This window comes from Acinetobacter modestus (assembly GCF_014636095.1).
GTDB classification, from domain to species: domain Bacteria; phylum Pseudomonadota; class Gammaproteobacteria; order Pseudomonadales; family Moraxellaceae; genus Acinetobacter; species Acinetobacter modestus.
Genome location: NZ_BMDV01000002.1, coordinates 230,687 through 287,914, shown reverse-complemented (window position 1 = coordinate 287,914; position 57,228 = coordinate 230,687). Strand labels below are relative to the sequence as shown.

The window sequence follows — 57,228 nt, the reverse complement described above, 5'->3', positions numbered from 1 at the left end:
TGTAAATAAATGCACAATATGGCTTTTTTCACGATATTTACGATGATGAATCAAATAACCATGTAGGACTTCATTGCGCATCATAGTACGAGACTAGTCCTTCTTTTTCTCATCCTTTTCTTCATCATCGCCATCGGGAATCACTGCGCCAACAACCGCAGCAGTTCCTTTAACAACACCTTTGGTGGTCTTATAAGCAACTTTAACAGGTACAGTCACAAGCTTGTGAATACAGCCTTGCAACATGAATACACATGTCACGATCGCGAGTATACGAATTGTTGCTTTCATACCTGTTTCCACTATCTTAAATGCGATTAAATATCGCTATAACCCAAGCTTTTTAGTGCACGCTCATCATCAGACCAACCACCTTTGACTTTCACCCAAAGCGTTAGCATAATTTTTTGCTCAAACATTTTTTCCATGTCTGTACGTGCATCCATGCCGATGCTTTTTAGCTTCGCACCTTTATCGCCAATCACAATGGCTTTTTGACCTTGGCGTTCTACAAAAATGGTCGCATCAATATACGTACATGGCGGCTTTAAACGACCTGTTTTTTCATTTACGGTTGCTTCTTCGGTTTTAAATGATTCAATTTGAACCGTTAAATCATATGGAAGCTCTTCACCCAACTGACGCATAATTTTCTCACGAATGATTTCACTCGCAAGGAAACGCTCAGAACGATCGGTAATCTGATCCAATGAATACAAAGGTGGCTGATATGGCAAATATTTTTCAATCGTGTCACGCAAATGATCTAGATTTGCACCACGCAATGCCGAAACTGGAACAATTTCAGCAAAATTCATCAGCTTCGCACGCTCTCGAATCAGCGGTAAAGCTTCATTTTTATTTTCAAATGTATCTAGCTTATTGATCACGAGGATCACAGGCATCTCTGCATTTTTAAGCTTTTCCAAAACCAATTCATCGTTTTGAGTCCACTTTTGTGCATCAACCACAAATAAAACCAAGTTCACATCACGCAATGCCGAATGTGCAGCGCGGTTCATCATCTTATTGATGGCACGCACTTCTTTCTTATGCATCCCAGGCGTATCTACGAATACAGCCTGTGATTTCTCACGTGAATCAATCCCCACGATCTTATGGCGTGTGGTTTGCGGCTTACGTGAGGTAATCGATAGTTTTTGACCCAAGATATGATTCATCAAAGTTGACTTGCCCACGTTTGGGCGACCAACGATGGCAACAAAACCGCTTTTAAAATCTGAAGGAATGGTCGCTCCTTGAGAACTAAAAAATTGATCAACTAGATTATTGCTATCTTGCTGTTCAGTTGCTTCCGGCTTATTTTCTTCTGAATGAGACATCAGGTTATTGCTCCAATAATTTTAAAATCTCTGCCGCTGCCGTTTGTTCGGCAAAACGACGACTTGAGCCCTCGCCTATAATTTTTGGCAATCCCGCTACATCACATTCCACTTTGAAATGTTGATTCGGGGCATCACCCTGAATATCTACAACCTCGTAAACTGGGAGAGGTTTTTTACGTGCTTGTAAATACTCTTGCAAACGTGATTTAGGGTCTTTGAGTTGATCTGTCGGTTCGATATGATCAAGATATGGTTCATACCATTTTAGCACAATGCGTTCTAGCAAGTTGAGATCATTACTGTCTAAATAAATAGCACCAATGATTGCTTCAACGGTATCCGCCAGAATTGACTCTCTGTGGTGTCCACCTGATTTTAACTCGCCTGTGCTTAAAATTAATGACCGACTGAGTTGCAAATCATTTGCGATTTTTCCTAATGCTTCCTGTCGAACTAAAGTCGCACGCATTCGCGTTAAACGACCTTCATTTTCCAACGGATAGGTATTGTACAAATAATTTGCAACGATCATTCCTAATAATGCATCGCCTAGAAATTCTAGGCGTTCATAATTATGTTTATGGCTGACCGAACGATGGGTCAAAGCCAGTTTTAACAATTCAAACTGTTTAAACTGGTGACCTATTCGGCCTTGTAGCCGTGTATCATTGAGCTTGTTTTGCAGATTTTTGGTCAAAAGTCTTCTCAAAATTCATAACTAAACTAATATTCAATACAAAGGGTTTACGCACTTCATACTTTTTCTTTACAACTAAATCGTCCTTATAAGTCACTTGAGCAATATTTGGAAAACGTAAGTCTCTCACATTGTTCATTTCCATTCTTTGCTCCATTTGAGCGGTAAATTTTGCTGGAGTCACATTATCAGGGCTCTCTTTTAATAATTCCTGAATCTGCGTATCAATAATTTTATCATCCCAATAAGCTGGCCAAATTGCGACTGCTGCTTTCACAGCCATCGCAAATAAAATCACTCCAAACAATATTGCGATATAAGATGCCCCTTGTTGAGATTTACGCATCTGCATACTTCCTATGTATTTTTATTAGTTAATCTTACCATTGCGATTGAAACTTGGCAGGTTAAAACCAGGTTCTTTATGCATCCAAACATAAAAAGCGCGACCTGTTAAATTCGCTTCAGGGACAAATCCCCAAAAACGACTGTCTGCACTTTGATCTCGATTATCACCCATTGCAAAATACTGTCCTTTTGGCACAGTTACTTCCCAATCCTGTCCATTACTTTGAATAAAAACATTATTCTCTTTGGCAACAAATGGAACTAGAGCATCAGCTCCACGTAACTTTGCAAATTGAAATTGTTCTGCTAAAGGATTACGACCATCTAAATAACGAATTAAATGCTGGTGTTCACCTAATGTTTCTTTAAAGTAATAAACTGTGGGAGTTTCTAATTGATCTTTATCACGTTTAAATTCAGTTGCGACTTTAGCAATTTGCTTTCCGTTAATAATTAATTGTCCAGCTTTAAACTGAATATGGTCGCCTGGCAAACCCACCACACGCTTAATATAGCTAATGGTTGGTTGTGGTGGATAACGAAATACGATGACTTCACCACGTTTTGGCTCACCTACATCAATTACTTTTGCATTTACAATCGGTAAGCGCACACCATAATCAAATTTATTTACTAAAATAAAATCACCTGTTTCTAAGGTAGGCACCATAGAATCAGATGGAATATTAAATGGTTCATATAAGAAAGAACGAAGGATTAAGACTACTGCTAACACGGGCCAAAAATCATATGCCCACGTTATAACAAAATTTTCCTGATCACGCCCTTTATTTGCACGTTGTTTTAGTACAAATTTATCGAGTAGCCACACCAGAAAAAAAATCAGTGTAACTGGTACCAGAATCAAATTAAAATCAAAATCCACACGCCCTCTCCCGCAGTCTAGCTGCTCGTTTTGCAGCTAGGTAAATTTATTTACCTAGCCTCTCTCTTTTTATCTATCCACTTTCAATACAGCTAAGAACGCTTCTTGAGGAATTTCAACACTTCCTACTTGCTTCATACGTTTCTTACCTTCTTTTTGTTTCGCAAGAAGTTTCTTCTTACGTGAAACGTCACCACCATAACATTTTGCCAATACATTCTTACGCATGGCTTTTACGGTAGAGCGTGCAATGATTTGTGCACCAATTGCAGCTTGAATTGCAACATCATACATTTGGCGTGGAATCAAATCTTTCATCTTCTCAACCAACGCAATACCACGATGACGCGCATCTTGACGGTGACAAATCATAGCTAAGGCATCGACCTTTTCACTATTAATTAACACGTCAACCTTAACTAAAGATGAACTCTCAAAACGCACGAAATTGTAATCTAAAGATGCAAAACCACGTGAACAAGATTTCAACTTATCAAAGAAATCCATCACTACTTCTGCCATAGGAATTTCAAAAGTGATTGAAACTTGATTACCCAAGAATTTCATATCTTTTTGAACGCCACGACGTTCGATACACAAAGTCATGACATTACCTAAATATTCTTGTGGCACAAGAATATGACATTCTGCAATCGGCTCACGCAAATCTTCAACTGTTGAACCATCAGGCATTTTTGATGGGCTGTCGATATAAATAATATCGCCTTTTTTAGTCAATGCTTCATAAATTACTGTCGGCGCAGAACTGATCAGATCAAGATCGTATTCACGCTCTAAACGCTCTTGTACAATTTCCATATGAAGCATGCCTAGGAAGCCACAACGGAAACCAAAGCCTAAAGCATCTGAACTTTCTGGTTCAAAGAACAGCGCTGAGTCATTAATTTGTAATTTTTGTAGCGCTTCACGGAATGGTTCAAAGTCACTGGCGTCGATTGGGAAAAGGCCTGCATACACCTGCGGTTTAACCTTCTTAAAACCTGGTAAAATAGCGACATCTGGTGTGTTAGACAAAGTAATTGTATCGCCCACAGGCGCACCAAAAATATCTTTAATACCAGCGATCACGAAGCCAACTTCGCCCGCTTCGAGAATATCTGTTTCAGTGTGTTTAGGATTGAATACGCCAACAGATGTAACTGGATGAGTTTGCCCCGTTGATTTCACCAACATTTTGTCGCCCTTGCGAACACGACCTTGTTTGATTCGAACGAGAGAAACAACTCCTAAATAGTTATCGAACCATGAGTCGATAATTAATGCTTGTAAAGGTGCATCGCGATCACCTTCTGGCGCTGGAATCACATCAACTAGGCGCTCTAAAACACCTTCAACCCCCAAACCCGTTTTTGCTGAACAGGTTGGCGCATCTGTCGCTTCAATTCCGATAATTTCTTCAATTTCGTGGATCACACGCTCAGGTTCTGCTTGTGGCAAATCAATCTTATTCAAGATTGGTAGAACTTCTAGCCCCTGCTCGATCGCCGTATAACAGTTTGCTACAGATTGTGCTTCAACACCTTGCGCAGCATCGACGACTAAAAGGGCACCTTCACATGCGGCCAAAGAACGTGATACTTCATAAGAAAAGTCGACGTGCCCTGGCGTATCAATAAAGTTCAATTGATACTCTTGACCATTTGGATGCGTGTAATACAACGTTACCGATGCAGCTTTAATGGTAATCCCACGCTCACGTTCAAGCTCCATAGAGTCTAATACTTGAGCTTGCATCTCGCGATCTTGTAAACCACCACACATTTGAATGAATCGATCCGCCAAGGTTGATTTACCATGGTCAATGTGAGCAATAATCGAGAAATTACGTATATTTTTGATATCTACGGATTTTTTAGCTTGCGCCATGGGTTACCTTAACAAAATAGAATGCTCTAAACTTATAACAAGTCATGAGCCAAAGCGGTTTAACAAAATTGTTGGGGATTATAGCAGAACAGCATTTCAAAGTATTCAAAATAATTACCCCATCAAAGCCTCTAGATGGCGATTTCAGTCCTTCGATTTACTCATATAAAGTTGAAAAATCCATCGGATTTAAACCTGATCCAATCGGTTGGTAGGCATGAGTAAAACTCGGTGACATACGCTTTGGACGGCCTGTTGTAATTTCAATACACGCCCATTTGGTATTCCCTACGAATAAAATACTTTGATCCTTTGGACGGTAAAATGCGTACTGACGAAAGGAATAGAGCGCATTAATATCATCTAACCATGTCCGCAAGATGACTTCTTCACCTTGAAGTGTTGCTTTCCGATACTGAACATGATGCTCTACCGCCACCATTGCATGTTTGAGTTCTAAATATTGAGCTAGACCTAAACCTAATCTTTCAATATGCGCTGCTGCGACATCTTGCATCCATTGAATATACATGACGTTATTGACATGACCTAAAACATCAATATGTTCAGGTTGTACAGTTATTCTCAAATCAAAAATAGTACTCATAAACCTACTTATTTCGTCAATCCAAGCTCAGTCGCATACACTAATCTAAACACTTATACATTACAAAATAAAAACCACCCTATTTTCAGGGTGGTTTTAAAAAACTAACAATAGCTTAAGGTAAACGTAAACCTAAAATTGCACGCTGGCCTTGGCGAATAATAGCTACTCGAGCAACACTATTTTTTGGTAGAGCCGCCATTGTTTTTACAAACATTTGACTATTTAAAATAGGTGTACCATTCACTTGAAGGATAACATCACCTGCAACAATGTTTGATAATGATGCCAAGCTACCGCGTTTAACATCCTGCACCAATATTCCACCGCGAACATCCAATTTTGCTTGCTCTTCAGGCGTCAAATTACGGATGCTCATTCCTAGACCACTGGTTGGATTGTTTTTATCCTCAGCGGCTGGCGTATCGTCTGGTGCAGTACCTAAAGTTGCTGAAATAGTACGGACTTTATCGTCACGTAGTATTTCTAATTGAACAGTCTGATTAGGCGCTACGCGATTTAATACATTTAACAAATCGCTAGTGCGGGAAATAGAAGAACCATTAATTTTTAAAATTACATCCCCAGACTTTAAACCTGCTTTTTCAGCTGGTGACTTCGGTGTAACCTGATTAATCAATGAACCTTCTGGTTTTGGTAATTTGTATGCTTCTGCAAGGTTACGATCAATATCTTGCAACATCACGCCAAGGTATGAACGAGTCACTTTACCATTGGTTTTAAGCTGTTGGACTACATCCATCGCGACATCAATAGGAATAGAGAATGACAAGCCCATATAACCGCCAGTACCACTAAAGATACGCGAGTTAACACCAACTACCTCTCCACGTTGGTTAAATAACGGACCACCAGAGTTACCAGGGTTTAATGCAGCATCTGTTTGAATGAATGGAACTGACGTTTCACCACTCATATTTCGAGATTTAGCACTCACAATCCCTGCTGAAGCAGAATAGTCAAAGCCAAAAGGTGAACCAATTGCTAAAACAGGCTCACCAACTTTTAACTGGTTTACATTACCAATTTTTAATTCTGGGAAATTTGCACCATTTACTTTAAGCACAGCAACATCAGTGCGCTCATCACTACCAACCAAAGTTGCATCAAGTTCACGTCGATCGTTTAAAGTAATACTGATACGAGACGCATTTTCAATCACATGGTGGTTTGTAACGAGATAACCATCTTTACTAATAAAAAACGCACTACCGTATGCAGTTTTTTCTTGTGGCCCTTGTTGCTGAGGGATAATGACTTGATTACCAAAAAAACGTCTTAAAATTTCAGGCACTTGCTGCTGTAACAACTCTTCCTGAGTCATTTTTTTTACAACATTGACACTGACAACTGCAGGACTCACCTGCTCAACGAGGTTTGAAAAATCTACTGGTGAAGCAGCATTAACCTGTACTGCAGCAACCGTAAATACCGCAGCATACATTCCTTGTTGTAAATAGCGACTTTTCATGAAGTGAGAACCTACGTACTAATGATCTATAGAATATTAAGATTATGTTTGTATCATAACCCAACTGTAATTTTCGTAAAAATATGTTGATATTTTCAATGCATACAACAATATAGCATGTTGAAATGTGAATAAATTATGGAGAAAGTATCCATGATTTATAAGCTTATTAACTTTTTATCGTGGGCAGCTTAATATTAGATTAAAATGATGTATTAAATACTTATCATTGTTAGACTTTAAGGTGATTGACAATTCATATCAGTAAAAATTGTTTACATTCGCTAAAAAATCGTTCAATTCTAGGCAGATTGGCACTTGCCTTTTTTGTTAAAAAGCGTTGTCATTAGCGAACGTTTAAAACTGAAGCAGATCGACATGCCTGATTTAAAAACAATTCACCATTTTGACGTGATAATTGTGGGCAGTGGCGGTGCAGGTTTAAGTCTTGCACTCTCTTTACCGAGTCATTACAACATTGCCATTTTAGCAAAAGCAGAGCTCACAGAAGCAAGTACTTTTTATGCTCAAGGTGGTGTTGCTGCGGTCTTAGACGAGACTGATTCAATTCAACAACATATTAATGACACTATGATTGCAGGCGGACATCTTTGTGAATTAGATGCCGTTAAACATACAGTCGAAGGCGGCAAGCCTTCTGTTGATTTCTTATTAAAGCAAGGTGTTCAATTCACTTTAGATGATGATGAGCAATTACACCTCACCCGTGAAGGTGGTCATTCACAACGCCGTATCATTCATTCTGCTGATGCAACAGGTAAGGCAATTTCAACTACTCTCGTTGAACGTGCTAAAGAACGAAAAAATATTACAATTTTTGAAAATTATATTGCGATTGACCTCATCACATTACATAAGCTTGGTCATCAAGACAAAAATAATCGTGCAATTGGTTTATATGCATTAAATGAAAAAACAGAACAAGTTCATACATTCTTAGCCCCTTTCACAGCTTTGGCCTGTGGTGGTGCAATGAAAGCTTATCTCTATACTTCTAACCCTGACATTGCAACCGGTGATGGTATCGCGATGGCTTATCGAGCTGGTTGTCGTGTTGCCAATATGGAATTCAACCAATTCCATCCAACGTGTTTGTATCACCCGAAAGCGCGTTCTTTTCTCATTACCGAAGCCATGCGTGGTGAGGGTGCGTATCTACGTTTGCCCGATGGTGAACGTTTTATGTTACGTCTTGACGAACGTGCTGAACTTGCGCCACGTGATATTGTTGCGCGTGCAATCGACTATGAAATCAAACGTCTAGGTATTCGTCATGTTTGGTTAGACATTACGCATAAATCTCCTGAATTTATCACTGAGCACTTCCCTACGCTTTACGCACGCTTACTCGAACTTGGGATTGATATCACTAAAGATATGATTCCTGTTGTTCCAGCAGCGCACTATACCTGTGGTGGCGTGGTTGTAGATGAACATAGCCAAACTGACTTAGATGGTTTATATGCAATTGGCGAAACTTCATATACTGGCTTACATGGTGCTAACCGTATGGCAAGTAACTCACTGCTTGAATGTTTCGTTTATGGCATGAGTGCAGCGGAAGATATTCAAAGCAAACATAATGTTAGTTTTGAATTTCCAGATGTACCTTCTTGGGATGAATCTCAAGTGACTGATGCAGATGAAGATGTTGTCATCTTACAAAACTGGGATGAATTACGTTCAACCATGTGGAACTATGTGGGTATTGTTCGCACCACTAAACGTTTGCAACGTGCTTTACATCGTATTGAAATGTTAAAACGTGAAATCAACGAATATTATCAAGGCTACCGTGTCAGTAAAAACTTGATTGAATTACGTAACCTAGTTCTGGTTTCGGAAATGATTGTACGTTGTGCAATGGAGCGTAAGGAATCACGTGGTTTACATTACACGCTGGATTATCCAGAGCTCTCGAATGAGATTCGTAAGACGGTTTTAACACCACCAAATTTTAAAGTGGAACAGCCGTTGGTGAATGAACCATAATTGTTCATATAGTCTGAATTAATGATAGATTCAGACTATTTTTCCTTTTAAATAAAAGATGATCGCAATATAGATCACTGTAATAATAGGAATTACAACATATAACTTCATCCAGATAAAACCACCTAATGGTAAAAGTAATATAAAAAATAATTCCCTAACTTCAAAAAAATATGGGTATTCATTTATTCTTAACACCCAAACGCTTAAAGCGGCAATAGAAAAAGCAAACATCATAATAAATATTATTTTGACTGGAATAAAAAGTTTATACGTTGAAGTTTTAAATGCTAAATAAATAGAGATAGAATTTAATATGATAAAAAAGGTATTTGGTGCTGTATGGACAATATGCCTTGTAAAATATGGATAACAAATATACAGGATCAGTATATTTGTTATTACAGCAATAAATAAATTAAGACCCTGATTCAAATCTTGTTGTAGATATCGCTTCATTTTTTATCAATTCAAGAATGCCTATGTTAAAGATAGCGCAAAGCCTCTTCAAACACCAAATCCGCATTCTGAGTCGCATCCAAACGCTTCATCCGTTCAGGCTCTGCTTGCCACAAGGTCTCATAACCCGCACGCACTTTAGTAAAGAAACTCAACTTCTCTTGCTCAAAACGATCCAATGCCCCACGCTCTCTCGCACGCGTCATGCCCAACTCAATCGGCGCATCCAACCAAAAGGTAATATTCGGCATTTTCGCCACAAAAGTTTGATTTAATAATTGCAACTTTTCCTGACTTAAACCACGTCCAGAACATTGATATGCAAAACTTGCATCAGTAAAACGATCACTTAAAACGATCTTACCTGCATTTAAAGCTGGGATAATGACTTGTTGTAAATGTTGCGCACGTGCTGCATAAATCAGTAACAACTCAGTATCATGACTCATTTGCTCTTCATGATTCACCGCCAATAATAAAGAGCGAATCTGTTCAGCTAACGGTGTTCCACCCGGTTCACGCGTCAAAACGACTTCTTTACCTTGCTGTTCAAAGTACTGATGAATTTTACGGATGAGTGTCGTCTTACCTACACCTTCCGTACCTTCAAAACTAATAAACATCATTCATCCTACTTTTGCTTTGCACGTAATGCAGTTAAATATTCTTGAACTGCACGATTATGATCTTCTAAAGAAGCTGTAAATTTATGCCCACCATTACCTGTAGCAACAAAGTAAATATTTTTAGCCTCATCTGGATGCATTGCTGCTTCAATCGCTTTTTTACTTGGCAATGCAATCGGAGTTGGCGGCAAACCATTGATCGTGTATGTATTATAAGGCGTTGCTGTCCGTAAATCATTACGAGTGATATTCCCCTTATAATTATCCCCCATACCATAAATTACAGTTGGATCAGTTTGTAAGCGCATACCGATTTTTAAACGACGTACAAACACACCTGAAACTTGTTCTAGTTCACTATCTAAACTGGTTTCTTTTTCAATAATCGAAGCCATGATTAAAGCTTGATATTTATCGTTATAGGGTAAGTTCGGTACTTTTTTTGCCCAAGCTTCATCTAATGATTTCATTTGGCGACGATATAAATCCGTTAAGATTTTTTTATCTGTTTCACCCTTGGCAAAGAAATAAGTATCTGGTGCAAATAAACCCTCAGGGTGTGAATAAGGAATATCTAAAGCTTTTAATAATTGGTCTTGTGGTAGATCTAAAATAGTCTTGCTAACATTCGGATCTTTCTTTAAATTCTGTAGCAATTGTTTAAAGGTTGTCCCTTCAATCACCAAAATGCGATTCATCTGTGCATTTTCAGCATCAGACAACATATCAAGCACTTGACGAACACTCATGCCTTTATTAACTTCATACACGCCAGCTTTCAAGCTATCATGAATCATAAACTTTTGATAAAGCTTTAAGATAATAGGAAAATTAATCTTATTTTCTTTAGACAAATGATCAATAAATTTTGAATAAGTATCCCCCGAAGAGATGACCAAAACCTGCTTTTTCCCTTCAACTGGATAATTCTTAAATAAACTTGCCCATAAAATACTGAGGATCAGCAATACAAAAACGCTCATCACAATCAATAAGGCTTTCACAGAAAATCTAGACCTTGGTTTAGCTGTTGGCTTTTTCTTACTTTTCGTTGAGGTTGGCTGCTTCGGCATATTAATCAATCTGGCTAAGTTTCAATGTTTCAAATAAATCAAGGTAGGGTTGCTGCTCAAAAGCCCGACCATTAAATCGAATAACCGCTTTCATCGGATGTAAAGCGTTGCAGAAAAATAGACTCTGAATACGCCCAATATCAATAATTTCTACACAGCCTTGTTCACATTCAACATTATATTGCTGCATTCGAGCCAAAATTTTGGCACGCATGACGCCGTGGACACCATTATAACGAAGTTCGGGCGTAATCCATCGGTCATTTATACGAATAAAACAATTACTGCTCACCCCTTCAACAATATAACCCTGTACATCACTCACCAATGCTTCAAGCCAACCTTGCTGATCGGCTTCCTGCTTCAATACAACTTGTTCTAGGCGATTCAATGTTTTCAAACCGACTAAATGTGGCATGTTTAAACCTAAAGCATGGTTTAACATCCCACTTTCAATCCATTCAGGTTGAAAACCGTGTATCGATCTCGGGTAATACCAGACATAAATATCGGCAGCATGTAAAGGTAGACTATATCCCCGATCCCCTTCGCCTCGACTGATCACAATTTTTAACGTGCCGTTTAGAGTAAAGTGCTGTTGTTGTAGCTGAGCCAGTGCAGTGTCGATCAAAGATAAATCAGCATCAAGGCTTAAACGTTGGCAGGCTAATGTTAGACGTGCAAAGTGAAGTTGTTTGAGTTCAAAACGATCTTGAAAAATTCGTGCAGTGGTAAAGCAACCATCTCCATAGTGAAAAGCCCGATCTAACAATGGGATCGAATCAATCAATTGTCCATTTTTATAACATTGCATGATCGAAAGTTCAGTCTAAAGTCCACCTTCATGATACCCCGAAACTCAAGTTTCAGAAAAGCCAGATCACAGAGGTTCAACGAGATTCATCATCATTTCAATGGATTTAACTAGAAAGCACTCTTTTCAAGTAGATGAAAATTAGTCGAATAGTATTATTAAAATAAACATTCAAAACAAAATGCTTTTAACACGATGATTTTATAACGATAAGCCAATCTATTATCAAAAAATCAGCATAACTTATCTCTTTTTTATATTTCTTTTTTACTCATATCAAATTCGATTTTAATTATTTTTTTTGCAAAAAAACTGACGTTATGCTGCATCCATATTCCAAACAATGATTGACGGTTTGTTGATACAGACCACTTTAAGGGGTTTTTCATGCGTTTATCTCAAGTTAAAGTCGGTGTTATTGCCGCATTACTCTCAGTGTCTTCATTTGCAGCACAAGAATTTTTAAATGTGTCTTATGATCCAACTCGCGAGCTGTATACAGATTTCAATAAACAGTTCGGTGCTTTCTGGAAACAACGTACAGGTCAGGAGATTGAGTTTAAACAATCTCATGGTGGTTCAGGTAAACAAGCACGTGCTGTGATTGATGGCTTAAATGCCGATGTCGTAACACTGGCACTTGCTGCGGACATTGATGAAATTGCAGAAAATGCAAAATTACTTCCAGCAGATTGGCAGAAGAAACTTCCACAAAATGCAACTCCATATACTTCAACCATTGTTTTCCTTGTGCGTAAAGGCAACCCAAAACAAATCAAAGACTGGGGTGATTTAGTTAAACCAGGTGTAGAAATTATTACGCCAAACCCGAAAACATCAGGTGGCGCACGTTGGAACTATTTAGGTGCTTGGGCGTGGGCAAAACACCAAAAAGGTGGTAACGATGCCAAAGCGCAAGAATTTGTTCGTCAAATTTATAAACAAACCAAAGTACTTGATTCAGGTGCGCGTGGCGCAACCACAACCTTTGCTGAACGTGGTATCGGTGATGTGTTACTAGCTTGGGAAAATGAAGCCTTTTTAGCCGTACGTGAACAACCGGGTAAATTTGAGATCGTTACACCTTCACTTTCAATTCTGGCTGAACCTCCAGTTGCAGTTGTAGAAAAGAATGCGGAGAAAAAAGGTAATTTACAAATCGCTCGCGGTTATTTGAACTATCTATATTCTCCTGCTGGTCAAGAAATTGCAGCACGTAATTTCTACCGTCCTCGTAACGCAGCCGTTTTAAAGAAATACAGCACGACATTTAAACCACTCAAACTTGTCACGATTGATAAGGAATTTGGTGGTTGGACTAAAGTACAAAAAACTCACTTTGACAATGGCGGCATCTTTGACCAAATCGTCAAGATCAATAGCACAGGTAAATAATCTCCCCTAAATCCCCCTTTTTCTAAGGGGGACTTCCTCCCTTTCGTAAAGGGAGATTTGGAGGGATTCTAAGGAGAATAGACATGATTCATACCGTAATTGTTCCTGGTGTTGGTGGTAGCGAAACACAACATTGGCAGTCTTGGTTACAACAACAACTCGTGTCTAGCTCTCGCGTTCAACAAAAACATTGGGATCGACCAGTATTAAGTGAATGGGTTGATCAATTTGTCAAAACTGTTACAGCAGTTAAAGCACCAATACAAATTGTTGCCCATAGCTTTGGCTGTTTAACCAGTGTTGCTGCACTTGCAGAACATCCAGAACTCAGAGCAAAGGTGAAACAGTTAATTTTAGTTGCACCTGCAAACCCTGCACGTTTTGGTGAAGCTGGCTTTGCTCGTCACAGCTTGACTGACTATAAACAATATTTCCATCAGCTTAATATTGATGTGCCAACCACCTTGTTGATTAGTGAAAATGATCCTTGGCTAGGTTATGTCGATGCGCTACAGCTCGCACAAGCGTGGAAACTCACACCTATTAATTTAGGGCAAGTAGGTCATATCAATGTGGCATCTGGGTTTGGCCCTTTTCCTGACATCCTCAATTACATGTTGCCTGAAAAAAAACTGCAACCTGTGACTCGAATGAGTCAGGCAAATTTTAATTTGAAATTTGCCTAGATTCCGCTCTCAGTATTTTTTGGTTTTAGCATTATTTATTTGCTTGCTTTAGCAAACATTTCTCTTTGAGGAAATATCATGTCGCAGCGTTCCCGAGTGCTGCCTGGGTTTGGTCTCTCTTTAGGCTTTACCCTCGCTTATGTATCTTTTATTGTGCTTATTCCGTTATCTGCTGTATTTATCAAATCGTTAGGGATTGGATGGGACGGCTTATGGGAAATTTTAACTTCAGAACGAATTTTAAAGTCACTACAACTGAGCTTTAGTGCTGCATTAATTGCCGCTTTAGTTAATGTAATTTTTGGCATACTGCTGGCTTGGTGCTTGGTTCGTTATAATTTTCCAGGGAAAAGAATTGTCGATGCTTTAGTCGACCTCCCTTTTGCATTACCCACCGCCGTTGCAGGTATTGCACTGACCTCTTTATATGCACCTACAGGTTGGATTGGACAATATCTTGAACCATTAGGAATTCAAGTTGCCTATACACCAATTGGGATTACCCTTGCCTTAATCTTTATTGGTTTACCATTCGTGGTTCGTACCGTACAACCTGTTTTGAGCGATATTGAAACTGAACTAGAAGAAGCTGCTTCTGCGCTCGGTGCAAATCGTTGGCAAACCATTACTAAAATCATTTTACCCATCCTATTTCCTGCACTATTAACAGGCTTTGCTTTGGCATTTGCTCGTGGTGTCGGTGAATATGGTTCAGTTATTTTTATTGCAGGGAACCAACCCTATAAGACTGAAATCGCCCCCCTCATGATCATCTCTCGTTTAGAAGAATATGATTATGCAGGTGCAACCACCATTGCTGTTGTGATGCTTGTTCTCTCATTTGCCATCTTATTTTTAATTAATTTAGTACAAGCATGGGCAAGCCGCCGTACAGGGAGAACTGCACAATGAGTTTAAATACCAATAGCAATGCTTTAGCTGTCAAGTTGCAGTCTCGTGATTCAACCCGTGAACCCACTTGGGTACGTTATACACTGATTAGTGTTGCACTGATTTTTTTCTTAAGCTGTTTGATTCTGCCACTGATTTTGGTTTTTGTTGAAGCATTTAAACAAGGTCTTTCAGTCTACATCAATGCTCTAACAGACTCAGATACCTTATCGGCAGTCAAACTAACCTTACTGACAGCGGCGATTGCTGTACCAATTAATGTGGTGTTTGGCGTTGCGGCAGCATGGGCTGTGGCTAAATTCCAATTCCGTGGCAAAGCCATCTTAACCACCATTATTGACATGCCTTTCTCAGTTTCTCCAGTCATTGCAGGTTTAATGTTGGTTCTGATTTTTGGTTCACAAGGTTGGGTTGGCGGTTGGTTAATGGATCACGACATTAAAATTCTCTATGCCGTACCTGCAATTGTTTTAGCCACTATTTTTATTACTGTTCCATTCGTTGCTCGTGAGCTAATTCCGTTAATGGAAGCACAGGGAACGGAAGAAGAAGAAGCAGCGATCGTCCTTGGTGCTTCAGGTTGGCAAACCTTTTGGAAAGTGACATTGCCAAATATTAAATGGGGTTTGATTTACGGTGTGATTCTGTGTAATGCCCGTGCAATGGGTGAGTTTGGTGCAGTGTCTGTGGTTTCAGGACACATCCGCGGAGAAACCAACACCCTGCCGTTACACGTTGAAATTCTTTATAACGAATATACCTTTAGTGCTGCATTTGCTGTGTCTTCGTTACTGGCATTTTTAGCGATTATCACTTTGATTTTAAAAACTTGGTTAGAAATACGCCAAGACCAAGCAAATGAACGTCAACCTAATCACTAAGGAATGAACACATGAGTATTCAAGTTAAAAATATTGAAAAAAACTTCGGTGCATTCCATGCACTCAAAAATATCTCTTTAGACTTTCCTGAAGGTGAATTGGTTGCTTTACTTGGCCCTTCAGGCTGTGGCAAAACTACACTATTGCGCATCATTGCAGGTTTAGAGTCAGCAGATAATGGTCAGGTTTTGCTTGAAGGTGAAGACGCGACCAATATCCATGTTCGTGAACGTCAAGTCGGTTTTGTATTCCAACACTACGCACTGTTCCGCCACATGACTGTATTTGAAAATATCGCTTTTGGTTTACGTGTTCGCCCACGTGCAACACGTCCATCCGAAGCCGAAATTAAAAAACGTGTCACGCGCTTATTAGACTTGGTTCAACTGGGTTTCTTAGCCGATCGTTACCCTGCTCAGCTTTCAGGTGGGCAACGTCAACGTATTGCCTTAGCACGCGCCTTAGCAGTTGAGCCGCGTGTTTTATTACTGGATGAACCTTTTGGCGCATTAGATGCCAAAGTTCGTAAAGAATTACGCCGTTGGTTACGTACACTTCATGATGAATTACACATTACCTCGATCTTTGTTACCCATGACCAAGAAGAAGCCTTAGAAGTTGCGGATCAAATCATCGTCATGAACAAAGGTGATGTTGAACAAATCGGTTCACCTCGTGAAGTTTATGAAAAACCAGCAACACCGTTTGTTTTTGATTTCTTAGGTCAAGCAAATCGTTTTGAAGGCGAACATACTAGCGGTATCATCCGCATTGGTGATGATCGAATCCAACTACCAACCTCATTAGAAGCACCGCAAGGAAAAGTGATTGCATTTGCACGACCAAATGAATTACATATTCATACCCGTCCCCAACCGAATACGATTGAAGCAACGTTTATACGTGAGGTCTGGATTGCAGGCAAAGTGATTGCGGAATTACAAGATCGCAGTGGACGTACCATTGAGATTTTACTTAGTGTAGAGGAAGCAAATTTACATCAATTTAGACCGAATCAAACAGTCTGGATTAGTGCTGCTCAACTTCATTTATTTGCAGACCAAACGACTCAAGTTGCTTAGAATAATATCTTGAGGGCGGTTAAATAAATTTGATCGTTCCTCATCTTTTATGTGGAAAAATTATTATGAACTTTCAACAACTCAGAATTATTCGAGAAACTGTTCGCCAAAACTTTAATTTAACTGAAGCTTCTGCGGCACTTTATACCTCCCAATCTGGTGTCAGTAAGCACATTAAAGATTTAGAAGATGAGTTAGGTGTACAACTCTTTGTGCGTAAAGGTAAACGCTTGCTCGGTTTGACTGAACCAGGTCAATCGTTATTAAGCATCGTGGAACGGATGTTAGTCGATGCTGATAATATTAAACGTCTTGCTGATGACTTTAATAAAGTTGATGAAGGCACTTTAACAATTGCAACAACACATACCCAAGCACGGTATGTTCTTCCACCGATTGTGAATCAATTTAAAAAATTATTTCCAAAAGTACATTTGGTTTTACAACAAGCGAGTCCTGTTGAAATCGCAGAAATGCTACTACAAGGTGAAGCAGATATTGGTATCGCAACTGAATCTTTGACGACGGAAGAGAACTTAGCAAGCGTACCTTATTATGAATGGCATCATAGTATCATTACACCTAAAGACCACCCTTTGACTAAGTTAGATAAAATTAGTTTAGATGTATTAGCCGAATATCCATTAATCACATATCACGGTGGCTTTACTGGGCGTTCTAAAATCGATAAAGCATTTGAAGATGCTCATCTACATGCTGACATCGTGATGTCCGCCTTAGATGCCGATGTGATTAAAACTTATGTAGAACTCAATATGGGAGTTGGTATTGTCAATGATGTCGCTTATGACACAGACAAAGATTATCGCTTAGAACAATTAAAAACTGATGTTTTTGGAGTGAATACAACATGGATTGCTGTGCGTAAAGGGCATCTTTTACGTGGCTATGGTTATGAATTTATTTCTTTATGTTCTCCAAAAACAAACATAAAAGAACTTAAAAAAGTGGCTTATCCAGAAGAATAAATCAAACAAAATGAATGGCTTTACTACTATTAGCGATTTATTTTGACCTTAAATCTGAGCATAAAAAAACGAGCTTAAAGCTCGTTTTTTTATGTAGAGTTGATGGCTTAGAACTTAAAGCTCACACCCACTTTAGCCACTGGCATCCACTCATACTTACTTTTCTTTTCAATATTACGTTGCTCTTTTTCAACAGCACTTTCTAATGTATTACCATTGCTACCAATGATTTGATCATCACCAGATGTTTTTAAACTAACTGTTGGATTGCCAGTGTAATAAGCACCTACCTCACCAAATAAACCAATATTTTTATATACTGGTGCATTTAAACCAAAGCCTAAATATGGTGAGATATTATTATCGTAGTTCATCGTACCATCAATTTTGGCACTTTGAGTTGAAGTTGTAGTGAATCGTTCACCATTCACTTTTACTAAACTATTGCTACCAACATTTTTAGTCAAACCATATTCATTATCCAAGTAAGCAACACCAGCAGCTACATAAAGTGAACGTGCGAATGCATTTTGACTAGCACCCCATGGATAAATCTCTGCATTAAGATATGTGTTGTTGTTATCCATATCCATATCATATTTGGTACCGTCAATTTTCAAATTGTCAGACCATGAAATATCACCACCATTGTAACCAAGGCTTAAACCTACATATGGATTAACACGATAAGAAATTGCACCACCGTAACCTGTAGTACCGACCTCAGCACGAACTGAAACTGGATTTAAATAAGAAGGAAATGCATAAACTGATTCCTTCACAACTTGCTCATCAGCTGCAAATGTAGAACCTGCAATTGCTGTTAAAACACTCGCTGCTAACACAACACGCAAAGCTTTCATTGATGTCTCCTCAAAAAATACTCTTTTACATATAATTGTTTGTGTAATCACATCTTAATAGAGTGAACGCTATTTTTTTATACAGAAACTGATTACTTTTTGTTATTTTTTGATACAAATTCAGAGTAATTGTGTATTCATAAATTATGGATAAAAAACAATACACTCCGAGTTTATTACAATCTTATTGCTTATATTTAAAACAATTTATTGTAACGACTTTTTTCAAAGATTCTTGTGTCAAATTAGTGTAAAATCTCGGAAATTTATTTTTGGAAGAATGAAGATCATGTCTCAGCTTTCTACAATCATCGAGCAAGCCTTTGAAGACCGTGCAAACTATAGTGCAGCAGATTGCCCTACTGAAATTCGTCAAGCTGTTGAAGAAGCATTAACGGGTTTAGACAATGGTACACTTCGTGTCGCTGAAAAAATCGATGGTGAGTGGGTTGTTCACCAATGGCTAAAAAAAGCTGTTTTACTTTCATTTAAACTGAATGACAACCAACCAATCGAAGCATGTGATCTACAGTTTTATGACAAGGTTGCAACAAAATATTCAGGTTGGACCGAAGAACAATTTAAAGCTGCTGGTGTCCGTGTTGTACCACCTGCTGTTGCTCGTCGTGGTAGCTTCCAAGCGAAAAATGTCGTATTGATGCCATCGTATGTCAATATTGGTGCTTATGTAGATGAAGGTACCATGGTTGATACATGGGCAACTGTGGGTTCGTGTGCTCAAATCGGTAAAAACGTTCATTTATCTGGTGGTGTTGGTATCGGTGGTGTACTCGAACCATTACAAGCAAATCCAACGATTATTGAAGACAACTGCTTCATCGGTGCTCGTTCAGAAATCGTTGAAGGCGTGATTGTTGAAGAAGGTTCAGTAATTTCAATGGGTGTATTCATTGGTCAATCAACTAAAATCTTTGATCGTGAAACAGGTGAGATTCACTATGGTCGCGTACCAGCAGGTTCAGTTGTTGTTGCAGGCAGCCTTCCATCGAAATGTGGTACGTACAGCCTTTATGCTGCAATTATTGTGAAAAAAGTAGATGCGAAAACACGTGCAAAAACTAGCTTGAACGATTTATTACGTGCAGACTAATTTATAACGTTTCTCGGAGTTTCATCGCTCCTCGTCTCTACGATCAGCTATGGTCGTAGAGATTTTGTTTTTTATGTACTTGCTGCTTATGTAGCAACTGTTTGTGGTAACTATTTATGGCTTCCTTACGCTCTTCTGCAATTCCTGTGTCTGATCCTGCGGCTGGTTTACGTATTACCGAGATCTTCTATTCTTTGCAAGGCGAAGCGAATACTTTTGGTTTACCGACCGTTTTTATTCGTTTAACGGGTTGTCCTTTACGTTGTAGTTATTGTGATACGACTTATTCGTTTGAAGGTGGTGAACGTTTATCCCTTGAACAAATTATCGAAACAGCAAGCCAACATAAAACACCTTATATCTGTGTGACAGGTGGTGAACCGCTTGCACAACCAAACTGTCTGATTTTATTACAACGTCTTTGTGATCTTGGATTTGAAGTTTCCCTTGAAACCAGTGGTGCTTTAGATGTATCGAAAGTTGACCCTCGTGTTTCCAAAGTGCTGGATTTAAAAACACCAACGTCAAAAGAAGACCATCGTAATTTATATAGTAATCTTGACCATCTCACCCCACATGACCAGATTAAATTTGTGATTTGTAATCGTGCTGACTATGAGTGGTCAAAACAGCAACTTGAACAATTTCAGTTGCAAGATAAAGTAAGTACGGTATGGTTCTCACCAGCCTTTGCTATCGAAAAAGGTGCTGTCGGATTGCCTGCTTTGGCTCGCGATTTAGCACAGTGGATTTTAGATGACCATCTCCCTGTTCGCTTTCAATTACAGTTGCATAAACTGTTATGGAATGATGAATCTGGTCGTTAAAATACTAAACATATCCGTTCTGCAAAATAGATCGGCTTTTATCAAATTTATTTTTAGGTTGAATCATGGAAAATAATATGCGTTCTCGTGCCATCGTATTATTGTCTGGCGGCTTAGACTCAACAACGTGTCTTGCTTGGGCACAAGCAAATTATGATTGTATTGCATTAAGCTTTATGTATGGGCAACGCTCAACGACCGAACTTGATGCAGCCAAAGCACTTGCACAACGTGCAGGTGTAGAACATCGTGTGATTAATATTGATTTAGGCAATTTAGGCGGCTCTGCGCTTACAGATCATAACATTGATGTACCTGAACAATTACAAGAAGGTATTCCTGTAACTTATGTTCCAGCACGTAACACCATTTTCCTTTCATATGCCCTTGCAGCAGCAGAAGTTTTTGACGCTCAAGCCATTGTGATTGGTGTCAATGCTGTTGATTATTCAGGATATCCAGATTGTCGCCCAGAATTTATTGACGCTTTTGCCAATCTTGCGCGTTTGGCAACAAAGGCAGGCGTGGAAGGAAAACCCCTTAAAATTGAAACACCTTTGTTACATTTATCCAAAGCGAATATTATACGCTTAGGTATCGAACATGGCGTAGACTATAGCCAAACAGTATCCTGCTATCAGGCAGATGCTCAAGGACGTGCGTGTGGCAAATGCGACAGTTGCCGTTTACGCCAACAAGGTTTTATTGAAGCAGGTATTGCGGACCCTACACGCTATACCGAATAGATGATATAGGGCAATCATTAGGTACAATATATGAAGTTTTTAAAATCAAATCTTATTCTTTCTACAATGATGTCAGCGACTGCTTTATTTGCAATGGCAACTCACGCAGCTGATAATCCATTACAAGCAGCATATAAAAGTACTAATGTAAAATCTGCATTGATTAACGTCTGTAAGGAACAAACCACTAAAGGTGGCAAGTTATCAGCTGCGGAAGTGAGTAAATTTTGTGGTTGCCAAATTGATGCTCAAGGGAAAGTAACTGAAGCTCAAAAATGGGAAATTCAAAGCGCGATCAATGCGAAGAAAAGCCCAAGTTCTTTAGCATTTGTACAGCAACAAAATAAAGAATTACAAGCTTGCTTAGGTGCACCACTCGTGTCTAAGCTTGAAAAGTTAACTGAAGAAGCAATGAAAGCAGCTCAACAACAAGCACCAAAGTCTTAACTTTGAGCTAGGCCCAAAAGCCTGCATTGATGCAGGCTTTTTTATGAGTTCTGCTAAAATTTCTTTTATTTTGAATCGATTGAATTATATTATGCAAGACCAATGGAAAACTAATGCCAATCAAAAGCACTCGATTGTCTCTTTTAGCGGTGGCAAAGACAGCTCTCCCTCGCTTTATACCATGCTATGCAATCTGGCAGCGTAATTGGACTAATTGTAATGCTAGAAGAACAAGGTCAACGCTCTCGTTCACACGCGATGCCACGCGATATTATTCAAGCACAAGCAGATGCGATTGGTTTACCTGTATTTACGACTTCTTCAAGTTGGGCTGATTACGAAAGTAAATTTATTGAGCTTTTGCAACAAGCCAAACTGCAAGGTGCTGAAGTGCTAGTCACAGGTGATTTAGATATGCCACAACATGGTTGTTGGCATGATCGTGTAACTCAACATGTTGGGCTTAAATTGGGTATGCCCCTTTGGTTACGTCCTCACCGTGAAGTAGTTGAGGAGTTTATTCGCTTAGGATTTCGCAGTATCGTCGTGACAGTTAATCTTAAACTAGGCATGAAAACAGAAGATCTGGGTAAAATTCTCACTCTCGACTATATTCAAGAATTAGAAAATCGCGGGATAGACCCATGTGGAGAAGGTGGTGAATTTCATACTACTGTTATAGATGGGCCAATTTTTAACAAAGCAATTCCTGTAAGACAAAGAGATATTGTTTATCATGAAGAATATGCTTTTTTACCACTTGAACTAGATCATGCTTAGCTTTATGGAAGGAATAAAAATGTCCGAGAATATTGAATTACCGAATCATACTTTTCCAACTACACAAGGTGAAGTCAATCTTGCTGAGTTAGGCAGCGAATGGCTTGTCATTTATTTCTATCCTAAAGATTCAACCCCTGGTTGTACGACTCAAGCTGTTGGATTTTCTTGCTTAAAAGATCAGTTTGATGCCTTAAATTGTCAAATTATTGGAGTATCAAGAGATTCAGTTAAAGCTCATCAAAACTTTACTGAAAAACAAGCGCTCACAATTGATTTAATTAGTGATAAAGAAGAAGTGTTATGCAAACATTTTGATGTCATCAAAGAAAAAAATATGTATGGCAAACAAGTCATGGGCATTGAGCGTTCAACTTTTATTTTTCACAACAAAAAATTAGTAAAAAGCTATCGTAAAGTTAAAGCTGCTGGTCATGCTGAACAAGTATTGGAAGATCTAAAAGCATTGCAAGGCACTTCATAATGTTGAGTAACAAAAAAGCGAGTTGTGTACTCGCTTTTTTGTTATGGGTAAATTGCCCGCTGCTAATACCTTAGCGTATGATAAAAAGATTAAAATAATTAAAGATGTTTACAATGAATTATCGCAGCCCAGTTTATTTGTTTCCTTTATTTTTTATACTCTCTGCATGTAATGCTAATGCGCCACAAACCGCAACGACTGAAGAAAACTCAGTCTCTGTATCACAGATTCAAATTGCAACAACAGAAATTCGTTGCCAAGATATACAAAATCCTGCTTATCAACAGATGATCATGAATGCGATTAATGAGATTCGACAACATTCGCGCCAATGTGGTCAACAACATTACCCCGCTGCTGCGCCATTAAAATGGAATCAACACCTATATCACAGTGCTTTTGCTCACGCTGAAGATATGGCAAATCATGCCTTTCTCGGGCATATCAGCACAACAGGATTAGATTTAAAAGCACGTTTAAAACAATATGGCTTTAAAGGTCGTGGTGGTGGTGAGAATGTCGCACGAGGACAAAAAAGCTTAAATGAAGTCATGGCAGTATGGCTTTCCAGCCCTGTGCATTGTAGTAATTTAATGCACCCAAAATTTACAGATTACGCAGTGGCTTGTACATTAGATCATACCGCCAAACAAAAGAGTTACTGGACTCAACAGTTTGGTGTTCGTTAATAAGGAATAAACATGCAAAATGGTTCAATCATCCCTATTTTTCGTATCTTTGATATTGAACTCGCACAATCATTTTATCTTGACTACTTAGGCTTTCAAATCGACTGGCAACACACATTTGGGGATAACTTCCCTGTTTATCTACAAATTTCCAAAGATGATTGTATTCTTCATTTATCTGAACATTTTGGTGATGCGAGTCCGCATAGCGCAATTCGTATTTACTGGGAAAATCTGAGTTTGTTAAAAAATGAACTTGAGGTTAAGGATTATAAGTTCGCTAAACCTCAAGTTGAAAAAACAGATTGGGAAACTTTAGAACTAAGTGTAACTGATCCCTTTTCCAATCGAATTATCTTTTGGGAAGATGCTTAATTAGTCCGCTAAAAGTTGATAATGAAAGACTTTAGAAATAATTTTCCACTCACCCTGCTTTTGTACCAATGTCAGTGCATCATAAAAATATTTAGGTTCAATCACACATTCAACATGTACCATCGCCAAGTCTTTATGAATCAAATTGGTCGCAATAACCTTATCTTGTCTTAATTGGTTTTGAGATGCGGGTGAAATACGCTTTTCCACAATAGAGAAATAAGTATCCATATCTAACTTAAGCATAGGCTCATCCGTTGCGTTGATATAAGTTGCATCGGAATGAAATACGTCCTGCAATTTATCCACATCACAAAAGTACAGACCATCAAAGTACTTTTCGAGTTGCTGTTGAATCTCAGTTATCGAATTATTTTGCATTTTTATATCCCTTATCTTTGTCTATTACGTATGGTCGAAACAGATTCACCTGCAACGCCCCAATTATCAGTTTCAATTTCATCAATGACCACAAATGTTGTAGCTGGGTCTTTATGAAGTACCCGAACCACTAAATCTGTAGCCTCTTGAATCAACTGTTGTTTCTGTGCAGTAGTGACATTTTCTTTAGTAATTTGAATTAAAATATAAGGCATGCAGATCTCCTTTTATAATTTTATAGATGGCAAGAATACTAAGATGCTTCGGCTGCTATTGCGTCTTGAACCGTTTGACGACGAGCAATTCGCTGCATAAAAGCTGTTAAATGAATAAAATGTCCAAGATCAAGACCAATAAAGTCAGCCCAACGTGTCACCACAAATAGATAAATATCAGCAATGGTAAAATTACTTCCCGTTAAATAGTTTTGCCCATCTAACTGTTGATCAACCCACGCATAGTGTTTATTTAAAATCGTACTAAAGACAGTTTTAGATTCTTCACCATAAGACTCATGGAAAAATGGTGAATATGCTTTATGAATCTCAGAAGCAATAAAATTCATCCAAGAAAGTGTTTGATAACGCTCTACTGTGTTTATTTCAGCTAACAAATCCTTATGTTCGAATTGATCAACAAGAAACTGACTAATCACAGCACCTTCCGTTAAAAAAGAACCATCTTCAAGTTGTAATACAGGTACTTGTCCCTTCTTATTAAGCCGATAAAAGTCCTCACCCAGTTCAGTTAAATGCTGCTGCAAATCGACTTTGATTAAATCAAATGGAAGTCCAAGCTCTCTTAAAACGATATGTGGAGCTAAAGAACAGGCATTTGGTGAATAGAACAATTTCATAAAAATAACTCCATACAAGGTATGAGAATCATCTTATTGTTTACTTATATGTGCTTAAATAGCTTACAACTCAAATCATTTTTTACATGGTGTAATGAATGAATCACCCTCTAAAACGGATGATGTTTAGTAGCGTCGAATTGTTTTGCTTAGTAGCAGAATATGAAAGCTTTTCCAAAGCAGCATTGCATGCGGGTGTAAGTCCAGCAGCGGTCAGTCGCTCCATTGCTCGATTAGAGAAGCATTTAGAGACCCTATTGTTTGTAAGAACGACACGACAAGTCCGTTTAACTACGCAAGGGAAAATCTATTTTGATGAATGTAAGCAAGCACTGAATCAAATTTTAGAAGCGGAACAATTACTCAAAAATCAAACACAGCAACCCTCTGGTTTAATTCGTATCAGTGTTCCAACACCTTATGGACATTATCGAATCCTCCCGTTATTGGCAAAATTTTCACAGCAATATCCAGCCATTAATATTGATGTGCAATTGACCAATAAAAATGTGGACTTTATAGCAGAAGGCTACGATTTGGCGATTCGTGGACGACAATTTGCTGATTCAAATTTAATTGCACGACAACTTGAACAAGCTGAACTAATTGTAGTGGCATCCCAAGAGTATTTAAAACAATTCGGAACACCGCAAAGCCTTGAAGATTTACAGCATCATCAATGCATTCAATTTGTTCTCCCTAGCACGGGGAAAAATGTTCCTTGGCTATTTAACTCGAATCAACAAATAATTGAATATCAAAGTGCAGGAAATATTCGTTGCTTAGATGATATTTTAGGTACGGTAACACTGGCAAAACATAGCGCTGGTTTATTACAAACCTATCGTTTCATTGTAGAAAAAGAGCTTAAAAATGGAGATTTGATTGAGGTGCTTAGTGAATTTTCAGGCACTTCACGCCCATTTTCTTTACTTTATCCATTAAAAAAACACGAATCTTTCCATATTCGTGTTTTCATCGATTTTCTGCTTAAAGAACTAAAATCTTAAAAACATTCATCAAAATTACTTTTATCACCCGCAAGATATTTACGCTGCAATTCCGCATAGACTTTTGTATTTTTAAATTCAGTCAGAAATTCAATCGTGCCTTCAGGGAAAAATTCAGTTTGAATCTCACCTCGATAATAGGCTTCTCTCATAGGTGTGGCTGAAATTGAATCCTTTAAACTATCCAACTCAACCATTTCCCATTCTGGAAATAAAGCTAAATAATACGAAGATTCATCTTTGAAATGACCAATCAAACCTACTTTTGCATTTGGCTGAACCACTTGATTGACCAATGTTTTGACTTGTTTGACCCATTTTTCATCGTTATATACATCAACCACATGCACGAAATAAATTCGTTTCTGATCATCTTCTGAAAAGTTAGACAGAATCATTTGCTCACGTTCATGGGCTAAAAATGGATTTTTGATATTCCGTTCTGATTGTGCTGAACCTAATGCCAATATCACGTTCTCACTTTGCTGCAACGCAATTTCAATCGTTTGTAGATGTGCCAAATGAAAAGGCTGAAAGCGTCCAATAAAAACAAGATAGTCAAATGTGTACATAGGCATAATTTCACTTTTTGTGAACTCATCAGTTGCACCATGTAACGCAAATATGCGACATAATGAGAGCACTTAAAAAATCAATCTGGATTAAAGCAAGGATAGTACGATGACACTTAGCTGTATTCAACAACCTCATCAACATTTGCAAGCAAATTTAGAAGATGGCGTACTCACCTTAGCCATTAACCGTTCAGAAGCAAAGAATGCACTTTACGGCGAACTTTATCTATGGATTGCAAAAGCATTAGATGAAGCTGATACAAATAAAGATGTACGTGTTGTTATTTTCCGTGGTGCAGAACAAGATTTTACTGCGGGTAATGACATGAAAGACTTCATGGGCTTTATGCAAAAGCCATATGAAGGCAAAGCGGGTGATCAACCTCCATTTGTGTTATTAAAAGCTGCGGCTCGTTTTTCTAAACCACTGATTATTGGAGTGAAAGGCGTAGCAATCGGGATCGGTGTAACAATCTTATTACATGCTGATATCGTATTTGCAGACAATACTGCCCTATTCCAAATTCCATTCGTAAGCCTAGGTCTTTCTCCAGAAGGTGCTGCGAGTCGTTTATTGGTGAAGCAAGCAGGTTATCAAAAAGCGGCTGAATTATTATTCACAGCGAAGAAATTTGATGCTGTAACAGCTGTGAAAGCAAATCTTGTAAATGATGTAGTTGAAGATGTTTATGCAACAGCACAACAAACAGCTCAACATCTAGCGGCGTTACCATTAGCATCATTAAAACAAAGTAAAGCATTGATGAAACAAGATTTAGCTGAAATCATCGAGTGTGTAGATCATGAAGCTGAGATCTTTATGCAACGTGTACGCTCACCTGAAATGATGGAAGCGGTACAAGCATTCATGCAAAAGCGTAAACCAGATTTTTCTCAATTTAACTAACTAAACTGAGAAATGATGAAAAACCACTTAGTTTAAAAAACTCAGTGGTTTTTTTATTTGTCGTCCCAATATGGATATAAACACTTAGAGAAAGATTGATCTCATGTCAAATCAAACAACAACTGAAAAGAAACGCTACTACGAACCAGCCCCTCAAGATATTGATGTGGCAAACTTCAAAAAAGTCGTTGAAAGTCGCCGTTCTGTTCGCAAATTTACTGATAAAAAAATTCCAGCTGAAGTTCTAGATGATTGTTTAGATTTGGCATTACTTGCGCCCAACTCATCAAACTTACAACCTTGGACTTTTTATGTGGTGCAAAATCCTAGCAAGAAAAAGCAAGTGGTTAAAGCTTGCCTAGGGCAACTTGCGGCTAAAACCGCTGCTGAATTAATTGTATGTGTAGCACGTACAGATCGTATTGATGAAATGGCAAAACGAAATATTAGCGAATTTCCATTTCCCGAAGCTCCAGCAATGGTACAAAAATATTATCGTTTTATTCCATATAACTATAAAACTGGTTACTTTAATGCATTAGGTAACTTTAAAAAAGTTGCATTTAAAGTGGTGCGTACTTTAGATAAACAATTACCTGTAACCGCTTTTAACCCTGCTGATACTCAACTTTGGGCAACCAAAACCACTGCTTTAGCATGTGAAAATTTGGTATTGGCTTTACGTGCCTATAGTTTTGACAGTTGTATGATGGAAGGCTTTGATGAGCCTTTAGTTCGTAAAATTTTAAAATTAAATGATCAACAGTATCCTGTCATGGTGATTGGTGCAGGTGAACGTGCTACAGATGGTGTGTTCTTCCCGCAGTATCGTTTTGATCGTGATTTATTTATTCAAAAAGTATAATTATTCAATATCTAATATTTGAATAAACTCAAAGGCAGGCTCTTCATAAGGATGGCTTGCCTTTAATGCCTTTGCCACAATACTAGCTTTATCTTCAGGCACAATGGTTTCTACACGCCACTCTTCAAGTTGCTCTAGTTCGTCTAATTGTCCTAAAAATGGATTTGCACCTTTAACTGGCTTAAATTGACCTATTCCTTTCACTTGCCAAGCACAATGTTCATAATTACCAATACCACCTGCTCCTGCTTCAAAAATAGCAAGTTTGGTTGACTCTAGATGAGAATCTGGAACGTAATAAATAAGTTTTAGCATTATTGAAATGACTCAAACACTAGATGATCAGATCAGAAATCATAGCGCTAAAAAAGCCTAAAAATCAAAGTGAAATATTCATCACTATATAGCCCACAGAAATCAATACTATTTGGATCGCTACAGTTAAACCAAACCAAAACCAACCTTTCTCTTTTGTATGTAGTGTTCTTAGATAATTTTCACTTTTCACCATAGGGTGCTCCAAATTTTTAGTTTTCTACAGATTTAATAAAGCAAAAAATACACCACTTAAAACCATAGAAATAAAAATCATCATGGTGCTAAGATAACCACTTTCCAACTCAACATGATAGGTCATCAAAATGGGATAACTTCCACTCAAACTCTTTTTCTACAACAAGAAAAACGACAAACACATCAGAACTCACCTTTAATTTTTACTGTAGATGATGTGTTTTCAAATCAAGAATGTCTCTCATTCATCGAACTTAGTCATCAATATCATTATGAAACAGCAGATATATTCGTAAACTCAGCTCGTCAAGTTCTTACAAATGTCAGAAATAATAAACGAGTCATTTATGATGATATTCAGCTTGCCGAAACACTATTTTCCAAACTCAAACATCTCTTGCCTGAGCAATTGAATGGTTGGACATTAAGTGGCTTAAATGAACGTTTTCGTTTTTATCGTTATGAAAATGGCGAAACATTTAGACCACATTGGGATGGGATTTATGAAGTGAATGATTGGCATAGTAGTCAACTGACTTTATTGATCTACCTAAGTGAAGATTTTACGGGTGGAGAAACAGTGTTTTACCGTGATAGTGGCATGCTGAAACCCTGTAAGGAAACTCAAATCGCGAGTATTCAACCCAAACTTGGGCAAATATTAGTATTTGAGCATCAGCTATTACATGAGGGAGCGCCTGTGCTTTCAGGTCAGAAATATGTACTGCGTACCGATGTGATGTATAAACATCCGATGCTGCTGAAAGATGAAAATAATCACAAGCTATAACTTTACATCGTTTTATTTAAAAGGCTTTACCCACGAAATGGGTTTAGTCTTTTTAAATTATTTTGAGTAAAATAGTCTTTTTGAAAAATCAAAACTAGAATGCAAAACTCTTTTCAATCACAATGGGACAGCCATTTCCCTAATAAAATTCCAATTTCTCACCTACTTAAGCACTACTTTACTCAATCTTGGTTTAGAATCCATAGCCTGCCTGAATCAAAAAGGTATGCGGATACGGCTGCCGAATATGAATTGTTATCAAATCGACATAATGAAATTATTACAGATTGTTTTGGGGAAAATACCTCTATCTTTATAATTTCAGGTCACTATTTTAGTCAGTCCTCTAATGATGAAGATTATGAACCTGTATTTGTGCTTCCTCCTTACCTATTTCATGCAGAAAAAGCCATTAATCTAAAACAAGTAAACCCTGAAGATTTTTATGAAGAAGGTGAGGATTATTTCTTTAGACCATATTCTATAAAAACAACTTGGCAATCGAATCAACACAATGACTTGTTGAAAAAGATCGCTGATGATGAAGTACGAGCTTTTATGATTTCATTTGAGCATAACATCATAGTTGCACCTTATGATGGTGGTATTGATTTTATTATTTTTAATGATGTAAAAAGGCAAGCTTTAAGGGATAAATATAGAGATTGGCTTTCACCAAGAGAAGATGGACTGTAATACCATTAAATTAAAATCTTTCTCAGGAATGACAATGCCTCTTGAAAAGTCTCGTGCCAATCTGCATTCGGTTTTTGCTTTAATGGATACCAAAAAAACGTAAAATCCAAACCTCCACCATCCTGACAATGATATATCCAAGTCTCTGGCAATTCAGCTTGTGTTTCACATAAATAGAAATGCCAATCTTGCTGATTACATTTGAGTATAAAATTTCCAATACACTTAGAATTCAGTTCAACAATTAATCCCGATTCTTCGAATAATTCACGAATCGCAGCTATATCATGTTTTTCATCTTGTTCTATCGTTCCTTTAACCAATTGAGTTCCAGCAAGTGGATGCCGAAAAGCCAATATTTCTAAGACTTGCTTTTGCTGCCTCAAAATTACAGGAACAACTTTTTTCATTTTTATCCCTTCTCTAAGAGAACTTAAAAATTCAACTTAAGGAGTAACTAGTCTCCCTTCTATAAATTTAGCTACCTACACTTTCTGTAATTTTTAAATATTGCTTCTCATATATCGTCATTGCAAAAGCCAAACCACATAAGATGACAAAACCGCAGGTCATTGGAATCAATGTACCATCATAAAGTTGTCCAATTATCGAAGCGAGAATCAAAGACAGTACAGATGATGATGCTCCAATGATCGCCGAAGCCATTCCTGCGACATGACCCATGGGTTCCATTGCAATCGCATTTAAATTGCCAAATAACGTTCCAAACAATAAAAATAGAATGCATGCATATAGCATAAACATCCAAAACGAAACTGGCACACCCACAAGCTGAATGATCAAGAACATTAACGAAATTAAACTTAACCCTAAAAAACCATAAATACAGATTGGACGCATACCAAACTTCATCACAATTTTAGAATTGGTAAAGGAAGCGATGCCCATCACACCTGCCAACACAGCAAAATAAGCACTAAACTCCTGTCCTGTTTTACCAAATTGCTGCATAAATATTTGCTGTGAAGTTCCTAAATAACCAATAAACCCACCAAAACAAAAACCAGCACACAATAGATAGCTCATTGTAGTTTTATTACTAACAACCTCCTTAAAACCATCTTTGAATGCTTGAACACGCATCGGTAAACGATTTTCAGGAACGAGCGTTTCTTCCAAACGCAAAGCCACCCATGCTCCAACAACAATGGCATAAACCATATATAAAACAAAAATATCACGCCAACCAAAGAAATGAATAATCAATTGCCCTAAACTCGGTGCAACTGCAGGTGCGACCATAAATACCATCATGATCAAAGACATGATACGTGCCATTTGCGCACCGCTATATTTGTCTCGCACAATCGAGATCGAAGCCACATAAGGTCCCGAAACACCAATCCCTTGAATAAAACGCCCGACCAAAAACCATTCAAAACTTTGTGTGGAATAACATAACAAACTTCCTAAAAAGTAGATCACGATTCCCGTAAATAAAATCCGTTTGCGTCCAATCGCATCGGACAATGGGCCTGCAATCAATTGCCCAATCGTCATACCTGAAAAAATACCAATAATGACCCACTGTGCCTGATTGCTATTTTGCAGTGTAAAAATTTTTCCAATTTCACCCAAAGCAGGTAACACCGCATCAATCGAAAAAGAAACAATTGACATCAACAATGCCATTAATAAGGCGAACTCGTGAAAATGGATTTTTGATTTCATTGTTATTCTCGTTCAACTTCATAAAGTGATTTTTGGATCATCCAAGCAAATAAACCACCTTTCGGTGGCTTATTCAATTCATTCATATCAAATGACACAAAGATCTATCCTACGATCTTCAAATACACTTTATTTAATCTTTAAAAAACAAAGCACTTTCTAAAAGTAATTATGAATAATTTAGATCTATTTATTTTATTCCAATTTGATACTTATGCTTAATTGATTCATTAACAGAAGCTGAAGCATATATTTTACTTTCTGCACTAGTATCTTCTGTAGCACATCCAACTTCGATTATGGATTTGGGAGAATATAGCTTAGATGAACCATCACTATTTCCAAGGATACGATTTTCTATTGAACTTGAAAACGCATTCACTTTATGTGACTGAGGAAATGCGAGACTTCCTATATTTTCATTCGCAGAATTTAACACTTTAAAATTCGTACATCCTCCCGCAATCATTAGCTCAGAAGCTCTCAACAATGCAAAATCACTTGCACGTTCTTGCGATGTTTTTTCGTTTCCTTTAAATGTCACTCTGAAATGATTTTGGGATAATTGAGTTTCGGCAAAACCCTGTTGCCCTAACAAAGCATGAGGCTGATAAGCTGTTGAACACCCTGTTAATAGAATAGATAAAATCAGTATTTTTTTCATTGTTTTATTCCCCCTCACGGATAGAGCAAGAATATCACATCCAAATCTCATTAAAACAATTTATCAATAAAAAATATTTATTATCAATAACTTAAATTTAATTGATTTGTATAGTTTATTTCTCTATAAAATCTATAACTTGTCAAAAAAAATGCCACTAAAAAAGTGGCATTTTCAACAATTGATGCTTAATTAACCAATAAATTTAGGTGTATCACAGCATCATCAAACATCATTATTTCATAGTAAAATGTCTATTATCTTTTCCAGAACATCCACTTGGGTGTTTGCTCACGTATTAACTTTTGAATTCGCTCTAAACCTGCGAGAGCCTCTTTATTAGAAAGGCGATAAAATTTTTCATATTCAGGATTTGGCTTACCATTGATTGTTTTAGGAAAAAGTTGGGTATCCTTTAAAGATGCTTTATATAGCTCTTGAGCATATTCTAAATTCTGCTCAACAATAATACCATTTTCATAAAAGTAACCCATCTGATAATAGGCGTACCAATTGTCTTGTCCCATCGCTTTGCTCACCCAATAATAGGCTTGCTCATAATTAATTTCCGTGCCCCAACCTTTTAAATACCAATCTCCAACTTGTGATTGAGCTGCATCATCCCCTCTTTTCGCCATTTCCACATAAAGCTGTGTGCGGAATTTCGCTCCATCTTTAATATAAGGTTTGTATATATCATTTGCAGTTTTTCTAATTTCCTCATTAGTATAATTTTGTGGCTGGGCTAATATTTTTTGAGCTTGTTTTAAAATCGTATCTTCGGAAAAACTCTCTAATAATTGCCATGCTTCTTGTTGCATGTTTTCAATTTGATCAATACCTGCACTCAACACTTCTTTCAAATGTTTTTGAGCTAAATCTAGATTTTTTTCAATACCACGTCCTTGTAAATACATCCGACCTAAAGATAAATGAGCAGCAACCACATTGCCTTCGGCTGCTATTGCATACAATTCAAAAGCGATATCCAAATCTTGTTCTACACCTAAACCATACTCATATTTATCAGCAAGATTATTAGTCGCAATAACATTTCCAAGATTTGACGATTCCTGATACCAACGAACAGCTTGTTTATAATCCTGTGCAACACCTATGCCGTCTTGATACATCCACCCTAAATGATATTGAGCATTCATCAATGCGGTGAGTTCTGTTTTTGGTGCTTGATTAACAATATGAGCGTAATGAAAAAACGCTTTTTCAGGACTGATGACTTCTTTGTTAATTTCTCGATAACCTTGATGATGAGGTGCTAAAAAACTCGATAACCAACCAAAGCGATAATATGAACCTAAGGCCAGTTTTGCTCGCCAACTACCTTGTTTCGCTGCCAACTCTAAGATCTCTACACTTTTGGCTAAATCCTGTGTGGTACCTGTTCCATTTGCATAGCGATTTGCCAATTCATAGCTTGCAATGCAATCCCCTAACTCAGAAGCTTCCTTATAAAAACCCAAGCTACGTTGGTGATCTTTTTCAATAATACGACCAATGAAAAATTCTAAACCAAATTCGCAAATAGCTGGGGTAAATTCAGATTTCGCTGCTTGTACAAGAGACTGTAAATAGGTATCAAAATCTTGTTGTGGATAAGCAATACATTTCGCCTGATAAAACAAAGCAAGCCCATTGCTATCCTGAATAAGTTTGGCAATTTTTTGCTCAATAAAAGCATGATTTTTTTCATTCGTTTCTTTAAGTTGTTCATCTTTCAATAAAAAACTAAGTAAACGAAAAACATCAGAACGCAAAACTAACGTTTCTGTTGTAGTGTATGCTCCCTCTAAATCACCAAATTTGATAGGCTGCTCAGCTTGTTCTTTTTGTCGATCTATATTTGTATGAATAACTCTAGGATAAATTACAGGATTATCTGTATTAGGATGCATTAATGCCACACCAATGACTTTTCCTGCATTAGTTTTTACAACATCCCACACTTTCATTACTGGAGATTCAAACGCATAACGTTCATCATTTTTACTTAAATAAAGAACAATATCCCCACGTTTAATTTCTTCGCCTGTTAAATAATACAATGTCATTTTGATTTTCCTTTTTATATTTTTTTAATTAAAAAAACCACCTTAAATTCATTCAAGGTGGTTTTTTTGACACACTAAATTAGATTAACCAATAAATTTGCGTGCATTACGGAACATACGTAACCAAGCACCATCTTCAGCCCAATCTTCAGGCTTCCATGAATGTTGTAAGGCACGGAAGTTACGCTCTGGATGCGGCATCATCACTGTTGCACGACCATCTCTAGAAGTTTGACCTGTAATCGCCTCAGGTGAACCATTCGGGTTCAACGGATAGTGCTGAGTTGGGTTCCCCAAGCTATCCACATAACGCAAGATCACTTGATTCTCTGCATTTAAAGCAGCAATTTGCTGTTCAGTTGCAACCAAACGACCTTCACCATGTGCAACCGCGATTGGTAAAATCGAACCTTGCATATCTTCAAGCAATACAGAAACAGATTTTTCTACGCGAACGTTAACTGCACGTGCCTCAAATACTTCTGAGGTATTCCGATGAAAACGACCCCAATGCTCTGCACCTGGAATCAATGGTGCAAGTTGTGACATCATTTGACAGCCGTTACATACCCCTAAGCTGAAAGTGCTCTCACGATGGAAGAACTGCTCAAACTGATCACGTAATTTCGGGTTGAACAATACTGATTTCGCCCAGCCACCACCAGCACCCATCACGTCACCGTATGAGAAGCCGCCACAAGCCACTAAACCTTCGAAGTCACTTAAGCTGACACGACCTGCAAGTAAGTCACTCATGTGTACGTCGATGGTATTAAAGCCCACTTTGTCAAAAGCAGCTGCCATTTCAACATGACCGTTCACACCTTGCTCACGCAAGATTGCCATGTTTGGACGACGTGTATTGATAAACGGAGCTTCAACTGGCTCATTTAAATCATAAGTTGCTTGAGCAATTAAACCTTTGTGGTTTTTATCTGCAATTAAGGCAAATTCTTGATCAGCAGTTTCAACGTTGTCACGTAAACGTTGGATTTGATATGAAACTTCTGCCCATGCTTGTTGTAATTCAGCACGTTCTAAAGTTAAACCATTCACAGCCAATTGATCAGTTGTATTGACACGGCCCACAATTGCAATTGTATCTTTCAGGCTTGACGCTGCAACTTCAACTTCTAACTGTGCCCAATCAGCCGCTGTAATTTGCAGTACAGCACCAATTTCTTCAGCAAATAAACTTTCAGTTGATTGATTTTCTAGAGCAACACCTAAACGCGATGCGAACATCATTTCAGCAACAGTCGCTAATAAACCACCATCACCGATGTCATGGTAAGCTTTGATCACACCACGATTGTTCCAGTCTTGAATCAATGTAAAGAATGCTTTGAAGTCATCAAAACTATCCACATCAGGTGTAACAGAACCAATCGCTTTATACACCTGCGCAAGGATCGAACCGCCTAAACGGAATTGACCTTTAGACAAATCAATACGTACAAGTACTGAGTCTTCTAAGTTCTTAAGTTCAGGTGTTAATGTCTTACGTACATCTAAAACAGGTGCAAATGCAGTGATCACGCCTGTCATTGGAGATGTAACTGCTTTGTCTTCACCATCATTCCAAGTAGTACGCATAGAAAGTGAATCTTTACCAACTGGAATTGCAATGCCTAATGCAGGGCACATTTCCATACCAATCGCTTTTACGCCTTCAAACAAGGCTTGGTCTTCACCTTTTTGACCAGCCGCAGCCATCCAGTTTGCAGAAAGTTTGATATCGCTGATTTGTTCAATGTTGGCGCAAGCAATGTTAGTAATCGCTTCAGCAACCGCTAAACGAGCCGATGCAGCAGGATTTAACAATGCAACAGGTGGACGTTCACCCATGGCCATTGCTTCACCTGTAAAGCCTTGCAAACTTGTGGTAGTTACTGCTGCATCTGCAACAGGTACTTGCCAGCGACCCACCATCTGATCACGTGCAACCATACCGGTAATCGAACGGTCACCAATGGTAATCAAGAATGATTTAGACGCCACTGTTGGATTCTTCAATACGCGGAAAATTGCATCTTTTAAATCAACTTTTGCAGCATCAAAGTCATTACCCTTACGCTCAATCGTTTCATACGAACGTTGCATACGTGGCGTGCCACCCAAGATCACCTGCATTGGAATATCGACAGGCTTGTTCTCAAACAACGGATCTTCAACGGTTAAGTGACGCGCTTCAGTTGCTTCACCTAATACCGCAAACGGACAACGCTCACGTGCACAAATTTCTTCAAACTGTTCTAAAGACTCTGGACGAATTGCAAGCACATAACGTTCTTGCGCTTCATTTGACCAGATTTCCATCGGGCTCATACCCGGTTCTAATGACGGAATCTTACGAAGATTCAATACCGCACCTAACTCATGATCATTCACAAGTTCAGGCATGGCATTGGATACACCACCCGCACCCACATCATGTACAGACACGATTGGGTTAAAGTCTTCTAAACGCCAGCAGGTATCAATGACTTCCTGGCAACGGCGTTCCATTTCTGGGTTTTCACGTTGCACCGAAGCAAAGTCTAAGCTCTCACCCATGGTACCGCTGTCTACAGAAGACGCTGCACCACCGCCAAGACCGATCAACATTGCAGGACCGCCCAATACAATAAGCAAGTCACCCGGTTGGATCGCATCTTTTTCAACATGGTCAGGACGAATGTTACCGTAACCACCAGCAATCATGATTGGCTTATGGAAGCCTTTCACGTCACCATTTACATTCTGTTCGAAAGTACGGAAATAACCATTTAAAGCTGGGCGACCGAATTCATTGTTAAACGCAGCACCACCCAATGGACCTTCGATCATAATTTGTAATGGCGATGCCATACGTGAAGGTTTACCGTAGTTATCTTCCCAAGGTTGTTCAAAACCAGGAATATTCAAGTTTGAAACGGTAAAGCCTGTTAAACCTGCTTTAGGTTTACCACCACGACCCGTTGCACCTTCATCACGGATTTCACCGCCCGAACCTGTTGCAGCACCTGCAAATGGAGCAATTGCAGTTGGATGGTTGTGTGTTTCAACCTTCATTAAAATATGAGCAGCTTGGCTCTTATATTTATAAACAAAGTGACCATTTTCATCCGCTTTCGGATAAAAACGCATGGTGTCATAACCCACAATCACAGACGCGTTATCTTTATATGCTGATAACACATCTGTCGGAGATTCTTTATAAGTATTTTTAATCATTTGGAACAATGATAATGGTTGTTTTTCACCATCAATTGTCCATTCTGAACCAAAGATTTTATGACGACAGTGTTCAGAATTTGCTTGTGCAAACATCATCAATTCGATGTCGTTTGGATTACGGCCAAGCTTAGTAAATGCTTCGGTTAAGTAATCAATTTCTTGCTCAGATAAAGCAAAGCCAAACTCATTGTTGGCTTTAACTAACGCTTCTTTTCCTTGACCCAAGATATCAATTGAGTTCAATGGCTTCGGTGCGGTTTCTGAGAATAAAGCTTTTGCATCATCAATATGAGCAAAAACACTCTCTGTCATACGGTCATGTAAAGCCAATTTCACTTCATTCGAAATCTCTTTCACACCTTTCAGTGTAAACAGTAGACCACGTTCTAAACGGTGAATTGGGGTATTACAGTTTTGGAAAATATCGGTTGCTTTAGATGACCACGGCGAGATGGTGCCGATACGTGGTGTCACTAAAATCTGGATTTCATCACTTGCAGCTTGGCGAAGTTCGAAAGATTGACCATCGTTTAAAAGTTGTAATGCCGATTGATGTTGCTGCTCGTTGAGCGCTTGATCAAACAAATAAACCCACTGGCTGTCAAAAGATTGAACAGAACTCATTGACGCTAAACGGTTTAAGAGTTGAGCTTTCTTAAAAGAAGAATGTGCTGATGCACCGGCCACGATAAACATGTTGACTTTGGCTCCACGGGCGGGTCTAACGAACCTACCACAATGTGACTTATGAGAGAGCGCATATTCTACTGTGAAAGCCTTCTTTCAGCTAGACATATCCATCTTAAAAATCAGTGTTTTCTATCTCAACTCACTTAATTTATTGTAGCTTTCTCAATTTTACTTTATTCGTAACAATTCATTTACTTTGATATGTAGAGAAAATTTCACCCTTCAACTTATCCCATAGGGCTCCAACTCGACCTCTTCCATGCGGGTGCCAAAATCAATAAACCCTCTCGCCTTAATTTCGTCAGCTGAAAACTATGTTGCCTCACGCTCCTGACAAACAAAAATAGCCATCTCTATTTTTCTGATCATTGCTTTCCGAATGCCACCTTACCCACATTTTGGACGCAGCTTTTAACTCCTCCTCAATCACTGAAACAGATAGGCTATAATAATCTTGTTGCTTCGTTTCACCGAATAACTATCAAAGTGAGACAAACTGAGTTATGAGTGAGTTAAATAAATTTTAGTTAAAATCATAAACAAACCAATTTAACGCTTTACCGTACAACGATGGAACGAGGCAAACAGCCATAATTAAATCTGTCTTGTTCTATATTCTTCTATAAAATTATTCAACCATTTAATATAAGCCAATTTATCTGGAGTATGATTTAAAACCTCATAATAATAAACTCTAAGTGCAACTTCAAAATATCCCCAATGCTCCCAAAGTTCTTGATTCTCAGGCACCAGGCCATAAATCCCTACAAAACACTCATTTGTAAATTTAGAATAATAACTATTAATTAAAGAATTAACATCCAATTGAGAGTTTTTAAAAACCGATTCAAAATGAGAGCTAACTCCCATAAAAAAGTGTATTACTTCTTCATTATCACCCACACTTAATACCGTCATTTACTTATCTACCATATATTTGCCTCGTTCCACCGCTGTACGATGGAATGCCAAACTAGCTAACCTTTTAACAAAATTTACTATTTTCACTTCAAGGTATGCACACAACAATCCTAACGCAGACGCAAAAATTTTAAACGCCAAACCATGTCGCCCTGCTCTAGTGCTTTAATCTTTTTTTTGGCATGATGATCTTGAACTCATAGTGAATAATGATGAATGGAACAAATGCGTTGGTTGGAATTGCTTTCTGCAATTCGTTTAGGCAGTAAAAAAAGTAGTACAGAATTGGCTCGAAGCCCTTTCCACAAAGATTATGACAGAATTATATTTTCCCAAAGTTTTCGTCAGCTAAATAGAAAAACTCAGGTTCACCCACTGACTCAACATGATGGCATTCATACGCGCTTAACCCATTCACTTGAGGTCTCTTGTATTGGTCGCTCATTGGGCATGTTAGCCGCAGAAAAAATCAAAGATGAATTACCAATGTGGATTTCCCCAGCAGATGTCGGTGCGATTATCCAAGCCGCCTGTCTGGCGCATGATATTGGGAATCCCCCATTTGGCCATGCAGGTGAATATGCGATTCGTGAATGGTTTGATGATGCATCACATCGAGATTTTTTGACCAAACTCACACCTGAAGAAGAAGCTGATGTACGTCAATTTGAAGGCAATGCTCAAGGACTGCGTCTACTCAGCCGTATTGATTATCATCCTGATGATGGTGGTATGCGTTTGACCTGTGCCACACTCGGCGCTTATTTAAAATATCCTTGGCTGTCAAAAACCATTGAGGAACAAGGTGATACTCCCTCACATAAAAGAGCAAAGTTTGGTTGTTATCAATCTGAAAAGGAAATTTTAAAACAGTTAGCTGAACAGCTCGGCTTAATTCAACTCGGTGAATATCATTATTGCCGTCATCCGCTCACTTATTTATTAGAAGCTGCGGATGATATGTGTTATGCCTTAATTGACTTAGAAGATGGCATCATCCTCAATATGCTCAGTTATGAAGAAGTTGAGCCCATTTTTCTAAATTTGATCGCCGACTTTGGTCGTCCTGAAGAGTTGCATTTACCCCATACCACATGGCAACAAAAAATCGCAGCTTTGCGTGGGCGTGTAATGAAACGTCTTGTCGATGAAGTCACTACTGCTTTTGCTAAACATCATTATGAAATTTTAACGGGTCAGCTTAAAGGCAGTCTGTTGCAATATTGCTCACCCGATATTGAAACAGGTATTCAAACAGCGAAGAATCTTGCTAGAGATCGAATTTTTGAACATCCTCAAAAATCTGGTTTAGAAATTATTGCGCATCAAAGCCTACAAACGATTTTGGATGCATTTATCCCATTAACCATGCCACATAAGACCTTAAGCTTTAAAGAGCAACGTTTGATGTCAATTTTGCAACATTCAGGCGTAAATCTACAAAACAACCACTATAATAATATTATGCAAGTTCTAGATATTATTAGTAAGTTCTCAGATCACCAAGCCTATAGCTTGGCGCAAGAGTTACAGGGAAATAAAGTAGGTTTTTTCTGATGGATAGATTTGTTGATCAAGGAATTTCTCCATATTCCTTTACAGAATCTCCCATTTTTGTCGAATGCCCTTTTTGCCATAAACATGCAATTATCTTTCAACAGAAACAAACTGATTCATTGGAAAAGAAAGCTGTTTTTAGCTGTCAATTTTGTTGTAAAAGTTTTGATCAGCAAGCTCAGCAAGAAAATAACTTAGGCTATTTTGCAGGTGCTTATCTGCATATTGATGAAAAATGTACATGTAGACAAGGCAAATTCATATGTCATCAATATTATCCCAAAATTTGTTTTATCCCGTCAGCCATTAAGCTCACATGCAATTTTTGTCTTATACAACGACAGATTTATCCTCAACCCTTTCAAATTTGGCGAGAACATAGCTATGAAGTCAGTCTCGACCCATATTTTGCTTATCGTTTATATTTGGCAACCGAAACACGGCATGGACTTATTTTTGTATATAACATCGAACAGTTAAATTGCTTAAAAGCGTATATATCTGCAAATTTAAGAGAACGCAAGTTCCCCAACTACAATCGCAGTTACTTCTCACGTTTACCTGCTTGGATAAAATCCACACGAAATCGTAAAGAAACCCTAAAAGCCATTTTGCGTTTAGAACAAATGGCAACTACTATTTAACCATTAACAAATAAGTGAAAGACGCGATGATCGGATGTTTAATTGGCGAGGTGTTTGCCTTAGAAGCCCCAACCGTATTGCTTAATGTAAATGGTGTGGGCTATGAAATTGACACACCACTTTCGACATTTTGCCAATTACAAAAAGGACAGAAAGTCACTTTATGGACACATTTGGTGGTTCGAGAAGATGCACAGCAACTATATGGTTTTAGTGATGCGCAAGAGAAAATCATTTTCCGTACTTTACTCAAGGTCAATGGTGTCGGCCCTAAAATGGCGCTCGGTATTCTTTCGACCTTGAGCGTGGACATGCTCATCCATACTGTTGAACATGGTGATGTAAAAACACTAGTCAAAGTCCCAGGAGTTGGTACTAAAACAGCTGAACGTTTAATGATTGAACTACGTGATCGTTTTAAAGCATTTTCAAGCACTACCGTTTCAAATAATACAGCGTCCGCTCAAATACAGTTCACTGGAAATTCTGCTGTTGCCGAAGCTGAAGCCGCTTTACAATCACTGGGCTACAAACCACTTGAAGCACAAAAATTGATTCAAGCTGTTAAAGCTGATTTTACCGAAGCCAGTGATATTATCCGAGCTGCACTTAAATCATTGAATAAATAAAGATAGACCGAACTCATTATGCAAGACCGTTTAATCAGTGGTTCTGAAAAACCAGAAGATCATTTTGATCGTGCGATTCGCCCAACCTCACTTGAAGACTATATTGGTCAGCCTGTGGTACGTGAGCAAATGGAAATCTTTATTGGTGCTGCACGAGGTCGTGGTGAAGCACTCGACCATACCTTGATTTTTGGTCCACCGGGTTTAGGTAAAACCACATTGGCAAATATTATCGCACGCGAAATGGGCGGCAATTTAAAATCCACCTCTGGTCCTGTATTGGAACGAGCTGGAGATTTAGCGGCGATGCTAACCAATTTGGAAGAAGGAGATGTCCTTTTTATTGACGAAATCCATCGTCTGTCTCCTGTCATTGAAGAGATTCTTTATCCAGCAATGGAAGACTATCAACTGGATATCATGATTGGTGAAGGTCCTGCTGCTCGTTCAATTAAATTAGATCTGCCACCATTTACATTAGTCGCAGCAACAACGCGTGCGGGGCTACTCACCTCACCTTTACGTGACCGCTTTGGGATTGTTCAGCGTTTAGAATTCTATTCTGTAGAGGATTTAACCCATATTGTCACTCGTTCGGCAAATCTTATGGATGTTCCGATTACTAAGGAAGGTTCAACTGAAATCGCTAGACGTGCACGTGGTACGCCACGTATTGCCAATCGTTTATTACGTCGTGTTCGAGATTATGCACAAGTGAAAGGCACGGGTGAAGTGACACAAGAGATGGCACAACGTGCTTTAGATATGCTAAATGTAGATAAAGATGGTTTAGATACTTTAGACCGTCGTTATATCAGTATGTTACTTGAGCGTTTTGAAGGTCGTCCAACAGGTGTTGAAGCTTTAGCAGCCGCGATGGCTGAAGATAGCGGAACACTTGAAGATGTAATCGAACCTTATTTAATCCAACAAGGTTATGTCATGCGTACTGCACGTGGTCGTATTGCAACAAATATGGCTTATTTACAGTTTGGTATGGCACCGCCTGAATAATTTAAAAATATTTTTAATAAAACACTTCTTATAATGAAGTAATTAAAATAATATACAGATTATTCTAATTACTTCATTATTTTATCAAGGGTAGAAATGAAAAATACATTATTAATAACATTATTTTGTGGTAGCACTGTATTATTAACAGCTTGCGGTGGTGGGAGTGATAGTAACAACAATGAAAACTCTTTACAAACCAAAGAAAAAGTAGACTACACTAGAGCAGAAACAATCGAATCTATTTACGAACCAATAATAAATTTATCTCAAGAGAAAAATAACATTTTTTTAATAGGTACTGAATTTGCTGAAAGCCTCTATTACAATATTTATGCTGGCAGCAACTTTAAATGTTCGGACGGATCATATACAAAAAATAGCGATAGAAGCATTACATTTAATAAGTGTAAATTTCTGGATTATGTTAAGGATGACAACAGCGGTATAATTCGTCTAAGAGTTATAACCATCTCTGGATTAGTAAATAGCAAGGAAACGCTTTATGAAGATTCAAAACGCTATGAGACTACACTGAAAAATTTCAAAATCATCTCGCCCAATAATGACAGCATTACGTATAATGGCAATATTCTCAGCAAATACAGTGATAATAATGCTCAATATCAAATTAAGAAAATGGCATTAAGTGCATTTGATAATGAGATAAAAGAAACACAACAATTAACTGTTAATAACTATCAACTAAACGCAAATAATCTTACAATCATAGGACAAGGAAATGTCGAAGGTAACCCTGAGGATAAAGTCTTCTCTGTAAACTTCAAAAGTGAACTTAGCTTTCAGAGCAATAATGATAAGATTGCTTTCTATCCTAATTATGCTGACATTGTAATTGAAGATACCAACAATGTAAAAAATTCAATTAAGCTTTCGAATACCAGCAATTATCAAGCTTTAATTAGTGCATATGCAAATGGTATAACAGTTAGTGGCTATCCTAAAATAATCGATTGGAATGAGCTCAATTAAATTTAAATGATTTTCTTTTTTTATTAAGCCCTACCCTTAGGGCTTTTTATCTAAACAAAGAACAGCAATATGTTATTTATTACTATTCCCATCTTTTGATTGACGCAATATCATTCCCTCAATTGCTCAGCAGTATGCAAAAATAGGTTAAAGATATGGCTAATCATTTTGAATTTAATATTCGTGTATATATCGAAGATACAGATGCAGGCGGTATCGTTTACCATGCCAATCACATTCGTTTTATGGAACGTACACGTACTGAATGGCTACGTGCAGCGGGCGTCGATCATTACTGGCATCAACAAGACTACAACTTCGTTGTACATCAAATTCAGGTGAAATATGTACGTCCAATATTAATGGATGACTTAATTACCGTTACAGCACGTGTTATTTCGTGTAAAGCAGCATCTTTTGTGTTGCAACAAAATATTTATCGTGGTGAAATCTTGCTGGCTTCAGGTGAGGTTACGTTGGCATGTTTAAACAAAGAGTTAATGCCACGTAGACTTCCTGAGGAAATACGTGATCTAATTCAAAAAGAATTAGCACAGGACTAAAAATAAACTTTTCGGCACAGTGACTTATGGCAACTAATTTAGAATCTTCTCTACATATTTCTGACCTGATTTTACAAGCCAGCCCAGTCGTGCAATTGGTCATGTTGATCTTATTACTAGCGTCAATTTTCAGCTGGTATTTAATTGCCAAATTACATATGGGTTTTAAAAAAGCAGCTCAAGATGATGAGCATTTTCAAAAAATGTTCTGGTCAGGTGCCGAATTAAACACACTCTACAATAACGCTCAGTTAAACTCCAAACGTAGTGGCCTAGAAGATATTTTTTATCAAGGCTTAGGTGAGTTTTTTAAACTACAAAAACGCAAAGCAGATACCAATCAAACCATTGAAGGTACTGAACGTATTCTGCGTGTCGGTCTAAGTCGTGATCAAGGCGGTTTAGAACAAGGTTTAGGAGCGCTTGCAAGTATTGGTTCTGTTGCGCCTTATATCGGCTTATTCGGTACGGTTTGGGGCATTATGAATGCCTTTATTGGTCTTGCTGCCGTTGATCAAGTTACTTTGGCAACCGTAGCACCGGGTATTGCTGAAGCACTTATTGCAACGGCAATCGGTTTATTTGCAGCAATTCCTGCTGTGCTTGCTTTTAACCACTTCACAGCGAAAGGTGAATCAATTTATTCAGATCGTGCATTATTCGCAGAAGAAATGGTCGCTCTTTTACAGCGTCAAGCGATTGGATCGACACAGGAAGATGCATAATGGCGATTCAACGATCTGGGCGTTTTGAACGCATCAAAAAACCACTGAAAAGTGATATGAACGTTGTACCCTATATTGACGTCATGTTGGTACTTTTAGTCATTTTCATGGTCACTGCACCTATGATTACCAGCGGTATCAAAGTTGATCTGCCCCAAGCCAATAATAATCCTATCGAATCGAAAGATATGCCTGCAATGGTAACGATTGGCAAAGATGGCAATATTTATTTGCAATACCAAGATCATAAAGATAGTGAACCTCTTTCACTTGAGCAGCTTGAAGCTATTTTGAGTGATGCTCAAAAGCAAGCGGAACAAGAAAATAAACAACTCACCGTATTAGTGAATGGTGATAAATCTCGCCCCTATGGTGAGGTTGTATCACTCATGGCTAGTTTACAAGAAGCAGGTTTAACTCAAGTTGGTTTACTGACAGAGCCATTAAAATAAGTTATGAAAAAATTTCAAGAGCCACCTTTTAAACAAAATGCAATTGCGCTAGGTTTTACCCTTGGGGTACATGCAATTGCGATTGTTGGCTTGCTTTTCTTAGGTCTAAGTAAACCGCCTGAGCAACCTAAAAAACTGACTACAATTTTAGTTAAACCAGAAGATTTGCCACCACCGATGGCTAAACCAGTAGAACAGGAAACGACTGCTGAAAATCAAGCAGAAGAAATACTCAGTCCAATCGTTGATAATACTCAACCTGAAAACCTTCCAATCCCACCTGTTACACCTTCTGCACAACAACTCGCTGATGCTAAACAAAAAGCTGAGCAGCAAAAACAAGCTCAATTAGCAGAACAAAAACAGAAAGCAAAAGAAGCTGCTCAAGCAAAACAAGCAGAAGAACAACGCAAAATTGCCGAAAAACAACGTGCAGATGAAGCAGCAAAACGTCAAATAGAACAGACTGCTGCTGATAAAGCTGCAAAAGACAAAGCCGCTGCTGATAAAGCAGCTAAAGATAAGGCTGCCGCTGATAAAGCAGCTAAAGATAAAGCCGCTGCTGACAAAGCATCAAAAGACAAAGCCGCTGCTGATAAAGCAGCTAAAGACAAAGCCGCTGCTGATAAAGCGGTAAAAGACAAAGCCGCTGCTGATAAAGCGGTAAAAGACAAAGCTGCTGCTGATAAAACGGCAAAAGACAAAGCTGCTACTGATAAAGCAGCTAAAGACAAAGCCGCTGCTGACAAAGCATCAAAAGACAAAGCCGCTGCTGATAAAGCAGCTAAAGACAAAGCCGCTGCTGACAAAGTATCAAAAGACAAAGCCGCTGCTGATAAAGCTGCAAAAGACAAAGCCGCTGCCGATAAAGCTGCAAAAGATAAAGCCGCTGCTGATAAAGCTGCAAAAGATAAAGCCGCTGCTGATAAAGCTGCAAAAGATAAAGCAGATACCGAAAGAGCCGAAGCAGATGCAAAAGCCGCTGCTGCTAAAAAGGCAGAGCAAGAAGCCGCTCAGAAAAAAGCCGATGTGAAAAAAATCGCTTCAACAGCTAAACGAGATTTTACGAATAAAGTTTCCTCTGCATGGAAAGTACCTTTAGATTCTCGTGGTAAAACTGTAGGTGTTAGATTTTTGCTATCAGACTCTGGACAAGTCCAATCTATTGTAATCACACGCTCTAGTGGGGATGATGAATTAGATGCAAGTATTAAAGCTGCCATTCAAAATGCAGCTCCATATCCAATGCCTGAAGATCCAGATGCTCGTAGAGATGCAAAAAATGTAACTTCAAACTTTACAGCGAAATAGTAATAAATAGTTAATGTTACATGCTTTTAATAGCACAAAGCATGTAACTATGTTAAATAATCAACAGCCACAAAAATACGAACACAAGTAATTGTAACTATGGACAAGACCCGTAAGCACCTCATCTCCTTCGCAGTTTTTACTGCAATTAGCGCAATTGTTCCAACAGCAACTTTTGCACAATTACACCTTGAAATTGCAAAAGCACCTGAACAAGCGCCTAAAATTGCAATTATCCCTTTTATAAATGACAACTCGCTTTACCCAATTATTGAGAATGACTTAAATCGTTCAGGTCGATTCACAAGTGCGTCGCAAAACCTACCTGCAACTGCAAGCATTAACCAAATCCAAGCTGGTGACTGGCAAAATGCCGGTGTGCCCTATGTTGTGGTTGGTCAAATTAAAAACATTGATGCGAATACATTTGAAATTCATTACCAACTTTATGACGTACAAAAGCAACAATATTTATTAAACGAAGTTCTAACCGTACCAAGTAATCGCGTTCGTCAAGCTGGGCATATGATCAGTGATGCGATATACCAAGCTCTGACTGGTATTGCTGGTGATTTCAGCGGTCGTATCGCTTATGTATTACGTAATCCAGAAACTCCTGCTCAACGTTATACATTACAAATCGCCGATACTGATGGCGAACAGCCTAAAACGGTACTGTCGTCACGAGATCCAATCCTTTCCCCAACATGGACACCTGACGCTAAAAAAATTGCTTATGTCTCTTTCGAAACTAAACGTCCTGCAATTTACATTCAGGATTTAGCAACGGGTCAACGTGAGGTTTTGGCGAGCTTCAAAGGCTTAAATGGTGCACCAAGCTTCTCGCCTGATGGGCAATCAATGTTGTTCACAGCATCTATGCATGGTAATCCTGAAATTTATCAGATGAATTTAAATACGCGCCAATTACAGCGTATGACAAATGACTCAGCGATTGATACCGAAGCACGTTATGCACCTGATGGAAAATCATTTATTTTCACCTCAGATCGTGGTGGTTCCCCACAAATTTATCGCTACAGTTTTGATGATAGTTCAGTTAAACGCCTTACCTTCAAAGGTGCATTTAATGCACGCGGCACTTTAAGCGCCGATGGTAAAAAAATTGCTTTAGTTCATCGACCAAGTGGCAGTAATTACAAAGTCGCATTACAAGATATTAATACAGGGATCACTAATATATTGACACCAACCAGTCTGGATGAGTCACCAAGTTTCTCTCCGAATGGGCAGATGGTTGTTTATGCAACACGTGAAGGTAACCGCGGCTTACTCTCTATTATGTCTACAGATGGTCGTTTCCGTATGAATTTACCAAGCGAACAAGGTGAAGTTCGTGAACCAGCTTGGGCACCAAAATAAATTTGATTGATTGGAGAATCACATGAATATTAAATACCTAACACTTCCACTTTTAGCTGCGACGATTGCTTTCACAGGTTGTGCGAGTCGTAAACCTGCTGCTGAAATCACAGCAGGTAATACTGCGCCAAACAGTTCAACTACAGTAAGCACAGAAGGATTAAGTGAAGATGCTGCATTAAATGCGCAAAACTTAGCTGGTGCATCATCTAAGGGTGTCACTGCTGCAAACAAAGCTTTTTTAGCGAAGCGCGTAGTTCACTTTGATTATGACAGCAGTGATTTATCAAATGATGACTATCAAACACTTCAAGCACATGCACAGTTCCTTGTCGCAAATGCTAATTCTCGGGTGGCATTGACAGGTCACACGGATGAACGTGGTACGCGTGAATACAATATGGCTTTAGGTGAGCGTCGTGCAAAAGCTGTCGAAAGTTTCTTGATTACCAATGGTGTCAACCCACAGCAGTTAGAAGCCGTGAGCTACGGTAAAGAAGCCCCTGTAAACCTGGGTCATGACGAAGCAGCGTGGAAAGAAAATCGTCGCGTAGAAATTAATTATGAAGCAGTGCCACCATTATTAAAATAATGTTTGGATTTGCAATAAAAAATGCTCACAATGTGAGCATTTTTTATTTTTGATTAAGATGAAGACTCTTGCTTCAACTGAGGTTGCATCGACTCAATCATATCGTGCTTATTAAATTCTTTATACTCAGGCTTTGCTTCATACTCTTTCCAAGCATCTTTCACACTTTCTTTCGAAATCGTATCTAGGCTAATTGATTCACTTGGCGTGGGGGTAGCTTCAAAATTTTTGGTTGACATCGTTCCTCTCCAAACTTCCTGTCTAGTATGCAATCAACATAGCATGTAATAGAACGCTTGTAATCACAAAAGCAACATAAATAAAGTAAGATAATTTTTATTTTCGAGCGATCTCATCTAGAATAGCGACATTCTTTTTTATCAATTTTTGATGCGGCTAAATCGGAGCAATTCAATATGTCAAACCTTACATTATCCCAATATTTAGAACAACAAAAAGGGAATTTGACACCAGAATTGGCGCAAGTCATTGAAACAATCGCGGCAACATGCCAAACAATTGACCAAGCACTACAAAAAGGTGCTTTAGCTGGTATTTTAGGCAGTGCTGGCAACGAAAATGTACAAGGTGAAACTCAAAAGAAATTAGATGTCATTTCTAATGACTATCTTATTGATGCATTAAAAGCACATCCGCAAGTAGGTGGATTAGCTTCTGAAGAATTGGATGACTTCACGCCTGCCCAAGAAAATGGCAAATATTTAGTGTTATTCGATCCACTCGATGGTTCAAGCAATATCGACATCAACATGTGTGTTGGCACAATTTTCTCTATTCTTCCCGCTAAAAATGCAGTCACTCAATCTGCCGATTTTATGCAAGCGGGTACTGAGCAAGTGGCGGCTGGTTATGTGCTTTATGGTCCTTCGACCATGTTAGCGCTTACCGTAGGTGCAGGTGTTGTATTCTTTACTTTCGATCCAACCACTCAAACCTTCCTACTTACTACGGATCAAGTACAAGTTTCAGTAGATACACAAGAATTCGCTATCAACTCATCAAATCAACGTCATTGGGAAAATCCAGTGAAACGCTATATTGACGAGCTTTTAGCGGGTAAAACATCAGTCCGTGAAAAAGATTTCAATATGCGTTGGGTTGCATGTATGGTGGGTGATATTCACCGCATATTATGTCGTGGCGGCATCTTCCTCTACCCTTATGATCTCAAAGATCCTAAAAAAGCAGGTCGTTTGCGTTTGATGTATGAAGCAAATCCAATGAGTATGTTAATCGAACAAGCTGGCGGTGCTTCTACAACAGGACGTGTTCGCATTATGGAGATTCAACCAACAGAATTACACCAACGTGTTCCTGTTATAATTGGCTCTAAAAATGAAGTGGAACGCGTAACAAGCTACCACTAATTACTTTTATGTTCAGGGCATTATTATCATCTTATAATGCCCTTTTGGATCTTTATATTATGGCTGTTATTTTTCTAGAATCAAAAGACAATGCAAAAATCAAACATTTGCGTGGGCTGATCGAACTTAATAGTGCTCGAAAGAAACATCAGCAAACTGTTCTAGAAGGTACTCATCTGTGTTTAGCATGGCTACAACAACATAAAAAAATCTTTTCATTATTTACGACTGAACAAGCTCTCGATCATCCTGAATTACAAGAGGTGATTGAATTACACCAAGGACATATTTTTGTCATTAGTGAAGTACTGTATAAAGATTTAAGTACTTTAGGTACAACCCTACCTTGTTTAGCAATTATTGATCTTCCAAAAACGTCGTTAACGATTGACTTCAAAGCAGATACACTAATTCTCGAAAATGTCCAAGATCCTGGAAACGTCGGTACCTTACTCCGTTCAGCTGCTGCCGCGAATATTAAACAAGTAATTTGTACGCAAGGTTCAGCCTCTCTTTGGTCCCCACGTGTATTACGCGCAGGAATGGGCGCCCATTTTAGCGTACATTGTTTTGAGAATTTTCAGTTAACCGACATTCTTCCCAAGTTTCAAATTCCTGTGTTTGTAACGAGTTCACATCGTTCAACCAGCTTGTATAGCAAAGATTTAAAGCAAGCATGTGTTTGGATTTTAGGTAATGAAGGACAAGGTGCAAGTGACTATGCCCTAGAACATGCTCAGGCTGTTACTATTCCTCAACCAGGTGGGCAAGAATCTTTAAATGTTGCCATCGCTGGATCAATTTGCTTTTTTGAAATGGTTCGCCAACGTCAATAAAAACGTTAAATTATTTTAAATACGATTTTTTTAATGAAAAAATCCATTACACTCATAAAATAATTGCTTAAGTTGTCAACGCATCCACCATTTTCAACGTTATATGATTAATGAATTGAAATAATGGTGGGTATCCATGACAGGATTTTCCATCTCTATGGATTTAGCACCGAAACAGGCTCGAACTGAAAATGGTACTGATTGTAGTACTGTTGAACAACGTCTGCGTTTTTTTATGCAAGACGTTACAGGTCGTGCACTTGTGATGATGGAAAGTGCAACTCAGGGACAACAAGGCATTGCAATGGATTTGGTACAAGAAGCCTTTATTTCATTGCATAAATCATATTCAGATAAAAGTATTGAAGAATGGTATCCATTGTTTTACACCATTTTAAATAACAAATTGCAGGATTGGAGGCGCAAAGAAGCGCGTCGAGCGACTCCTTTCTCATTATTCAAAAAAATTAGCTTAGACGATGATGATGAAATTGTTGATATCGTAGATGAATCTACCCCCAATCCATTTGAATTTCTTAATCAAGAAGTCACAATGGATGAAATCCAAGCAGCAATTAACCAATTACCAGTACGCCAGCAACAAGCATTTATGTTAAGAGCATGGGAAGGCTTTGATACGACAACCACAGCTCAAATTATGAACTGCAGTGAAGGTAGTGTTAAAACACATTATCATCGTGCAATCCAAGGACTTAGAATTGCTTTAGAGCATTTAAATCCACATACGGGAGGGTCATCAAATGAATAAAGATGAGTTCACTAAATCAGTGACTTCCAAACTCGACCAACTAGCAAAAGAGCAACATCACAAAAAAATGTTAGTGATGAACCATGTTCTAGACACTGTTCAAAAGAAACCAACCTCTTATTACAGTCTCTGGAAAATGGGAGGCTTTGCTTTAGCAGCAGCCCTTACTGGTATCGTTGTATTACCAAGCTCTCTACAACTGACCGATAAGCCACAAAGTCAGGTCGTCGTAAATCCAAAACTTTCACCACAAATGGTTGAAGATATGGAAATGTTGATGGTACTTGGCGAGGATAAAGTTCCACATGGCAGCTAAGAAAATAGCAATTGTTGTGTGCACACTCAGCTTACTTCAAACAAGTTTTGCTGGTTCTGAGCGTTTTTGGGTGTTCTCAAAATCAAATAAACCAACTACAGAAGAAGCTTGGGATGATTTATCTCGAGAAGAACAACGTGTTCTTATTAAACGTTATCAAAGTTTAAAAGAAATCCCAACCGATCAGGGATCTCAGCTTCAACAAAGAATGGAATGGTTTACACAGCTTCCAGAAGATGAAAAACAAAAAATGCGTGATGTTTGGCAAAAACTAGGAACTCAAGAACGTAATACTTTGCGTAAACGTATGCAAAATGCCAGTGCTGAAGAGAAAGTGAACATCCGTGAAGAATACTTAAGTAAATATTCTGAACACTAATTACTTTTAAATGTTACTCTTTTGTTGTAGACATTTAATTTATAACTTGAACATATAAAAAAGAGCGCTTTAAAAGCGCTCTTTTTATTCAATATTACTTTTTATAACGACGATAAGCTAGTAAACCCAACAAACCTAATACTGAGAAAATACCCTCACTACCTCCACCACTTTTCGCAGGTCGAGTATCATCTGAGGTAGTTGCAGTACTAATCACATTTACAGTTCCCACATTTGAAATCTTTGGAGTTTCATCGTTATCATATACCTGATAGTTAAATGAATAGTTAAATGGATTAAATGTATTCGCCTCTTGAATATAAACATTTCCACCATAGCACGTTTCTTTTTCATCTGGTTCAGGACATTTACCTTGTCGATCAGCTGTTACAATAATATTATTGGTTGGTACATTCGATAGACGTATAGGTAATTCCTCACCTAATTCATTTACCCAAAAATTTGGTTTAAGTGGTTGAGTCTCGGGCCCTTTTCCACCAATACTAGTATCACCAGCATCACTTGCAAAATCCAGTAAATTTACTTTTACTTTTTCCTTTTTTTGATAGTTTAATGTTACAGATGTATCTTTTACTTCAGGCGCCTGATTCATAAATGAGGCTTTAATTAATCCTATTGTTTGTATCGAAGGGTCTTTAATATATGTTATTGTGTATTTACACAAAGCTTTATCACTAGCTTGTGTAATTGTATCATCTTTTCTATAAATAGCTATTTGCTGTATTTCTGGCACCCAAGCACATACTAGATTCTCATCATTTATGACCCGGTTTTCTGAATCATTGAGTTGACCGATTCCTAATGTATCTATTTTTATCGAATATAACTCTGGATTGAAAAAGTCTAACCGATGAGTACCATCAGATAATATAGACTCATGAGGTAAAGGAATACCTCTATCTCTTAAATCAATATAAATTCCACGATATTTAATATTTTCTTTAATATTAAAATAGTCGATTAGTTTCTTATATTGATCAAATCGATATTTATAATATGTAAGATATTGTGGATCATTTGGATTTTTAACTAAATTTTCGAAATAATCATATTGATCTTTAAAACCATTTATTAATGTCGATAGAGGTTGATTAGTAACTGACTCAATATCAGCTGCCTTTAATTTCATTAATTCGACAGAACCAATATCACATTTATTTTTTAAATCTGGTTGGAAAAATAGTGTTGTATTAGTAAAACGAGACAAACCCCTTTGCTCCTTTTCACTGCAAAAGGTCGTACTATCAGCACCAGTATCAACTAAGCCTTTAAGATCTTTATCTACTCCTGACTTATCAATAATCTTAGGATAATACAACGGTAGAAAAGCAGTGTATTCAGAAGGTTCTTCAATAAGCCCACTTAATACCTTATTTATAGGAACATCTGTCAAATCAATATTACTAGTATTATCCTTGAAAGATTCATCAGGTAAGTCACATTTAGATAATCCAGTCTTGGCAAATGCATTATAAAGAAAATTTACACCTACTTTCTCTTGCTTGGAGACATCACCCAACAAATAACGACACGAATATGCTCCAGTATTATAATTAAGAACATTTGAATATAAGTTTTTCTTACCTAATTTATCATAGAGTAAAATTGTATTTGCATTATTTTCAACGATCGTATTACTTTTTAAAGTTAAGGTGCTGTCATTGCTGAGTATACTTGGATTGTTTTGAGTTTCCGTACTAGCTTTTGTATCACCAGAAAATTTTATTAAGTTGCCATAAGTCGAATTAGCTGTATTTTTAGCAATTGTATTTGCCTCCAACGTCACTGCAGGCAAGCCACAGAACTCCATCATACTTGATGAAGTTTCAGATCCATTCTTGACTAAACTATTTGAAGTAAAACCAATCTCTCGTTTCAAATAGCCCACATCATTCATACAACTCATAGCAATAATACTGCCATATAAAGCATCATTACCTTCAAACAAGCTTTTAGAGATTTGTACAGAACCTGACATTCCAGCTAAATAAATTGCCCCCCCTGCTCCAGTTTTTGCTTTGGAATTTATTATCTTGCTACTCTGCAAAACTAAGTTAGCTCCAGCATAGATCGCCCCACCATTTTCCTGATCTGGTGCAACCCCACCAGAAAGTATCAAATTACTTATGGTTAAAGGTTGTTTCTTTAATGTTGTATTAAAAATACGAGAATTTTCAGCTTTAATTGTTGTTTTCAGATCAATCTGAGCAGGATATTGATTAACAACATCATTAATCAATATATTTTTATTTTCCCAATCAGCAGGCGTCGCACCCCAAATTCTTACTTCTGAATCAGGAATAAGTTCACTTTTTAATGTATAAACTCCTGATTCTAATTGAATATCCTGAATATTAGAATAAATATCATTTACAACACAACCGTGAGCAGATATACGTGTTTTTGCAACAGAAAATGCTTCTCTTAATGAGCAAAAAGCATCATCTTTTTCTTCATCTACAAATGTAGTTACTTTGATCGGACCTGTTTCACTATTTGTTGCAGCTAATAAAGGCATAGCAGAAATAACCATAATAGCCAATAGCGTTTTTTTATAATTTTTCATTACATGTATCATCCTTGATTATGATTTAAAACGTCTGAACCCGATCAAACCTAACATCATTAGAATCCATCCCAAATTCATACTACCAACATTTACAGTTCGGCTCTGAAAATTATTTGGCGGATCTTGCACAATCGTTGTTGGAATATCAATATAATAATTTGATGGATCATTGAAACGAGTAATCGTAGTCATTACACGTATATTAAACTTATCTGCACCATGCCAATTACCATTTGGCAGGTAAATCACATTACCTTTTGAATCAAGTGTCAGTGTTCCTTTAGATCTAGTTTCAGTTTGTTCAACTTCAAGACAACCTGACTGCCAAGGATGCCCATTTTTATCGGTTTCACTCTTGAAAATAACTTTACAAGTTTCAGGTGTAACCAATTCACCATCCAACAAACTATTTGCAATACTAAATTTTGCTGTTTGTCCATATAAAATATCTTGACCAGCAATTTGTACATCACTACGGTTTACGACTAACTCAATTGCTCCAAGATCACATAATTCACTATATATGCTTCGACTTTTACCTCTTTGATCTGAAGTTTCGCAACTGATTAAACCTTTAGTTGCCCCATCACTAAAAATTCGTCCCTTGTTAATAATTAATGATTCAGACAATGAATTATATGATGTGAGCAACCGTGGCTGAAAGAAACCTAACATTTGATCTTTCGGAGTAGAATAAGGACAAAGTAACCCTTTATCTTGTGGT

The 57,228-nt window shown here is 38.0% G+C and carries 63 protein-coding genes and 1 pseudogene (2 of these 64 only partly in view); 36 read left to right on the top strand and 28 right to left on the bottom strand.

Annotation, left to right across the window (positions count from 1 at the left end; translation table 11 throughout):
• The 9 genes from recO to IEV17_RS05405 all read right to left on the bottom strand — a co-directional run.
• Window positions 1-84, bottom strand: the 5' end (the start) of a protein-coding gene (recO, locus tag IEV17_RS05445; protein WP_004661253.1) for a DNA repair protein RecO. 624 nt of this gene lie to the left of the window's left edge; the window shows 84 of its 708 coding nt (coding positions 1-84); the start codon lies at window positions 82-84; its stop codon lies beyond the left edge, outside the window.
• 9 nt (window positions 85-93) lie between these two features.
• Window positions 94-291 (bottom strand): NF038104 family lipoprotein, encoded by a 198-nt coding sequence (locus IEV17_RS05440; protein WP_004661252.1) that lies wholly within the window; start codon window positions 289-291, stop codon window positions 94-96.
• Between the two features lie 26 nt (window positions 292-317).
• Window positions 318-1,343, bottom strand: coding sequence for a GTPase Era (era, locus tag IEV17_RS05435; RefSeq protein ID WP_004661250.1), 1,026 nt, complete (start codon window positions 1,341-1,343; stop codon window positions 318-320).
• A 4-nt stretch (window positions 1,344-1,347) separates the two neighbouring features.
• The gene (gene rnc, locus IEV17_RS05430; protein ID WP_004661248.1) at window positions 1,348-2,043 is read right to left on the bottom strand and encodes a ribonuclease III; all 696 of its coding nucleotides are present in this window, start codon (window positions 2,041-2,043) and stop codon (window positions 1,348-1,350) included.
• Window positions 2,012-2,389, bottom strand: coding sequence for a DUF4845 domain-containing protein (locus IEV17_RS05425; protein ID WP_004661247.1), 378 nt, complete (start codon window positions 2,387-2,389; stop codon window positions 2,012-2,014). Before IEV17_RS05425 ends, rnc begins: the two co-directional genes overlap by 32 nt.
• Window positions 2,390-2,413: 24 nt before the next feature.
• Complete coding sequence (gene lepB, locus IEV17_RS05420; protein WP_004661246.1) at window positions 2,414-3,277, bottom strand: signal peptidase I; 864 nt, start codon at window positions 3,275-3,277, stop codon at window positions 2,414-2,416.
• 69 nt (window positions 3,278-3,346) lie between these two features.
• A complete protein-coding gene (gene lepA, locus IEV17_RS05415; protein WP_004661245.1) occupies window positions 3,347-5,164 on the bottom strand; it encodes a translation elongation factor 4 in 1,818 nt (605 codons plus the stop codon).
• Between the two features lie 157 nt (window positions 5,165-5,321).
• A complete protein-coding gene (locus IEV17_RS05410; RefSeq protein WP_004661244.1) occupies window positions 5,322-5,771 on the bottom strand; it encodes an acyl-CoA thioesterase in 450 nt (149 codons plus the stop codon).
• A 115-nt stretch (window positions 5,772-5,886) separates the two neighbouring features.
• Window positions 5,887-7,263 (bottom strand): Do family serine endopeptidase, encoded by a 1,377-nt coding sequence (locus IEV17_RS05405; protein WP_004661242.1) that lies wholly within the window; start codon window positions 7,261-7,263, stop codon window positions 5,887-5,889.
• A gap of 372 nt (window positions 7,264-7,635) precedes the next feature.
• Here IEV17_RS05405 and nadB point away from each other — a divergent pair, with 372 nt between their 5' ends.
• Window positions 7,636-9,276 (top strand): L-aspartate oxidase, encoded by a 1,641-nt coding sequence (gene nadB / locus IEV17_RS05400; protein ID WP_171062428.1) that lies wholly within the window; start codon window positions 7,636-7,638, stop codon window positions 9,274-9,276.
• Between the two features lie 485 nt (window positions 9,277-9,761).
• Here the strand turns inward: nadB and tmk are convergent, their stop codons facing one another.
• The 3 genes from tmk to pabC are packed head-to-tail and all read right to left on the bottom strand — an operon-like array spanning window position 9,762 to window position 12,248.
• Window positions 9,762-10,358, bottom strand: coding sequence for a dTMP kinase (tmk, locus tag IEV17_RS05395; RefSeq protein WP_004661236.1), 597 nt, complete (start codon window positions 10,356-10,358; stop codon window positions 9,762-9,764).
• An 8-nt stretch (window positions 10,359-10,366) separates the two neighbouring features.
• Complete coding sequence (gene mltG / locus IEV17_RS05390; protein WP_004661234.1) at window positions 10,367-11,434, bottom strand: endolytic transglycosylase MltG; 1,068 nt, start codon at window positions 11,432-11,434, stop codon at window positions 10,367-10,369.
• A 1-nt stretch (window position 11,435) separates the two neighbouring features.
• Window positions 11,436-12,248, bottom strand: coding sequence for an aminodeoxychorismate lyase (gene pabC, locus IEV17_RS05385; protein WP_004661232.1), 813 nt, complete (start codon window positions 12,246-12,248; stop codon window positions 11,436-11,438).
• A 387-nt stretch (window positions 12,249-12,635) separates the two neighbouring features.
• On the opposite strand from pabC, the gene IEV17_RS05380 reads away from it, so the two are divergent.
• The 6 genes from IEV17_RS05380 to IEV17_RS05355 all read left to right on the top strand — a co-directional run bounded on the left by IEV17_RS05380 (window position 12,636) and on the right by IEV17_RS05355 (window position 18,193).
• The gene (locus tag IEV17_RS05380) at window positions 12,636-13,643 is read left to right on the top strand and encodes a sulfate ABC transporter substrate-binding protein (RefSeq protein ID WP_004661230.1); all 1,008 of its coding nucleotides are present in this window, start codon (window positions 12,636-12,638) and stop codon (window positions 13,641-13,643) included.
• 83 nt (window positions 13,644-13,726) lie between these two features.
• Window positions 13,727-14,329, top strand: a complete 603-nt coding sequence (locus tag IEV17_RS05375) for an RBBP9/YdeN family alpha/beta hydrolase (protein ID WP_004661229.1) — start codon at window positions 13,727-13,729, stop codon at window positions 14,327-14,329.
• 78 nt (window positions 14,330-14,407) lie between these two features.
• Window positions 14,408-15,241, top strand: coding sequence for a sulfate ABC transporter permease subunit CysT (gene cysT / locus IEV17_RS05370; protein WP_004661227.1), 834 nt, complete (start codon window positions 14,408-14,410; stop codon window positions 15,239-15,241).
• Entirely contained in the window at window positions 15,238-16,122 is an 885-nt protein-coding gene (gene cysW / locus IEV17_RS05365) for a sulfate ABC transporter permease subunit CysW (RefSeq protein WP_004661225.1), read from the top strand. Before cysT ends, cysW begins: the two co-directional genes overlap by 4 nt.
• Window positions 16,123-16,133: 11 nt before the next feature.
• Window positions 16,134-17,204, top strand: coding sequence for a sulfate/molybdate ABC transporter ATP-binding protein (locus IEV17_RS05360; RefSeq protein ID WP_004661222.1), 1,071 nt, complete (start codon window positions 16,134-16,136; stop codon window positions 17,202-17,204).
• Between the two features lie 65 nt (window positions 17,205-17,269).
• The gene (locus IEV17_RS05355; protein WP_004661220.1) at window positions 17,270-18,193 is read left to right on the top strand and encodes a CysB family HTH-type transcriptional regulator; all 924 of its coding nucleotides are present in this window, start codon (window positions 17,270-17,272) and stop codon (window positions 18,191-18,193) included.
• A gap of 107 nt (window positions 18,194-18,300) precedes the next feature.
• Here IEV17_RS05355 and carO read toward each other — a convergent pair whose 3' ends face one another.
• Window positions 18,301-19,056, bottom strand: coding sequence for an ornithine uptake porin CarO type 5 (gene carO / locus IEV17_RS05350; protein ID WP_004661219.1), 756 nt, complete (start codon window positions 19,054-19,056; stop codon window positions 18,301-18,303).
• A gap of 289 nt (window positions 19,057-19,345) precedes the next feature.
• On the opposite strand from carO, the gene dapD reads away from it, so the two are divergent.
• From dapD to IEV17_RS05310, 8 genes and pseudogenes are all read left to right on the top strand, one after another.
• On the top strand, window positions 19,346-20,167 hold the full coding sequence (dapD, locus tag IEV17_RS05345; protein WP_004661218.1) for a 2,3,4,5-tetrahydropyridine-2,6-dicarboxylate N-succinyltransferase: 822 nt from the start codon (window positions 19,346-19,348) through the stop codon (window positions 20,165-20,167).
• 116 nt (window positions 20,168-20,283) lie between these two features.
• Window positions 20,284-20,994 (top strand): 7-carboxy-7-deazaguanine synthase QueE, encoded by a 711-nt coding sequence (gene queE, locus IEV17_RS05340; protein ID WP_004661217.1) that lies wholly within the window; start codon window positions 20,284-20,286, stop codon window positions 20,992-20,994.
• Between the two features lie 77 nt (window positions 20,995-21,071).
• The gene (gene queC, locus IEV17_RS05335) at window positions 21,072-21,740 is read left to right on the top strand and encodes a 7-cyano-7-deazaguanine synthase QueC (protein ID WP_201775130.1); all 669 of its coding nucleotides are present in this window, start codon (window positions 21,072-21,074) and stop codon (window positions 21,738-21,740) included.
• 30 nt (window positions 21,741-21,770) lie between these two features.
• Window positions 21,771-22,187, top strand: a complete 417-nt coding sequence (locus IEV17_RS05330) for a hypothetical protein (protein WP_004661215.1) — start codon at window positions 21,771-21,773, stop codon at window positions 22,185-22,187.
• A 91-nt stretch (window positions 22,188-22,278) separates the two neighbouring features.
• A pseudogene (locus IEV17_RS05325) lies at window positions 22,279-22,967 on the top strand (Dph6-related ATP pyrophosphatase).
• 19 nt (window positions 22,968-22,986) lie between these two features.
• Window positions 22,987-23,451 carry a peroxiredoxin gene (locus tag IEV17_RS05320; RefSeq protein WP_004661213.1) on the top strand — a complete coding sequence of 155 codons (465 nt, stop codon included), beginning with the start codon at window positions 22,987-22,989 and terminating at the stop codon, window positions 23,449-23,451.
• 113 nt (window positions 23,452-23,564) lie between these two features.
• A complete protein-coding gene (locus IEV17_RS05315) occupies window positions 23,565-24,140 on the top strand; it encodes a CAP domain-containing protein (protein WP_004661211.1) in 576 nt (191 codons plus the stop codon).
• 12 nt (window positions 24,141-24,152) lie between these two features.
• Window positions 24,153-24,515 (top strand): glyoxalase superfamily protein, encoded by a 363-nt coding sequence (locus tag IEV17_RS05310; protein WP_004661209.1) that lies wholly within the window; start codon window positions 24,153-24,155, stop codon window positions 24,513-24,515.
• On the opposite strand, the gene IEV17_RS05305 is transcribed toward IEV17_RS05310, so the two are convergent.
• From IEV17_RS05305 to gstA, 3 genes are read right to left on the bottom strand one after another with little or no spacing between them, the layout of a single operon-like run.
• On the bottom strand, window positions 24,516-24,896 hold the full coding sequence (locus tag IEV17_RS05305; protein WP_004661207.1) for a nuclear transport factor 2 family protein: 381 nt from the start codon (window positions 24,894-24,896) through the stop codon (window positions 24,516-24,518). It abuts the gene before it with no gap.
• Between the two features lie 11 nt (window positions 24,897-24,907).
• The gene (locus IEV17_RS05300) at window positions 24,908-25,111 is read right to left on the bottom strand and encodes a tautomerase family protein (protein WP_004661205.1); all 204 of its coding nucleotides are present in this window, start codon (window positions 25,109-25,111) and stop codon (window positions 24,908-24,910) included.
• Window positions 25,112-25,149: 38 nt separating this feature from the next.
• On the bottom strand, window positions 25,150-25,752 hold the full coding sequence (gene gstA, locus IEV17_RS05295; protein WP_004661203.1) for a glutathione transferase GstA: 603 nt from the start codon (window positions 25,750-25,752) through the stop codon (window positions 25,150-25,152).
• A 98-nt stretch (window positions 25,753-25,850) separates the two neighbouring features.
• On the opposite strand from gstA, the gene IEV17_RS05290 reads away from it, so the two are divergent.
• A complete protein-coding gene (locus tag IEV17_RS05290; protein ID WP_004661201.1) occupies window positions 25,851-26,762 on the top strand; it encodes a LysR family transcriptional regulator in 912 nt (303 codons plus the stop codon).
• Here the strand turns inward: IEV17_RS05290 and IEV17_RS05285 are convergent.
• On the bottom strand, window positions 26,759-27,334 hold the full coding sequence (locus IEV17_RS05285; protein ID WP_171062427.1) for a nicotinate-nicotinamide nucleotide adenylyltransferase: 576 nt from the start codon (window positions 27,332-27,334) through the stop codon (window positions 26,759-26,761). The two genes, IEV17_RS05290 and IEV17_RS05285, sit on opposite strands and share 4 nt — an antisense overlap.
• A 109-nt stretch (window positions 27,335-27,443) precedes the next feature.
• On the opposite strand from IEV17_RS05285, the gene IEV17_RS05280 reads away from it, so the two are divergent.
• Complete coding sequence (locus IEV17_RS05280; protein ID WP_004661197.1) at window positions 27,444-28,244, top strand: enoyl-CoA hydratase-related protein; 801 nt, start codon at window positions 27,444-27,446, stop codon at window positions 28,242-28,244.
• A gap of 103 nt (window positions 28,245-28,347) precedes the next feature.
• On the top strand, window positions 28,348-29,109 hold the full coding sequence (locus IEV17_RS05275) for a nitroreductase family protein (RefSeq protein WP_004661194.1): 762 nt from the start codon (window positions 28,348-28,350) through the stop codon (window positions 29,107-29,109).
• Here IEV17_RS05275 and IEV17_RS05270 read toward each other — a convergent pair whose 3' ends face one another.
• On the bottom strand, window positions 29,110-29,424 hold the full coding sequence (locus tag IEV17_RS05270) for a YqfO family protein (RefSeq protein ID WP_004661193.1): 315 nt from the start codon (window positions 29,422-29,424) through the stop codon (window positions 29,110-29,112).
• Between the two features lie 64 nt (window positions 29,425-29,488).
• Window positions 29,489-29,620, bottom strand: coding sequence for a KGW motif small protein (locus IEV17_RS17265; RefSeq protein ID WP_004661191.1), 132 nt, complete (start codon window positions 29,618-29,620; stop codon window positions 29,489-29,491).
• 114 nt (window positions 29,621-29,734) lie between these two features.
• Here IEV17_RS17265 and IEV17_RS05265 point away from each other — a divergent pair, with 114 nt between their 5' ends.
• Window positions 29,735-30,412: a 2OG-Fe(II) oxygenase gene (locus tag IEV17_RS05265; RefSeq protein ID WP_004661190.1), complete on the top strand. Its 678-nt coding sequence runs from the start codon at window positions 29,735-29,737 to the stop codon at window positions 30,410-30,412.
• A 99-nt stretch (window positions 30,413-30,511) separates the two neighbouring features.
• A complete protein-coding gene (locus tag IEV17_RS05260) occupies window positions 30,512-31,108 on the top strand; it encodes a DUF3885 domain-containing protein (protein WP_004661187.1) in 597 nt (198 codons plus the stop codon).
• Window positions 31,109-31,113: 5 nt separating this feature from the next.
• Here IEV17_RS05260 and IEV17_RS05255 read toward each other — a convergent pair whose 3' ends face one another.
• From IEV17_RS05255 to IEV17_RS05230, 6 genes are all read right to left on the bottom strand, one after another.
• The gene (locus IEV17_RS05255; protein ID WP_004661186.1) at window positions 31,114-31,518 is read right to left on the bottom strand and encodes an NUDIX hydrolase; all 405 of its coding nucleotides are present in this window, start codon (window positions 31,516-31,518) and stop codon (window positions 31,114-31,116) included.
• Between the two features lie 67 nt (window positions 31,519-31,585).
• Window positions 31,586-32,800 (bottom strand): multidrug effflux MFS transporter, encoded by a 1,215-nt coding sequence (locus IEV17_RS05250; protein WP_004661183.1) that lies wholly within the window; start codon window positions 32,798-32,800, stop codon window positions 31,586-31,588.
• Window positions 32,801-32,990: 190 nt separating this feature from the next.
• The gene (locus IEV17_RS05245; protein ID WP_004661181.1) at window positions 32,991-33,464 is read right to left on the bottom strand and encodes a CC0125/CC1285 family lipoprotein; all 474 of its coding nucleotides are present in this window, start codon (window positions 33,462-33,464) and stop codon (window positions 32,991-32,993) included.
• Between the two features lie 257 nt (window positions 33,465-33,721).
• A complete protein-coding gene (locus IEV17_RS05240) occupies window positions 33,722-35,533 on the bottom strand; it encodes a tetratricopeptide repeat protein (RefSeq protein WP_004661180.1) in 1,812 nt (603 codons plus the stop codon).
• 84 nt (window positions 35,534-35,617) lie between these two features.
• Window positions 35,618-39,448 (bottom strand): phosphoribosylformylglycinamidine synthase, encoded by a 3,831-nt coding sequence (gene purL / locus IEV17_RS05235; protein ID WP_004661177.1) that lies wholly within the window; start codon window positions 39,446-39,448, stop codon window positions 35,618-35,620.
• Window positions 39,449-40,036: 588 nt separating this feature from the next.
• Window positions 40,037-40,360, bottom strand: coding sequence for a hypothetical protein (locus IEV17_RS05230; RefSeq protein ID WP_004661175.1), 324 nt, complete (start codon window positions 40,358-40,360; stop codon window positions 40,037-40,039).
• 219 nt (window positions 40,361-40,579) lie between these two features.
• On the opposite strand from IEV17_RS05230, the gene IEV17_RS05225 reads away from it, so the two are divergent.
• The 11 genes from IEV17_RS05225 (at window position 40,580) to pal (ending at window position 50,226) form a co-directional block, all read left to right on the top strand.
• Entirely contained in the window at window positions 40,580-41,920 is a 1,341-nt protein-coding gene (locus tag IEV17_RS05225) for a deoxyguanosinetriphosphate triphosphohydrolase (RefSeq protein ID WP_004661173.1), read from the top strand.
• Window positions 41,920-42,564, top strand: a complete 645-nt coding sequence (locus IEV17_RS05220) for a hypothetical protein (RefSeq protein ID WP_004661172.1) — start codon at window positions 41,920-41,922, stop codon at window positions 42,562-42,564. Before IEV17_RS05225 ends, IEV17_RS05220 begins: the two co-directional genes overlap by 1 nt.
• A gap of 26 nt (window positions 42,565-42,590) precedes the next feature.
• On the top strand, window positions 42,591-43,193 hold the full coding sequence (gene ruvA, locus IEV17_RS05215; protein WP_004661171.1) for a Holliday junction branch migration protein RuvA: 603 nt from the start codon (window positions 42,591-42,593) through the stop codon (window positions 43,191-43,193).
• A gap of 18 nt (window positions 43,194-43,211) precedes the next feature.
• Window positions 43,212-44,207 carry a Holliday junction branch migration DNA helicase RuvB gene (gene ruvB, locus IEV17_RS05210; RefSeq protein WP_004661170.1) on the top strand — a complete coding sequence of 332 codons (996 nt, stop codon included), beginning with the start codon at window positions 43,212-43,214 and terminating at the stop codon, window positions 44,205-44,207.
• A 96-nt stretch (window positions 44,208-44,303) separates the two neighbouring features.
• Window positions 44,304-45,200 carry a hypothetical protein gene (locus IEV17_RS05205; protein WP_004661169.1) on the top strand — a complete coding sequence of 299 codons (897 nt, stop codon included), beginning with the start codon at window positions 44,304-44,306 and terminating at the stop codon, window positions 45,198-45,200.
• A 155-nt stretch (window positions 45,201-45,355) separates the two neighbouring features.
• Window positions 45,356-45,763 (top strand): tol-pal system-associated acyl-CoA thioesterase, encoded by a 408-nt coding sequence (gene ybgC, locus IEV17_RS05200; protein ID WP_004661168.1) that lies wholly within the window; start codon window positions 45,356-45,358, stop codon window positions 45,761-45,763.
• A gap of 26 nt (window positions 45,764-45,789) precedes the next feature.
• On the top strand, window positions 45,790-46,488 hold the full coding sequence (gene tolQ / locus IEV17_RS05195) for a protein TolQ (RefSeq protein ID WP_004661166.1): 699 nt from the start codon (window positions 45,790-45,792) through the stop codon (window positions 46,486-46,488).
• Entirely contained in the window at window positions 46,488-46,940 is a 453-nt protein-coding gene (tolR, locus tag IEV17_RS05190) for a protein TolR (RefSeq protein ID WP_004661165.1), read from the top strand. The genes tolQ and tolR overlap by 1 nt, the downstream gene beginning before the upstream one ends.
• Before the next feature lie 3 nt (window positions 46,941-46,943).
• Window positions 46,944-48,251 carry an energy transducer TonB family protein gene (locus IEV17_RS05185; protein WP_188363578.1) on the top strand — a complete coding sequence of 436 codons (1,308 nt, stop codon included), beginning with the start codon at window positions 46,944-46,946 and terminating at the stop codon, window positions 48,249-48,251.
• Between the two features lie 99 nt (window positions 48,252-48,350).
• Window positions 48,351-49,634, top strand: coding sequence for a Tol-Pal system beta propeller repeat protein TolB (gene tolB, locus IEV17_RS05180; RefSeq protein ID WP_004661157.1), 1,284 nt, complete (start codon window positions 48,351-48,353; stop codon window positions 49,632-49,634).
• Between the two features lie 22 nt (window positions 49,635-49,656).
• Entirely contained in the window at window positions 49,657-50,226 is a 570-nt protein-coding gene (gene pal / locus IEV17_RS05175; protein ID WP_004661155.1) for a peptidoglycan-associated lipoprotein Pal, read from the top strand.
• Between the two features lie 53 nt (window positions 50,227-50,279).
• Here pal and IEV17_RS05170 read toward each other — a convergent pair whose 3' ends face one another.
• On the bottom strand, window positions 50,280-50,465 hold the full coding sequence (locus IEV17_RS05170) for an NF038105 family protein (protein WP_004661154.1): 186 nt from the start codon (window positions 50,463-50,465) through the stop codon (window positions 50,280-50,282).
• A 177-nt stretch (window positions 50,466-50,642) separates the two neighbouring features.
• Between IEV17_RS05170 and IEV17_RS05165 the strand changes: the two genes are divergently transcribed.
• The 5 genes from IEV17_RS05165 to IEV17_RS05145 all read left to right on the top strand — a co-directional run bounded on the left by IEV17_RS05165 (window position 50,643) and on the right by IEV17_RS05145 (window position 53,914).
• A complete protein-coding gene (locus IEV17_RS05165) occupies window positions 50,643-51,614 on the top strand; it encodes a class 1 fructose-bisphosphatase (protein WP_004661152.1) in 972 nt (323 codons plus the stop codon).
• A 59-nt stretch (window positions 51,615-51,673) separates the two neighbouring features.
• On the top strand, window positions 51,674-52,450 hold the full coding sequence (locus tag IEV17_RS05160; protein WP_004661150.1) for a TrmH family RNA methyltransferase: 777 nt from the start codon (window positions 51,674-51,676) through the stop codon (window positions 52,448-52,450).
• Between the two features lie 157 nt (window positions 52,451-52,607).
• A complete protein-coding gene (locus IEV17_RS05155; RefSeq protein ID WP_004661149.1) occupies window positions 52,608-53,219 on the top strand; it encodes an RNA polymerase sigma factor in 612 nt (203 codons plus the stop codon).
• Window positions 53,212-53,535, top strand: a complete 324-nt coding sequence (locus IEV17_RS05150; RefSeq protein ID WP_004661146.1) for a hypothetical protein — start codon at window positions 53,212-53,214, stop codon at window positions 53,533-53,535. The genes IEV17_RS05155 and IEV17_RS05150 overlap by 8 nt, the downstream gene beginning before the upstream one ends.
• Window positions 53,525-53,914: a DUF3106 domain-containing protein gene (locus IEV17_RS05145; protein ID WP_004661145.1), complete on the top strand. Its 390-nt coding sequence runs from the start codon at window positions 53,525-53,527 to the stop codon at window positions 53,912-53,914. The genes IEV17_RS05150 and IEV17_RS05145 overlap by 11 nt, the downstream gene beginning before the upstream one ends.
• A 94-nt stretch (window positions 53,915-54,008) precedes the next feature.
• Here the strand turns inward: IEV17_RS05145 and IEV17_RS05140 are convergent, their stop codons facing one another.
• Together IEV17_RS05140 and rbtA are read right to left on the bottom strand one after the other, a co-directional pair.
• Entirely contained in the window at window positions 54,009-56,501 is a 2,493-nt protein-coding gene (locus IEV17_RS05140; RefSeq protein WP_004661142.1) for a CSLREA domain-containing protein, read from the bottom strand.
• 18 nt (window positions 56,502-56,519) lie between these two features.
• Window positions 56,520-57,228: the 3' portion of a rhombotarget A gene (gene rbtA, locus IEV17_RS05135; protein WP_004661140.1), read on the bottom strand. It continues 1,142 nt past the right edge of the window; only the last 709 of its 1,851 coding nucleotides appear in the window; the start codon falls outside the window, past its right edge — the gene reads right to left on this strand; its stop codon occupies window positions 56,520-56,522.

Excerpts from the sequence above, each read along its gene's own strand:
- IEV17_RS05440 (WP_004661252.1), bottom strand. The coding sequence starts at position 291 with ATGAAAGCAACAATTCGTATACTCGCGATCGTGACATGTGTATTCATG.
- era (WP_004661250.1), bottom strand. The coding sequence starts at position 1,343 with ATGTCTCATTCAGAAGAAAATAAGCCGGAAGCAACTGAACAGCAAGAT.
- IEV17_RS05425 (WP_004661247.1), bottom strand. The coding sequence starts at position 2,389 with ATGCGTAAATCTCAACAAGGGGCATCTTATATCGCAATATTGTTTGGA.
- lepA (WP_004661245.1), bottom strand. The coding sequence starts at position 5,164 with ATGGCGCAAGCTAAAAAATCCGTAGATATCAAAAATATACGTAATTTC.
- IEV17_RS05410 (WP_004661244.1), bottom strand. The coding sequence starts at position 5,771 with ATGAGTACTATTTTTGATTTGAGAATAACTGTACAACCTGAACATATT.
- IEV17_RS05405 (WP_004661242.1), bottom strand. The coding sequence starts at position 7,263 with ATGAAAAGTCGCTATTTACAACAAGGAATGTATGCTGCGGTATTTACG.
- tmk (WP_004661236.1), bottom strand. The coding sequence starts at position 10,358 with ATGTTTATTAGTTTTGAAGGTACGGAAGGTGTAGGTAAGACGACACTC.
- mltG (WP_004661234.1), bottom strand. The coding sequence starts at position 11,434 with ATGCCGAAGCAGCCAACCTCAACGAAAAGTAAGAAAAAGCCAACAGCT.
- pabC (WP_004661232.1), bottom strand. The coding sequence starts at position 12,248 with ATGCAATGTTATAAAAATGGACAATTGATTGATTCGATCCCATTGTTA.
- IEV17_RS05380 (WP_004661230.1), top strand. The coding sequence starts at position 12,636 with ATGCGTTTATCTCAAGTTAAAGTCGGTGTTATTGCCGCATTACTCTCA.
- IEV17_RS05375 (WP_004661229.1), top strand. The coding sequence starts at position 13,727 with ATGATTCATACCGTAATTGTTCCTGGTGTTGGTGGTAGCGAAACACAA.
- cysT (WP_004661227.1), top strand. The coding sequence starts at position 14,408 with ATGTCGCAGCGTTCCCGAGTGCTGCCTGGGTTTGGTCTCTCTTTAGGC.
- cysW (WP_004661225.1), top strand. The coding sequence starts at position 15,238 with ATGAGTTTAAATACCAATAGCAATGCTTTAGCTGTCAAGTTGCAGTCT.
- IEV17_RS05360 (WP_004661222.1), top strand. The coding sequence starts at position 16,134 with ATGAGTATTCAAGTTAAAAATATTGAAAAAAACTTCGGTGCATTCCAT.
- IEV17_RS05355 (WP_004661220.1), top strand. The coding sequence starts at position 17,270 with ATGAACTTTCAACAACTCAGAATTATTCGAGAAACTGTTCGCCAAAAC.
- carO (WP_004661219.1), bottom strand. The coding sequence starts at position 19,056 with ATGAAAGCTTTGCGTGTTGTGTTAGCAGCGAGTGTTTTAACAGCAATT.
- dapD (WP_004661218.1), top strand. The coding sequence starts at position 19,346 with ATGTCTCAGCTTTCTACAATCATCGAGCAAGCCTTTGAAGACCGTGCA.
- queE (WP_004661217.1), top strand. The coding sequence starts at position 20,284 with ATGGCTTCCTTACGCTCTTCTGCAATTCCTGTGTCTGATCCTGCGGCT.
- queC (WP_201775130.1), top strand. The coding sequence starts at position 21,072 with ATGCGTTCTCGTGCCATCGTATTATTGTCTGGCGGCTTAGACTCAACA.
- IEV17_RS05330 (WP_004661215.1), top strand. The coding sequence starts at position 21,771 with ATGAAGTTTTTAAAATCAAATCTTATTCTTTCTACAATGATGTCAGCG.
- IEV17_RS05320 (WP_004661213.1), top strand. The coding sequence starts at position 22,987 with ATGTCCGAGAATATTGAATTACCGAATCATACTTTTCCAACTACACAA.
- IEV17_RS05315 (WP_004661211.1), top strand. The coding sequence starts at position 23,565 with ATGAATTATCGCAGCCCAGTTTATTTGTTTCCTTTATTTTTTATACTC.
- IEV17_RS05310 (WP_004661209.1), top strand. The coding sequence starts at position 24,153 with ATGCAAAATGGTTCAATCATCCCTATTTTTCGTATCTTTGATATTGAA.
- IEV17_RS05305 (WP_004661207.1), bottom strand. The coding sequence starts at position 24,896 with ATGCAAAATAATTCGATAACTGAGATTCAACAGCAACTCGAAAAGTAC.
- IEV17_RS05300 (WP_004661205.1), bottom strand. The coding sequence starts at position 25,111 with ATGCCTTATATTTTAATTCAAATTACTAAAGAAAATGTCACTACTGCA.
- gstA (WP_004661203.1), bottom strand. The coding sequence starts at position 25,752 with ATGAAATTGTTCTATTCACCAAATGCCTGTTCTTTAGCTCCACATATC.
- IEV17_RS05290 (WP_004661201.1), top strand. The coding sequence starts at position 25,851 with ATGAATCACCCTCTAAAACGGATGATGTTTAGTAGCGTCGAATTGTTT.
- IEV17_RS05285 (WP_171062427.1), bottom strand. The coding sequence starts at position 27,334 with ATGTACACATTTGACTATCTTGTTTTTATTGGACGCTTTCAGCCTTTT.
- IEV17_RS05280 (WP_004661197.1), top strand. The coding sequence starts at position 27,444 with ATGACACTTAGCTGTATTCAACAACCTCATCAACATTTGCAAGCAAAT.
- IEV17_RS05275 (WP_004661194.1), top strand. The coding sequence starts at position 28,348 with ATGTCAAATCAAACAACAACTGAAAAGAAACGCTACTACGAACCAGCC.
- IEV17_RS05270 (WP_004661193.1), bottom strand. The coding sequence starts at position 29,424 with ATGCTAAAACTTATTTATTACGTTCCAGATTCTCATCTAGAGTCAACC.
- IEV17_RS17265 (WP_004661191.1), bottom strand. The coding sequence starts at position 29,620 with ATGGTGAAAAGTGAAAATTATCTAAGAACACTACATACAAAAGAGAAA.
- IEV17_RS05265 (WP_004661190.1), top strand. The coding sequence starts at position 29,735 with ATGATAGGTCATCAAAATGGGATAACTTCCACTCAAACTCTTTTTCTA.
- IEV17_RS05260 (WP_004661187.1), top strand. The coding sequence starts at position 30,512 with ATGCAAAACTCTTTTCAATCACAATGGGACAGCCATTTCCCTAATAAA.
- IEV17_RS05255 (WP_004661186.1), bottom strand. The coding sequence starts at position 31,518 with ATGAAAAAAGTTGTTCCTGTAATTTTGAGGCAGCAAAAGCAAGTCTTA.
- IEV17_RS05250 (WP_004661183.1), bottom strand. The coding sequence starts at position 32,800 with ATGAAATCAAAAATCCATTTTCACGAGTTCGCCTTATTAATGGCATTG.
- IEV17_RS05245 (WP_004661181.1), bottom strand. The coding sequence starts at position 33,464 with ATGAAAAAAATACTGATTTTATCTATTCTATTAACAGGGTGTTCAACA.
- IEV17_RS05240 (WP_004661180.1), bottom strand. The coding sequence starts at position 35,533 with ATGACATTGTATTATTTAACAGGCGAAGAAATTAAACGTGGGGATATT.
- purL (WP_004661177.1), bottom strand. The coding sequence starts at position 39,448 with ATGTTTATCGTGGCCGGTGCATCAGCACATTCTTCTTTTAAGAAAGCT.
- IEV17_RS05230 (WP_004661175.1), bottom strand. The coding sequence starts at position 40,360 with ATGACGGTATTAAGTGTGGGTGATAATGAAGAAGTAATACACTTTTTT.
- IEV17_RS05225 (WP_004661173.1), top strand. The coding sequence starts at position 40,580 with ATGGAACAAATGCGTTGGTTGGAATTGCTTTCTGCAATTCGTTTAGGC.
- IEV17_RS05220 (WP_004661172.1), top strand. The coding sequence starts at position 41,920 with ATGGATAGATTTGTTGATCAAGGAATTTCTCCATATTCCTTTACAGAA.
- ruvA (WP_004661171.1), top strand. The coding sequence starts at position 42,591 with ATGATCGGATGTTTAATTGGCGAGGTGTTTGCCTTAGAAGCCCCAACC.
- ruvB (WP_004661170.1), top strand. The coding sequence starts at position 43,212 with ATGCAAGACCGTTTAATCAGTGGTTCTGAAAAACCAGAAGATCATTTT.
- IEV17_RS05205 (WP_004661169.1), top strand. The coding sequence starts at position 44,304 with ATGAAAAATACATTATTAATAACATTATTTTGTGGTAGCACTGTATTA.
- ybgC (WP_004661168.1), top strand. The coding sequence starts at position 45,356 with ATGGCTAATCATTTTGAATTTAATATTCGTGTATATATCGAAGATACA.
- tolQ (WP_004661166.1), top strand. The coding sequence starts at position 45,790 with ATGGCAACTAATTTAGAATCTTCTCTACATATTTCTGACCTGATTTTA.
- tolR (WP_004661165.1), top strand. The coding sequence starts at position 46,488 with ATGGCGATTCAACGATCTGGGCGTTTTGAACGCATCAAAAAACCACTG.
- IEV17_RS05185 (WP_188363578.1), top strand. The coding sequence starts at position 46,944 with ATGAAAAAATTTCAAGAGCCACCTTTTAAACAAAATGCAATTGCGCTA.
- tolB (WP_004661157.1), top strand. The coding sequence starts at position 48,351 with ATGGACAAGACCCGTAAGCACCTCATCTCCTTCGCAGTTTTTACTGCA.
- pal (WP_004661155.1), top strand. The coding sequence starts at position 49,657 with ATGAATATTAAATACCTAACACTTCCACTTTTAGCTGCGACGATTGCT.
- IEV17_RS05170 (WP_004661154.1), bottom strand. The coding sequence starts at position 50,465 with ATGTCAACCAAAAATTTTGAAGCTACCCCCACGCCAAGTGAATCAATT.
- IEV17_RS05165 (WP_004661152.1), top strand. The coding sequence starts at position 50,643 with ATGTCAAACCTTACATTATCCCAATATTTAGAACAACAAAAAGGGAAT.
- IEV17_RS05160 (WP_004661150.1), top strand. The coding sequence starts at position 51,674 with ATGGCTGTTATTTTTCTAGAATCAAAAGACAATGCAAAAATCAAACAT.
- IEV17_RS05155 (WP_004661149.1), top strand. The coding sequence starts at position 52,608 with ATGGATTTAGCACCGAAACAGGCTCGAACTGAAAATGGTACTGATTGT.
- IEV17_RS05150 (WP_004661146.1), top strand. The coding sequence starts at position 53,212 with ATGAATAAAGATGAGTTCACTAAATCAGTGACTTCCAAACTCGACCAA.
- IEV17_RS05145 (WP_004661145.1), top strand. The coding sequence starts at position 53,525 with ATGGCAGCTAAGAAAATAGCAATTGTTGTGTGCACACTCAGCTTACTT.
- IEV17_RS05140 (WP_004661142.1), bottom strand. The coding sequence starts at position 56,501 with ATGAAAAATTATAAAAAAACGCTATTGGCTATTATGGTTATTTCTGCT.